This is a genomic window from Nordella sp. HKS 07 (assembly GCF_011046735.1).
In the GTDB taxonomy this organism is placed as follows: Bacteria; Pseudomonadota; Alphaproteobacteria; order Rhizobiales; family Aestuariivirgaceae; genus Taklimakanibacter.
In genome coordinates this window covers 508201-565373 of record NZ_CP049258.1, presented here as the reverse complement: position 1 = coordinate 565373, position 57173 = coordinate 508201, and the positions used below count along the sequence as shown (strand labels likewise).

The window sequence follows — 57173 nt, the reverse complement described above, 5'->3', positions numbered from 1 at the left end:
AATTCTCGGCAATGAGGGGGTCCTCAACTCGGCGTTGATGGCGGCAGGCATTATCTCAACGCCGATCAGCGCCCTTCTCTACAGCCCGGGTGCTGTCGTCGTCACGCTCCTTCATTTCGCCTTGCCGTTCGCGGTTCTTCCCATCTATGCCGCCATGCGTGGCATCAAGAATATCGAGATCGAGGTGGCACGCGATCTTGGTGCCTCGCAGGCGAAAGCCTTTTCGACCATCATCGTGCCGCGTTGCCGCGCCGGCATCGTGACCGCGTTCAGCTTTTCGTTTCTCATTACCGCCGGCGACTATGTCACTCCCTCGCTCGTCGGCGGCAAACAGACGATGATCGGCAATCTGATCGCGCCGCAATTCGGATCGATGTTCAATTGGCCATTGGGATCGGCTATGTCATTCATCATGCTGGCAATCTCGGTTCTGGTCATCTGGCTGTTCAGCCGGGCCATGTGGTGGTGGTGCCGGATATGAGCGAACAGTCTTCCATTCTCTGGCGCCTGCTCGCCTTCCTGCTCATCGCCTTTCTGTTGTCGCCGATCATTCTCCTGATGATCTTTTCCTTCACCTCCCGCGGTCTCACCAATTTCCCCATCGAAAGCCTGTCCTTGCGCTGGTGGGAGGCGATGGTGACCTATGACCAGTTCTGGTCAGCCTTCCGCAACAGCATGATCGTCGGGCTGAGTGTCGGGGTGATCTCGGCGACCATCGGTACCATGGCTGCGATCGGGCTTGTGTCCTTTCCGCCGCGGCGGGCCTCCCTCGCAATGGGGGTCCTGACCTTGCCGGTTATGCTGCCGCCTCTGGTACTGGCCGTGGCGCTGCTGTCATTCTTCGTCAGCCTCGGGCTGAAACTCGGCCTCATCACCGTCATCATCAGCCATGTGCTCTTCACCCAGCCCTTCGTCATCCTGATCGTCCATGCGCGGCTCGCCAATTTCGACTACCGGATCGTGGAGAGCGCCCGCGATCTGGGAGCGAGCCCCCTTGGGGCTTTTCTCACCGTGACATTGCCGATCATCCGGCCCATTGTCATTGGCGCGGCGCTTATCGCCATGGCGCTGTCGATCGACGATTTCGTCATCACTTTCTTCACAATCGGAAGCGGCAACACGTTGCCAACGTTGGTTTGGGGAATGATCCGCACCGGCCTGACACCGACGGTCAATGCCATCGGCACTCTCATTCTTCTCCTCACTCTCGGGTCGAGTCTGATTGCCTTGCGGCTGACCCGCTATCGCGGCTGAAGCAGGGAGAACAAGGATATGGGTCGACTGGCTGGAAAAATAGCGCTCGTTACCGGCGGCGCATCGGGGATCGGCAGAGCGGGCTGTGAGTTGATGGCACGCGAAGGTGCGTGCGTTGTCACGGCTGATCTCGACACGGGCGGTGCATCTGTCGTCGCATCAGGGATCGAGGCAGAGGGATATATCGCCCGCGCCTGCCGCGTCGATGTCCGGAATAGTCAGTCGGTGCGCGAAATGGTTGCTTTCGTGATCGCCGAATTTGGCCAGATCGATATTCTTTTTCACAATGCGGTCTCGGTGCCGCTGGTCAACAACTGCGATCGGCGCATCACTGAATTGCCGGAGGAGACCTGGCACCAGATCGTCGATCTCGTGCTCAACGGAACGTTCCTCACCGCAAAATACGTCGCTCAGCATATGCTGTCGCGCAAGGCGGGATCGATCATTCTCACCGCTACTGTCGATGCGCTGATCGGCACCGCCGGGATCGACGCCTATACCGCCGCCAAGGGCGGGGTCGTTTCGCTCACTCGCTCCATGGCAACGGGACTCTCTCCCGAAGGCGTGCGTGTCAATGCAATCTGTCCAGGCTTTGTCGCGACCCCGCATCAGAGCGTCTTCATGGACAAACCCGCCGAGCGCGAAAAGATCGAGCGCATGCATCTCATGGGCATCATGAGCCCTGAGGACATTGCCACATTCGCGATCTTTCTTGCTTCCGACGAGGCGCGCCGTATCACCGGGGGGATCTATACGGCCGATTCGGGCTACACTGCTTTCAAGAGCCAGATCGACCTCGCCAGCGTCTTTCAGAGGTGATGCCATGCCACGCGATCCCCGCCACGACCCTCTTTTCGTGCCGATCGCCATCGGCCCGAAAATTCTGAAGAACCGTTTCTTCCAGGTGCCGCAGTGCACGGGCGCAGGCGTCGAACGGCCGGGCGCCAATGCCATGCATCGCGAGGTCAAGGCCGAAGGCGGCTGGGCCGGCATCTGCACCGAGGCCTGCATGATCCACCCCGAAACCGACCAGCCCGTCGCCATCGTGAGCAGCCTGTTCGATGAGGGCGATGTCATCAATCACCGCCACATGGTCGACAGCGTACACAAGTGGGACGCACTGGCGGGTGTCGAATTGTGTCATGCCGGTGGCCTCTCCAACAATCTGGGCAGCCGTTATGTGTCGCCCGCCGCGCACCAGTTCGCGACGCCCTGGATCCCGCAGGTCAACACCTATGAAGCCGAGGACAGCGACCTCGCTCGCATCGTGGTGATGTTCGAGGAAGCTGCAAAGCGGGCTATCGATGCGGGCTTCGACATCCTTTACCTGCACGGTACCCACGGCGCGCTCCCGATGCAGATGCTGTCGCGCTATCACAACAGACGCCAGGGCCGCTATGGCGGGGACTTCGCCGGTCGCGCGCGATTGTGGGTCGAAATTCTCGAGGCGTTGCGTCGCGCGGGCGGCGGCCAGTGTGCGGTGGCCACGCGGATTTCGATTGATCAACTCTCGGGCTCCGCGGGCCTCGAGGCGACAGATGACGGCATTCGCTTCGTCGATTATGTGACGGGACTCGGGCTCGTCGATCTGTGGGACGTCAATATCAGCAGCCTTGAGGAATGGGGCGAGGACGCTGGGCCGTCGCGCTTCTACAAATCGAACCATCAGGCGCCCTGGACGCGCGAGGTAAAGCGCGTCGCCAAGGTGCCGGTCGTCGGCGTCGGCCGCTTCACCGATCCCGACGAGATGGTGCGTGTCCTGCGTTCGGGCCAGTATGACATCATCGGCTGTGCGAGGCCCTCGATCGCTGATCCCTGGCTGCCGCGCAAAGTCGACGAGGGCCGCGCCGACGAAATCGCCGAATGCATTGGCTGCAACCAGTGTATTGCGCGCTTCGAATATGGCGTGCCCATCGTCTGCACCCAGAATCCCACAGCGCTCGAGGAATACCGCCGCGGCTGGCATCCCGAACGCTTTGCGCCCAGGAGTGGCGATGAAGAGATCCTGATCGTGGGCGCCGGCCCCGCCGGCCTCGAATGCGCACGCGTGCTCGGCAGACGCGGTTACAGTGCGCATCTGATCGAGGCGGAACCTGAATTGGGCGGACATTTACGCAATATCGCAACACTCCCGGGTCTTGCCGAATGGTTTCGCGTTGTGAGCTATCGCGAGGCTGAACTGCGCCGGCTTGGAAGTATCGAGGTGCTGCGCGGGACCGGGCGGGCGACGACGCAGGAGGTGCTCGACTTTGGCTGTGCCAAGGTCGTGCTGGCGACTGGTGCGAAATGGAACGGCGATGGCCGGGGGCCGGCCTGTCCCGATCCCATACCCGGCATCGATGCGGGCCTGCCGGGCTTCGTGACGCCAGAACAGCTCTTCGCCGGCAAGGAGGTCGCCGACAGCGTGGCCGTCCTCGACAGCGACGGCTATTTCATGGGCGTGAGCCTTGCCGAATTGCTGGCCAATCGCGGTAAGAAGGTGACCCTCGTCACGCTTTTCGATCGCGTGGCGCCCTACACTGATTTCACCCTCGAAGGCCCCAATCTTCGCCGGATGTTGCGCGAGAAGGGCATTGTCTCACGAGTAGGGATTTGGGTGGAGCGGGCAGAGAGCGGATCGCGGACGGTGCTCCAGCTCTACGACGTTTATCGCGACGGCTGGAAACGAACCGACAGCCCGAGCCTTGGTGCACTTCCCCGCCGCGCCGGCAAGGAGACCGATTCGCTCGCCTTTGATACCGTCGTACTGTGCACCGGCCGGCATTCCGACAATTCCCTCTATCGCGATCTGGCGGCACGCAAGGCGGAATGGACGGAAAAGGGGATCATCGGCGTCTATCGGGCCGGAGACTGCCTCGCCCCGCGCTATATCGCCGATGCCGTATTCGACGGACACCGCATGGGGCGCGAGATCGACTCCGCCGATCCACAGCGGCCGCACGCCATCATTCGCGAGCGCCCCCTATGGGGCGGCGAAACATGGCCGAAGCTCAATGACCCAGTTTCCCTGAGATGAACAACGCCAGAGACGCCGAAACCGTAACCGGCAGTCGCGCCGCAGAGACGCTCGCGATATCTACGTGACGACGCCTCTTCGCTTGCTCGATGATGGTGCATCTGAGGGCTGGCGTCTATTGATTGTCTTAATGGTAGGATGATAGGGTGATAGACAATGGCACGGCAAGAGGATGCCATTTCCTCACGACCGGCCATCAAGGGATCTCAAACGCAGTCAGCAGGGGATCATCCATGACCACCAATCCACGCAAGAAATCCGTCACAAGCAAGCTTCTCTTTTTGGGTGTAGCAGTGGCCTCCGCCGCTTTCTTGGCCGTGTTGGGCGCCGGCATGGCTCAGGCAGAGCCGAAGACGCTTGAAGCAGGCAAACTCACCATCGGAATGAATGGTGACATGCCCATGACGCAGCTGAAGGATGGCGTGCTAAGCGGCACGGACGGCGAAATCATGACCTGGGTCGCCGGCAAGATCGGCCTCACCCCCAACGTCGTCCAGATGGACTGGGCGGCGCTCATCGAAGCCACCAAGCAGGGCAAACTCGATGTGATGCACGGCGCCATGGGCTGGATCGAACCTCGCACCAAGATCATGATCCTGAGCGAGCCCATCTATTATTTCGGCACCCTCCTGGCCCAAAAGGACGAAAACAACTTCACCACTTTCGCCGACATGAAGGGCCGTAAGGTCGGCACGGTGACCGGCTTCACCCTCGTTCCCGAACTCAAGGCTGTCGAGGGGATCGGTGAAGTCAAGCTCTACGATACCTCTGACGGCGTAATGCAGGATCTCAACGCCGGCCGCATCGACATGGCGATCCTTGACCCGCCGCTTGTACAATATGCGATCTTTCAGCATCCGGAATGGAAGCTGAAGCAACTGCCGGTGACACCTGAACCGGACAAGTATCCCATAATGTCAGGCAAGTACAATGTGATATTCGGCATCAACAAGAATGAGCCGGAGCTCGCCGAGGCCATCAACGGGGCGATCATGCAGGTGTGGAAGGACTGCCTGAACGTAAAGGCGATGACCAAGTACGGCCTGGGGGACAAGTCGTGGTTCATCCCACCAGAGAAGAATCCGCGCATCGGCGTGGACCGCGAGGAGGGTTACAAGGCGCCAAGCGCCGATCACTGCTTCTGAGCGGTGAAAGATGCAGCGGGCGGGATAGGATCCCGCCCGTTCCTGTCCGAGGGTGAGGGATTTCATGAGCAAAGCGGGCAATGGCGCGGCTGGAGCGCAGCCACTGCTGAAGATCGAGGACCTGCACAAGAAATTCGGCGATCTGACCGTTCTAAGCGGCGTCAACCTCGAGGTAAAGCGGGGCGAGAAGATATCGATTATCGGGCCGAGCGGGTCGGGCAAGACGACGCTCCTTCGGTGCATCAACTATCTGGAAAAACCCACTGCTGGCCACATTTACATCGAAGGCAGTCTGGTAGGTGAGAAGAAGGTGGGCGACCGTTACGTCCACCTCAGCGACCGCGAACTCGCCAAGGAGCGCCAGGAAATCGGCTTCGTCTTCCAGCGCTTCAACCTGTTTCCGCATCTGACGGCGCTCGGAAACGTGACGGTCGCGCCCATGCGGGTGTTTGGCCACTCGCGCGAGGTGGCTGAAGCGCGCGGCCGCGAGGTGCTGCAAAAAGTAGGCCTTGGCCACAAGATCAACGAATATCCCGAGCGCCTGTCGGGTGGCCAGCAACAGCGCGTAGCCATTGCCCGCGTGCTCGCAATGCAGCCCAAACTCATGCTGTTCGACGAGGCGACCTCCGCCCTTGATCCCGAACTCATCGGCGAGGTGCTGCGCGTCATGCGCCAGCTTGCCGAAGAGGGCGCCACCATGGTGATCGTCACTCACGAAATCCAATTCGCCGGCGAAGTGTCGGACCGGGTGATCTTTATGGACCATGGAAAAGTCGTCGAACAAGGCTCGCCTCGGGAGGTGCTGCTCAAACCGCGTGAAGCACGAACCCGCGAGTTTCTCAAGCACATTCAAGACCGCTGACGGGTTGCACGCATGAACTTCTTCCAGATTATCGAGGCCAAGGGTTGGTACTTCTTTACCACGCTGCTGAGCGGCTGGCCAGCAACCCTCATCGTCGCGGCGGGCGCTCTAGTCTTCGCGCTGGTATTCGGTCTTGTCATCGCGCTGCTGCGCATTTCGACGTGGAAGCTTCTGCGCTGGGCCGCCACCGCCTATGTGGAATTTTTCCGCGGTACGCCGGCACTTGTGCAACTCTTCGTCATCTACTTCGGTTTCCCCGACGTGGGATACCAGCCCACGCCTTTCGAGGCAGCGATCCTCGGGCTTGGTATGAATGGGGCCGCCTATCTCTCCGAAATCTACAGGGCCGGAATCGAGTCGATCCATCGCGGCCAAATGGAGGCGGCCTTGTCACTCGGCATGACACCTACACGGGCCATGCGGTACATCGTGTTGCCGCAAGCTATTCGCACCATGTTGCCGCCGATGACCAATTTCGCCATCGTACTCCTGAAGGACACGGCCATCGTTTTTGCTGTTGGCGTGCTTGAAGTCATGGCGCTAGCACGCCAGCTTGTCACTGAGACGCTTCAAAGCGCTCCCATCTATTTGATGGCAGGGGCAATGTATTTGTGCGTAACCATTCCCATGGCGCGGCTCGCGGCCCGGCTCGAGCGCCAGCGCCAGGCCTGGCAATAGGGAAGGAGACACTATGCTTCAGCTTCCCGAAATCTACGCTGAGCACATCCACCGCTGGTTGCCGGAACTCTTGTATTATTCGCTGACCACCATCAAGATCGCCATCTTCTCTTTCATTCTCGCAGTGGTGTTTGGCATTTTCGTCGCTCTCTGCCGCACATCACGCATCAAATTGGTCAGCACCCTGGCGATGGGTTTCATCGAAATTGCTCGTGGGCTGCCGATCGTGGTGATGCTCTATATTGTCTATTTTGTGCCGCCGCAACTCTTCCCCGGCCTCGACTGGACATGGTTCACCGATTTCGCCGGTGCCGTTCTTGGCCTCGGCCTCCATGGCGGCGCCATACTTGCCGAGGTGTTCCGCTCCGGAATCGAGGCCCTGCACAAGGGCCAGCGCGAGGCCGCACTCTCGCTCGGCATGACACCCGCCAAGGCCATGTTCTATATCATCCTGCCACAGGCCGCCCGCATCGTGCTGCCGCCGGTGGCGAACTATGCTATCGGCCTTCTGAAGGATACCTCGCTTTGCACTCTGATAGGTGTCAACGAGATCATGAATGGCGCCAAGAGCATCGCCTTCGCAGACTATCAGCCGATGGCCGTCTTCGTGCTGGTCGCCGCTATTTATTTTGCAATGAGTTACCCACTTTCGCTGCTCGTCCGGGCTATGGAGCGGCGGCTGCGCATTGCCACCTAGCGCGGGATGCGAAAAAGTGGACACCGGCTTTTCGCAAGAATCCCGCGCTAACTAGTAAAATCGATCACGTTTATGAGTTTGGATCGATTCGATCCAAACTCATCGTGATCTAAGGAGAGGTTCCGTCCATGAAAGTCGTCAAGCTCGAGGTCTTTCCGGTCCGCGTACCCTATAAGCGCGTAGAGGCGAGTTCGCTGATCAACCGGGGTGGCATCACCGACGTGATCGTCAAAATCACTTCCGACGATGGGGTGGTGGGCTGGGGCGAATGCACCAGGGCCGCCGATACTGCTGGGATCGAAAGCGCCGTGCGCAACATGGCGCCGCTGGTGATTGGCCGCGACCCCTGGGATAAGGAGCAGATTCACCGGGATCTTGCCATCTACGCCGTTTGGGCCTTTCAGCCGATGACCGGCAACTTCGCCTTTGCCGGAATCGACACGGCCCTCTGGGATTTATGCGGCAAGGCGGCGGGCCAGCCGATTTACAGGATGCTGGGCGGGGCCATGCGCAATGAGGTGGATTATTACTACTACATGGAGTGGGGCAGCCCGGATGACATCGCTCGCCAAGGCAAGGACGGCGTGAAGAAAGGCTACAAGGCTTATTATATCAAAGTTGGCGTGGATGAAAAAAGGGAAGAGGAGATGCTGGAGGCATTGCGCGACTCGATCGGTCCCGAAGGCAGGATTCGCATCGACGTCAACCAAGCCTGGACCATGCCACAGGCAGTGCGGTTGCTCACCCGCTGGCAGGTACGCTTCGATCTGGACTTCGTTGAAGCTCCAGTGAGGATCGATCCGGTCGAGAACATGCTCGACCTCAGGCAACGGGTCTCGACCCCTTTTTGCGTCAACGAAGGCCTGTGGCGCGAGGCGGATGCCTATCGCGTCATCAAAAGCCGCTGTGGCGACTATCTTTGCTACAGTCAGTACTGGGTGGGTTCGCTCGGGCGCTGGCACACGCTCAATCACGTAAGCCACTTGGAAGGCTGGCAGGTTCTGAAGCACACCCATGGCGAACTCGGCCTCACGGCGGCAGCGGGTCACCACGTGATGCTCGCCTGCCCCAATGCCGCTCTGGGCAGCCAGCAGACGGCGCAAATCATGGAGGACGACATCCTCACCGAGCGCATTCCCATTGTCGACAAGCCGTCCTGGGGCCGTATCGACAAGCCGGGCCTGGGCGTTGAGGTCGATGAGGACAAGCTGATGTTCTTCCACGAGGCTTACCGCAAGCACGGAGAATTCCCTACCTATTCCGGTAAGCTGGCACAAATTACGTCTTAGGAGTGCCACAGGAGAAATCGTGACTATCGGCCGCTGCATTGGCCGCGCGGCGGTTCTGGATCGGTTGGAAGGTAGAAGACGAATGCATCCAGCGACCCGTCGGACTTTCGAGTCATTGGCAATCAAGCATTCGGTGATGAAAAGTTCTCACAGTTCCCAAACAAGGCCATTTCTAAAACAGACCGTCTTCGCGAACCAGAGCAAGCGACTCGTGAAAGATGTCGATCATCCGGTCGACGACTTTCTCCGAATGTGCGGCGGAGAGATAGTAGCGGTTGCCGCCCGAAATCAGGACGCCAAGATTGAGGGTGTGCATCAGAAAGGCCTGCCGCGCCAGTTCCATGGGCTTCTCGTCGATGTCGAAGCTGCTGCGAACCGGGCCGCTTTGAAAATAAATATGAAACATCGAGCCGACATTGCTCATCTGGACCGCCATGTTGTGGCGCGTCGCGAATTCATTGAAACGCGTGGTCAGGCGGTCGCCCTGCGCCGCCATATGAGTGTAGATCTCCGGGTGCTCGGCATAATAGCGGACCGCCGCGGTTCCCGCCGCCATCGATAGCGGGTTGCCGGTGAACGTGCCGCCGGTGAACACACCCTGTTCACCGGACTTGGGAAGGAACATACGCATGAAATCCTCCCGCCCGGCGATGACGCCGATCGGCAATCCGCCGCCGCAGGCTTTGCCAAGTGTCGCGAAATCCGGTTTGATATCGAAATATTCCTGACCGCCGCCATAAGCGAGGCGGAAGCCGGTGACCATCTCGTCCAGAGCGAACAGGACGTTGCACTCGCGGCAAACCTCCTGGACGGATCTGAGATAGTCGCGCACCTCGCGCTGAGGGTTCGAATGCTGGACCGGCTCTATGATCACCATCGCCAGCTCATCCTTGTTGGCGCGGATGATGTCGAGCGCACTGGGATTGCGATAGGGGAGGGGAACGGTGAGTTCGTGAATTGCCTTCGGGACACCAGTGCTGATCGCCACGCCGGACGGCCGGTCACGGGAGTCGACAGCAGTCGGGGCAACCATGCAGTAATCATGCATGCCGTGCCAATAGCCATCGAATATTCCGATTTTTTCCTTTCCGGTGAAAGCACGCGCGGCGCGCATCGCATAGCCGGTCGCCTCGGACCCCGTGTTGCAGAACAAGATGCGCTCGGCGCACGGAATGGCGTCCTGCAAAAGCCGTGCGAGGGGAAGCTGCTCTTCCGAGTGAATGCCGAAATGCCATCCCGATTCAGAGATCCTGGAGATCGCCGCCGCGACATCCGGGTGGCGATGACCCAGGACGGAAACACCGAACCCCATGCACGTATCTATGTAGGTGTTGCCGTCGATATCGGTAATGGTCGCACCCTCGCCGGAGTCGATGTAGATGGGATGCGGCAAATAGAGATTGGCACGCATGCCGGAGAACAGGATGCTCTCCCGATCACCGGTCATGGCCTGACACTTCTTTGTCTTGGCCAGCATTTCATGAGTTGCCCGTTCGAAGCGTGATTGTCCCGTCATGACGCGTTCCCTTCCTCCCCACTAGCCTGCCATCATCGCGAATGTTTGCGTGATGGGCAATGCTGGTTGATGGATGATGGTCAACGATGTCACATGGCGGGCGTGGCCTCGCCAATCTTTCCCTCCTCCCATTGCTTCGCAACGGGCAAAGGGGAAAACGTGGTCCTGCCCAGGCGTTTCCGCAATTCGGCTTTGCCGTTTCTCATCTCACGGCGGAACTTGGACGGTGATCTTGATCGATGAATAATAGGCGGCGACATTCGCTATATCCTCATCGCTCAAGCCCTTGATCACGATCGTCATCTGCTCGTTCTTGCGCTCGCCGGCCTTGAAGGCTCTGAGAGCCTTCACGAGATAGGTCTCCTTCTGCCCGGCGATGTTCGGCGCGTCGGGCAGCTTGGCGAGGCCGTCCTTGCCATGGCAAACTTGGCACTTCAGCATGACTTTCTTGCCCAGAACGGCATCGCCGGCCGCCTCGGCAACAACCGGGCCGGCGCAGAGAGCGGCCAGGCCCACGATCAAACCGCGCACATGAAGCTCCTTTATCTCCGGGAGAAAAGCCAGGCGGCAGCAGATGCTCGTCGCCTGGCGAGGCTATCTAATTGTCGTAGGAAATTCGCCAGACCGCTCCAGCCAAATCGTCGGATACCAGCAGCGAGCCATCGTTGAGCATCTGAACATCGACCGGTCGGCCGAGATACTCGCCATTCTCGTTCAGCCAGCCGTCGGCGAACACTTCCGTCTTGTCCGCGGTGCCATCCGCCTTCAGCGCAGTGAACAAGACCCGGGCGCCCACCGGGTCGACGCGGTTCCAGGACCCGTGCTGGGTCGAGAAGATGCCGCCCCGGTATTTTTCGGGGAACTGCCTGCCGGTATAGAAGGACAGGCCGAGGTCGGCCGCGTGCGCGTCCTGCTCGACCTGTGGGAAGACCACGCCTTCGGGCACCTGCGCGTCCTTGTACTCGACGGTGCGGACCTTGCCCCCGCCATACCAGGGGAAGCCGAAATTCTGCCCCGGCCCGGTCACGCGGTTCATTTCGCCCGGCGGGATGGTGTCGCCCATGCCGTCGACCTGATTATCATTCACCCAGAGCGACTTGTCCTTCGGGTTGAAATCGAGGCCGAGCGGGTTGCGCATGCCGCGCGAATGGATTTTGCGGTCGGTGCCGTCCTGCTTCATGCTCATGATGCCGCCGATGCCCAGCCTCTCGAATTCCGGCAATACTTCAGGCGCCGGCACATTGAAGGGCTGGCCGATCGTAATATAGAGGCGGCCATCCGGCCCTACGCGGCAGGTGCGCGCGGTGTGATTGAAGCTCTCATCGGATGCGGGTATCAGTTCGCCCTGCTTGACGATGGCAAAGGCCGCGACATCCGGGCCTTCATAGAAAAACTCGGCGGCGGGGAACCACAAAACGCGATTCTGTTCGGCGAGATAAAGGTGGCCGTCCCTGGAGAAACAGACGCCGTTCGGGACCGCCATTTTGACCGAAGGCGCGAAGACCTTCACATCGTCGGCGACGCGGTCCTTGTTGCGGTCGGTCATCGAATAGACCAGCTCCTTGCGGGTGCCGACGAATGTCACCACGCCCTGCGGCCCGACGGCCATATGCCGCGCGTCCGGAACAATGGCATAGAGATTGATCTTGAAGCCGTCCGGGACCTTGATTTTGGCGACGATGGCCTTGAGGGCCTCGGCGTTGTCCCCCGTCTGCGGGATGGGCTCCATCATCGGTGTGCCGGTCGTCTTGAAGCCGCCAAGCTTCTCGAGATTGGTGTCCTGCGCCAAGGCAGGGGTAATGCAACAGGTGGCGGTGCATGACAGAATGAAAGCAAGTTTCTTGATCACGATGTCCTCCCACGTTGCCCGTTGGCGGGATCTGGGATAGTCGGATACTCCGCTTGCGGGCGGTTGCCTGGTTCGAGATTTCCGGCGCCTCGAGCACGTTCGCTCAGTCTGACGCAACACCGGAACAGTTGCATAAATCACTCCGCCTGACAATCGGCCGGTTCCGACGGAATGGCCTCAGGGCTCCACATCTCTGTTGCATCGGCGTACCCGGAAACCGAGCGCACATATCGCCGGTGAAACAGGAGGGCGAAACCCCCTATAGCGCGTCCACAATTTCCTGTACTATCGGGAGTTGTTGTCGGACCGGATCAAAGCCTAAGGGGGCGTGCGTATCGTCCAGTACCAGCGTCCAACCCTCAAGGAGTGATGACCATGAAGGTCTTTTCGGGGGCTTTGTGCCTGACGTGCCTGTTGACCACCGTGGCGCTGGCCGACCAGAAAAGCGCCGATGCCTGTGCCGCCGGGCTTTCGCCCCAGGCCAAGCAGATCTACGAAACCACCGTCGCCAGCCATCCGACCCCCGGCACGGGCCGCGGCATCGTCGTGGCCACCGTCGAGAAAATGGTCGCCGAAGGCAAGCTCTCCAGGGCCGAAGGCCGGGCCGCCGGCGAAGCGGCCGGCGCCTGCCTGAAAATGCTGGAATAGGTCCTTCGACCAAGGGTTGCAGGCGCCGCCTGCAACGGCCGGCCCAAGTGAGGGGCCTCCCGCGGGAGGCTATGCCCGTCGCTGTCTCGATCCCGCCACGAAGCTCAGGCCGGTCCCGACCTTCTGCGCGCTCTGCAAAACCTGGTTTTAGGCCGCCTCGAGCATATCCCCCAACGGGCTTGTAGAACTCACGCCGCGGTTCTACGCAGACGCTCCGGCCAAGTCAGAGACCAGACCCATGATAAATATAGCGGCCTATGCAGGAGCAGCCATCGCCGAGATCGCGGGTTGCTTCGCGTTCTGGGCATGGCTTCGGATGGGGAAATCGGCCTTGTGGCTTTTACCGGGCCTCGCTTCGCTTGCCCTGTTCGCCTATCTGCTGACGCTGGTCGACAGCGCCGCGGCGGGCCGGGCCTATGCCGCCTATGGCGGGGTCTACATCGTCGCGGCCATAGTATGGCTGTGGATCGCAGAAGGCGTTCAGCCTGATCGCTGGGACATCACCGGATCTCTGGTCTGCCTCGCAGGCGCGGCAATCATCCTGCTTGGGCCTCGAAGCTGACGGCAAGGGGTGCCAGGCGGAGCTGCTTGCGGGGCGAGCGGGCTTAAGGCCCTGGGGCCCGCGTATCGCCAAATTACACTGCCGCCATACTTAAGGTTGCTAAAGCGGGCGCTTGCAACGGTATGTCTGCGGCGTTGGCTGCGTACGATGCCTGGCCGCCGCTCTTGCCCGCTGATTCCCCCCCGGTGTTCTATTGCGTGTGCGCAACATCTGATTGTTTTTGCAATTTCCGGGCGAATCACCCGCGCGATTTCAACGGTATCGGCCCTTCTCCTGTGGATTATGCGATGGGCGAAGCGAGCGGGTATTTTCGAAATTGCAACCCAGAGCATATGCATAACTCGTCCGACAATCTCCATTTCGGGCTGAAAATGGGCATTTTCCCGCTTGTTTCTCGGATTTTGTATTGCGTCGTTGAAACAAAAACGTCGATTCCAACAGTGTTGTATTCATGCCACAGTCCGCGAAATTCCGTTATAGAGTCGTCCGGGTTACTTGACCTTGGGGGCGGGCGATAAGAAAGTCCGCTGGCAAGACTCAGGTCGAGCGGCCTTCCAATACCGGTTGTGTAGGGGAAACGGGGGGCGGGTTTTCAACGAAACTCCATAGTGGGAGAACAATAATGAAAGTAACAAAGTGGGCACTCCTGGCGGGTGCGGCGGTTGCCGCCACCGCTACTGCAGCCCAGGCTGACGATCTCGGCGCCCTGAAGGCGCAGATCGAAGCCCTCCAGACTCGCGTGTCGCAGCTCGAGGCTCAGCCGCAGGCCTCGATGCCGTCGGGCTACAGCCTCCTGTCGATCCGTGACGGTCAGGGCAATTTCGAAGGCGTCCTGCCTGAGCGCTTTGCTGACCGGGTTGATGAGGGTTCGGGCTTCACGCTCTCGGTCGTTCCGACGGCTGACGCGGCTCCGGCCGCCGAAGTGTCCGTGTCCGGCGAAATCCGCACCGCGCTGATCTATACCGATATCAACACCCCGGACTTCGACGACAATCTCGACGTCAAGGTCCGTGGCCGTATCTTCGTCAAGGGCAAGGCGGACACAGCGGTCGGTGAAGTCGGTGGTTATTTCCGTCTCCAGGCCGATGGCGGTGGCAATTTCTCGGATTATTCCGAAGCCACCAAGATGAACAAGGCCTATGGCTGGTGGAAATTCGCTCCGGAATGGGAGCTGATGGCCGGCTATAACGACAACACCGGCGCTCTGCAGGTGGGTTGGGACTGGGTCGCGGCTTCCGGCCCCGTGGCGTCCTTCGGTCCGTCCAACATCAACAACGAGCAGTTGCGCCTGACCTATGCGTCCGGCCCGCTGTCGTTCGCGATCTCGGTTGAGGATGCCGATAACGTCGCCATCGCCAGCATCACGTCGACACTTACGGGCTTCGGGCCTGATGGTCCGGATACTGACCTCTTGCCGGATCCGATCTTCAGTCAATCCATATCTTCGGAAGCTGTGGGCGATAAGTCGGACATTCCGGCCGTCGAAGGCTATGTGATGTATTCGTCGGATGCGTTCACGGGCCAGATTATTGGTCTCTATCAGAACGACGATCATGGCGACAATGACGACTGGGCGATCGGCGGCGGCGCCACCGTTGGCCTCGGCGAGATGTTCCAGCTGACGGCCGGTGCGGTTGTCGGCGAAGGCACCAGCCAGTATGCCAACAATGTCGGCCCGCTCACGGTCGACGAAGACTTCTGGGGTGCGTCGGCCGGCTTGCTGGCCAACCTCTCGGAAGACACCCGCATCGAACTGGGCGTCGGTTACGAAGACTATGACAATGCCGGCAATGCCCTCGGCTTCGGCGGCGGCGTCTACTGGGATCCGGTCAGCCAGGTCACCCTGGGTATCGGCGCCACCTATATCGACTACGGCAATTTGGGTGAACTCGACATCGTCGACGACGAGATTCAGGTCGTCGATAAGGATGACGCGGACAGCCTCGAAGTCTTCTTCGGCACCTGGCTGAGATTCCCGTAACGAAATGGATCGCTACGTAGCGCTGGTTGTTCCCACTTCTGGACGCTAGGTTCCCGATCCCCTACAGGAAGGTCCCTGCTGCCTGACACAGCAGGGGCCTTCTTTTGTACCTATCCCAGCTTGTCCGGCCGGCGGGATCAATCGTTTCGGCCCGCCCCTCACTTCTCGGGCAAAGCGAAGACCACGCAGGGCTCGGAAATGCCGCGCAAAGCGTGGGCGCCGAGAGGCGTCAGCGGCGTTTCTGTCTCGGCCGCGAATACCCCTGAGATCAGCACATCGCGGCCCAAAGGCCGGCACAGGCCTTCGAGCCGGCTGACCAGATTGACGGCGCGCCCGATGGCGGTGAAGTCGAGACGGTCGGCGGTGCCGATATTGCCCCACAGGATCTCGCCCAGATGCAGCGCCATGCCGAAAGGCAAGGGCGGCAGGCCTTGTCTTGCGCGGGCCTCATCGAGATGCGCCATGCCGGCGCGTGCCGCCGCGACCGCCCTCAGCGCCCCGTCGCAGGCGAGCGCGGGTGCGTTCTCGCCCACCGGAAAGATCACCAGGACTCCGTCGCCGATGAATTTCAATACCTCGCCGCCGAAGGCATGCACGGCGCCGGCGATGCGGTCGAACCAGGCGCCCAGCGCCGCCACCACCGCCTCGGGTGCGGCCGCTTCCGACAATTCGGTGAAGCCGCGCAGATCGGCATAAAGAAGGGCGGCGCGGATGGTCTCGCCGGTCTCGCGCCTCAGCCTGCCGGCGAGGACCTGCGCCGCGCTGCGCCGGCCAAGATAGGTTTCGAGCAGGCTCGCCATGGTGGCGCGCGCGGTGAGGGTGGCGAGCGGGCTTGCCGCGAAGCGGGCCACTTGCCGCGTGAGCTCCGATTGTTCAGGTGTGAGGGGGCGCGACATCGCCCATTCGATGAGCGGGGCATCGGGGCCTATGCCGGCGACGGTCGCGGTGAGCGGACCGCCGCCCAGTCCGGCCAGCCAGTCCCGCCCGACGCTTGCCGGGTCCGGCTTGGTCCCCTCGAGTGATGCGAAGCCCAGCGCCTCGATCACGGCGCCCGTATCGGCCCGCCACAGCCAGACGCGGCGCGCGATGATCGGATGCGGGGCGGCCAAGGTGAGGGCGCCGCCCGCGAGCGGCAGGCCTTCGGCGATGAGGCCTGCGCCCAATGCTGACAGGAACTGGTCGGCGTTGGATATATAGCTGGCTTTGTCCACGAGCCAGGCGAGTGGGGGCGGAAGCAACATTCGGCGATCATGCCGCGCGGACTTGCGCCTGTCATCGCCCGTGAAACCGGAGATGCGGACGCCGGTTACGCCAGTCGAATTTGCCCGCCAGGAATGTTGCTTTCCGGCCGTTCCGGCGGGGTGCAGTATCGCGACCTGGAGCATCGGCCCGGGTCGTGATGCGGTTCTCGGACAAGCCGATGCGCAGAATCAAAGAGATAGACCGCCCAGGTGAGTCCATGAGAACGCCCCGGGCGCTCCAAAGTCTGAAGGAGGCCTTCCGATGAATGAAGCCTTGTTGGTCCGCCGTGAAGTCCAGATCAACGCCCCGCCGGCGACCGTCTTCGCCTTCCTGACCGATGCGGAGAAGCTCCTGCGCTGGATGGGGACGGAGGCGACGGTCGAGCCCGAGAACGGCGGGCTATATCTTCTCAATGTCGCCGGCAAACATGTCGCGCGCGGAAAATTCACCGAGGTTATTCCGGTCCACCGGCTCGCCTACAGTTTCGGCTGGGACGGCAGCCCAAAGGTCCCGCCCGGCTCGAGCCTCATCGAGATCGACCTGCTCGAGGAGAAGGGTGGCACGCTGCTGCGCCTGACCCATAGCGGCCTGCCGGATACCGAGCAATGCGCGGAGCATGCCAAGGGCTGGCGACATTATCTCGAACGGCTCGCCGTCGTCGCGGGCGGCGGAGATCCCGGTCCCGATCCCAATTGCGACGCGCGCTGAGGCGAGGCCCCTGTCGTAAGGCCCCGGCGCCAACGCGCATGCGGGCAAGCTGTTGCAAAAGCGCGCCTGCTTCGAGTGGAGTCAACGATGAAAGGTCAGGCGCGCCTTGTTCCGCCTTAGTCAGAGCCCGGCAAGGCGAAAGCGTTCGCCCTGAACACGCGCTTGGCGATCTGCCTCGCGGTATCTTCGGCCTCGGCATGGTTGCCGGCACTGAGCATCGAACAGGTTTTTTCATAAGCGGACTGATCGTCGGCGGTGCTGCGCAGGCGCGGCGAACCGACGATGACCATCCGCCAGGCGCAGCTGAGCGTCATGTCCTGAACGAATATGCCGTTCGCGAACTCGCCGGCATACCGCGCCACGGCGCGCATCGAGGCGCGGCGGCCGCCCAGGGCGCCGGCCGAGATCAAAGGCATCAGGCGCTGATGCGCCTTGCAGTTCTTGGGTTCGGCGGTGGTGCCGCAGTCGATCTTCCTAGGAAAAATCTTCTCATCGGGGTCGGCGGCGGCAAAGCCTGGCGCCACCAGGCAGAGAAGGGCGATCAGCAGCAGCGTCGTTTGCTTCATGCTCAAGGTGCAGCACCTCCACCATACCGGGCCATGCTTCGCGACTGGTTTCCGGTCCGCGGATGCCATGTGTTTCATGATTCCCATATTAAGGTCATCATTCGTGCATGGTCAAAATAGGGCGCTAGGGAAACCTGATTGCGGCGATGGGCCTGTCGCCGGAACTTCCCCCGTAAGGCGCGCATGGGCGGTATTCCCCGGCCCGGATATACCCCATCCCGTTGCTGCATTAAGAAGCATATCCTGCACATCACGGCGGCGAATCTGAGAATTACCGACTAGAAAAGGAAAAAATGCTAACATCTTTTCTCCAGCAAAAGCAATTGCCGTCCCGCAGCGGGCGCCTCCTCGCAACGCCAATTCCTCCGACAGATCATGACCGCCGACAGCCTGTTTACGTCTGACTTCAAGCCGCAACCCTATTGGTGGGATAGCGCGGAGCCGCCAAGCGGTGGCGAGGTCCCGTTGCCGGAGCGCGCCGATGTCGTCATCGTCGGCGGCGGCTATACGGGATTGTCCTGCGCCCTCGAACTCGCGCGCCAGGGCGTGCAAGCCGTGGTGGTCGAGGCCCAGCGCATCGGTTTCAATGCCAGCTCGCGCAATGGCGGCATGGTGTCCGGCAATACCAAGGTGGCGAGCCTGGCGAAGAGCGGCGCCTTCGGCAAGGAACTGGGCGAGCGCCTGGTCAAGGAGGCGATGGGCGTTCTCGACTTCACCGAGACGCTGATCGCCCAGCACAAAATCGAATGCGACTATCGCCGCGGCGGCCGCGTCAATCTCGCTTACTCGACCAAACATTACGACGCCCAGGCCAAGGCGGTCGAGTGGGTCGCGGGCATCACCGGCGGGGAGGCCTATATGCTGCCGCGCGCACGCCAGCGCGAGGAGATCGGCAGCGATCATTATTGCGGCGGCCAGGTCGTCGCCAACGCCGCCGGCCTGCATCCCGCCAAATATGTGCGGGGACTTGCCGAGGCGGCGCGCGGCGCCGGCGCCCTTCTGGTCGACAAGACACCGGTCACCGGCATGACACGCGTGAATGGCGAGTGGCTGGTGAAGACCGAGCGCGGAACGATCCGCGCCGGCAATGTCATGGTCGGCACCAATGGCTATACGGGCAAGGCGACGCCATGGCTCATGCGCCGCATCGTGCCGGTGGCGAGTTTCCTCATCGCCACCGAGGAACTGCCGGCGGACGTCACGCGCGAACTCGTGCCGAACGGGCGCATGCTGGCCGACTCGCGCCGCGTGCTGAACTATTTCCGCCTGTCGCCTGACGGCAAACGCGTCCTGTGGGGCGGTCGCGTCGGCACCGCCGACATGGATGCCCGCGAAAGCGGCCGCCGGCTGCACGCGATCATGACGACGGTCTGGCCGCAGCTCCGCGATGCCCGCATAAGCCACAGCTGGAACGGCAATGTCGCCTTCACCTTCGACTTCATTCCCCATATCGGCCAGCACAGGGGCATGCACTACGCGATGGGCTGCCAGGGCAGCGGCGTGCCGATGCAGACCTGGCTCGGCTATCAGATCGCGCGTGAGATCATCGGCGGCGGCAATGAGCGCAGCGCCTTCGCCGAGCCTTATTTCCCGAGCTTGCCCTTCTATGGCGGCAATCCCTGGTTCCTGCCGATCGTGCTCGCCTGGTACAGGCTGCGCGACCGCATCGACCGGATGTCGAGCTGATCATCCGGCCGGCACGAATACCATCAATCGGAGTTGCAATGACTGAAGACCGCCTGCAATTGCTCGACTGGCTCGAGCGGGAGAGAGACGACATCATCGGCCTGTTCAGGGCGCTCCTGCGCGAGCGCTCGCCCAATCCGCCGGGCGACACGCGCTCGACCGCCGATGTCGTCAAGGAGTATCTGAGCAAGCAAGGGCTCGACTACCGCATCGTCTCGCCGCATCCCGAGATGCCCAACATCATCGCCAATTTCCAGGCCGGACAACCGGGGCGTCATCTGGTCCTCAACGGCCATATGGATGTGTTCCCGCTGCCGCCCGACAATGCCGGCTGGACCAAGGATCCGTGGGGGGCGGAGATCGCCGACGGCAAGATCTATGGCCGCGGCGCCTGCGACATGAAGCCGGGCACGACCGCCTCCATCATCACCTATGCGCTGCTGGCGCGGCTGCGCGACAAACTCCACGGCCAGCTGACGCTGACCTGCGTCTCCGACGAGGAGACCTTCGGGCCCTGGGGTGCTCGCTATCTGATGGAGCACCATCCGGAAGTGCATGGCGACTGCCTGCTCAATGGCGAGCCGAGCGGACCTGAATCGATCCGCTTCGGCGAGCGCGGCCCCTTGTGGATCGAATTCACGGTGCGCACGCGCGGGGCGCACGGCGCCTATGTGCATGCCACCGGCAGCGCCACCAAGATCGCCATGAATCTCGCAACGGCGCTAGAGGCCCTGACTGGGATCGAAGGCAAGGTCAGCGACAACGTGCAGCGCGCCATCGATCTCGGCCGCCCCACCATGGACCGCATGATGGGCAAGGGGGCGGGCGACCTCGTTTCCATCGTGACGCTCAATATCGGCCTGTTGAATGGTGGCGACAAGGTCAACATGATCCCCTCGCACTGCACCTTCACCGCCGATTTCCGGCTGCCCGTCGGCATGGGCAAGGCCGACCTCCTGCCGAAGATCGCCGAAATCGCCGGCCGTTATCCGGAAGCGACCTGGCGCGAGATCGGTGGCGACGAGCCGTCCTGGTGCGACCCCGATCACGAGATGGTCGCCATCATCCAGAACAACGTCACCGCCTTCGGCCGTCCGAAGCCCACCCCGATCGTCAGCATCGGCGGCACCGATGCGCGCCTGTGGCGCCACAACAACGTGCCGGCCTATGTCTATGGACCCTATCCGCACGGCATGGGCTCGCATGACGAGCATGTCGACATCGAGGAGTTCCTGCATGTCGTGCGCACCCATGTGCTGTCGGCCTATGACTATCTGAGCAGTCCGGGGCGGAGCGGGTGATCAGAGTCTCATTCCCTCACCCTGAGGTGCGAGCGAAGCGAGCCTCGAAGGGTCTGCTGCAGCGCTGTCGCTCTATCCTGATGGATGCTTCGAGGCTCCCCCGGCGCAAGGCCGGGGGAGCGCCTCAGCATGAGGAAATTTTAAACGGCTAGGCCTTCGTGATGTATTCCGGCTTGACAGCGGTCAGCACTTCCGGCGCGCCTTCGGTGGTGAGGATCGTATAGCCGATCGACATCGCCAGATTCTTCGGTGCATCGATCAGGATGGCGTGCAGGAACAGGGTCATGCCCGCCTCGACCGGCGTGTCGTTGCCCGAGAAGATCATCGGCGGAACATCCATCCAGGACGGGCGATAGGTGGCGCCCAGCGAATAGCCGCAGGCCGAGAGGCGGGCATGGCCGTAGCCGCCCTTGTCGAACACGGCGCGATGGGCGTCGTCGATGGCGCCGATCGTGTTGCCGATACGTGCCGCGTCCGTCATGGCGGTGATGGCGTCGAGCGTCACGTCGAACATGCGCTGCTGCTCAGGGTTGGCGCGGCCGATCGAAATGGTCCGCATCAGACAGACGCAATAATGACGATAGCTGGCGGCGAACTCCATGGTGAGCTGGTCGACGGAATCGAGATGCCGGTAGCCGGTGGCACTCCTCACCAGAAGCGCGCGATCGCCCGAGCCCAGAACCGGGCCCGAGGGCGGGACATCGCCGCCGCCCTCGAACTGCGGCACAGCACCCGCCGCGACGATCTTGCCCTCGAAGACGCCGGGACCCGCGGCAGCGAGCATGGCCAGCAGCGACTTGTCGGCGAGTTCCGCCGAGCGCCGGACATAAGCGATCTCGGCCGGTGACTTGATGACCCTGAGCGCTCTTACCAGATGGGAGGCGTCGACCAGTGTGCACCAGCCGTCGAGTCGCTGGCGCACCAGTTCGTAGTTGTTGGCGGTCAGGCCGAAGGCGCGCAGCTCGATGCCGACACGCGCACCCTTCAGCCCCTTCTCCTCCAGGATCGCCATAAGCTCGCGCGAGGGATCCATGCCCGGCGCGTCATACCACAGCCTGATGTCGGTGAAGGTCGATGTGCGCCGCGCCTGCTCGAGGTCGGGCCGTCGAGTCAGCAAGGTGAGCGGCTCGTCATCGGCGGTCATCACCGCGCACTGGAAGAACACGAAGCCCATCGTATCGTAGCCGGTCAGATAGTAGGTGCTCTCCTGGGCGAAGAGGAGGAGGGCGTCGAGCCCCTCTTTCTTCATCGCCGCGCGCGCCTTGGCGACACGCGCGTCAAACTCGCTACGCTCGAAATGCAACATGAAACGACCTGTGCTTAGGTGAGAAGTTGAGGGCATATTTTGCGCATCGGATTATCCGAAAACCGCTGCGCACTTTTCGGTCCGATGCTAGCGTTTGCGATCGGCCTGGAGGAACTGCGACAGTGTCAACAGGGCGATCGAGACGAGGATCAGGAGCGTCGAGATGGCGGCAATGGTGGGGTCGATCTCGTCACGCAATGCCAGGAACATGCGCCTTGTGAGCGTCGCCTTGTCGCCGCCGGCGATCAAGAGCGCGATCACGACCTCATCGAGCGAGGTGATGAAGGCGAGGAGGGCGCCTGAGATCACCGAATTGCGGATCTGCGGCAATGTCACGGTGAGAAACGCCCAGGGCCGCGAGGCGCCCATGCTGCGCGCGACCAGCTCCTGATTGAGGTCGAAATTCTTCAAGCCCGCCGTCACCGAGATCAGGACCAGCGGAATGGCGAGGACCGAATGGGCGAGCACAAGGCCGGTCACCGAGTTGTTCAGCCCCAAGGGCGCGAAGAAGATGAAGATGCCGATCGCCATGAGGATCACGGGGATCATCATCGGCAGAGCGAGCGCCACCTGGACGTAGCGCGAGCCCTTGACCCGCGCCGTATGCAGCCCATACGCGGCGAGCGTCCCGGTGAAGGTGGCCAGGATCGTCGTCCAGAAGGCGGCATTGAACGACACGAAGGTCGCCTCGCGCCACTCGATCGAGCTGAAATACGCCTCGTACCAGCGCAGCGACCAGGATTCGGGCGGGAAGGTCAGATAGCGCGAATCCGAGAAGCTCATCGGGATGACGAGCAGCGTCGGCGCCACGAGGAAGATCATGACCAGCGCGCACAGGAGGTAAAGCCACAGGCGGCGGAGATGGGTGATCTGGGTATCGGTTGCGGGCCTGTTGAGCATCACTTTTCCTTCGACTTGAAGGCGCCGGTGAGCGCGGAGAGGATCCACAATATGCCGAGCGTGATCACCAGCAGCACGACGCCGAGCGCGCTCGCCGCACCCCAGTCCGAATAGACCGCGATGGAGCGCTCGATCTGCATCGCCCACATCATCACGCGGCCACCGCCGAGCAGAGCCGGCGTTACATAGAAGCCGAGCGACAGGGCGAAGACAACGATCAGGCCGGCGGCGAGGCCGGGCAGCGAGAGCGGCACATAGATCTGCCAGAAAGCACGCATGGGCGAGGCGCCGAGATTGGCCGCGGCCTTCATGTAGACCTGGTCGATGGTCTTCATCGACGCATAGAGCGGCAGCACCATGAAGGGCAGCATGATATGGACCATGCCGATGGTGGTGCCGGTGAAATTATGCACGAGCCGCAACGGCTCGTCGATCAGCCCGAGCGATTGAAGCCAGGTATTGACCACGCCCTTGCGCTGCAGCAGCACGAGCCAGGCATAGGTGCGCACCAGGAGCGACGTCCAGAAGGGAAACAGGACGCACATCAAAACGAGGCCGGCCCAGCGCGGCGACAATTGTGCGGCGAGATAGGCGAGGGGATAGCCGAGCAGCAGACAGATTGCCGTGACGACGATCGCGAGCTGGAAGGTCGTCGACAGCGTCACGTAATAGGAAGGATGCAGCAGCCGCTCGTAGTTGATCAGCGTGAATCCGTCGGGACCGACGAAGGACAGATAGAAGAGCCAGCCGATCGGAATGAGGACCACGCAGCCGACGAGAGCCAGCGCCGGCGTCGTCAGCGAGATGAGCCGGCCCTTCTCCATCCGGGCCTGGCGCGCCAGGGCCGCGGCATTGCGGCCAGCCGTCGGGGCAAGGCTCATGACGCGGCAGCCGTCAGATGGGCGTCGGCATCCTTGGGCACGATGATCGTGTCTTCTAGGGAGAAGCCGATCTCGACCGCGGAGCCCGCCTCCGGCAGCACGCGGCCACTGCGATGCGGCCGGCGCACGGCGATCTCGTGGCCTTGCGCCAAGGTGACATAGGTCACGACACTGTCGCCCTGGAAGACGCTCTGCCGGACTTCTCCGGCGACGACATTCTCGCTCTGGCCGGCGTTGTTCTCGACGAGGCGAAGCTTCTCCGGGCGCAACACCAGGATCTGGGACTTGGCGGAATTGGCCGGCGCGGCCGCCAGATGCAGCAGGCGGCCGAACAGGGAGGCCTTGCCGGCGGAGATGTCGACCGGCAGGCTGTAGGATTCGCCGATGAAATTGGCGACGAACTGCGTGCGCGGCTTCTCGTAGAGGTCCTGCGGACCGTCGAGCTGCACGACGCGGCCCTTGTTGATGACCGCGATGCGGTCCGACATGGTCAGCGCCTCGCGCTGGTCATGGGTCACATAGACGGTGGTGAGGCCGAGGCGATCATGCAGGCGGCGGATCTCGAGCTGCATCTGCTCGCGCAGGTTCTTGTCGAGCGCCGAGAGCGGCTCATCCATCAGGAGGATGCGCGGCTCGAAGATGACGGCGCGCGCCAGCGCCACGCGCTGGCGCTGGCCGCCGGAAAGCTGGTCGATCTTGCGCTCGCCGTAGCCGCCAAGCTGCACGAGATCGAGGGCGCGCTCGACGCGGCTTGCGATATCCGCCTTGGCGACATTGCGCAGCTTGAGCGGATAAGCGAGATTGCCGGCAACCGTCATATGCGGGAACAGGGCGTAGTTCTGGAACACCATGCCGATGCCGCGCTTGTGCGGCGGCAGCAGCACGACCTCCTTGTCGGCGAAACGCACGCTGCCCGAATCGGGGCGCACGAAACCGGCGAGCACCATCAGCAAGGTCGTCTTGCCGGATCCCGACGGCCCGAGGAGCGTGATGAACTCACCGCTTTCCACGGCCAGGCTGATACTGTCGAGGGCGGCGAAGGAGCCGTATCTCTTGCTCAGATTTTCGACGGTGATCGGCAAGGAAACGGGATTTCCCGCCGCTGCCGGTGTTTCGCTACCGCGCATACGCCTGGTGGAGTCCATATATGTAAGCCCGCTCGTGAAAATGAAGGGCCGGATGGGCGACCATCCGGCCCAGTGTCTTATTCCTGAATGAAAAGGTCGAAGCGCTTGGTCATCTCGTCGAGATTGTCCGCCCAGTAATTGGCGTCGAGAACGAAGCCCTTGGCGGAATTCTCCGGCGCGCTCGGCAGCTTGGCGGCCACTTCCGGCTTGATGACGCCGGTCTTGTAGGCGTCCGTGTTGGCCGGGCCGTAATTGATATAGAGCGCGATGCGGGCCTGCATGTCCGGCCGGCTCATGATCGCCAGCGCCTTCATCGCCAGGTCCTTGTTCTTGGCGCCCTTGGGGACAACCCAGCAATCGGTCAGGATCATCTGCTGGTTCAATGTGAGGCTGATCGGCGCGCCTTCCTGGGTGAGCGCTTCGGCGCGTCCGTTCCAGATGGTCGCCATGTCGACTTCGCCGTCCTTGAGGAGCTGAGCTGACTGGGCGCCCGACGCCCACCAAGCGGTGACGTCGCCCTTGATCTCCTCGAGCTTCTTGAAGGCCCGATCGGCATCGAGCGGATAGAGCTTGTCCATCGGCACGCCGTCGGCGAGCAGTGCGGATTCAAGCGTGTAGACCGGGCTGCGGCGCATGGTGCGGCCGCCGGGGAAGGTCTTGGTGTCCCACATGTCGGCCCAGGTCTGAGGCTTCTTGTCGGGATACTTCTCGTCGTTCCAGGCAATCGCCGCGGCATAGACGATGTTGCCGATCCAGCCTTCGCCCTTCATGTTGGCGGGAATGCCCTCGATGGCGAGAACGGCGGGATCGAGCTTCTCGGTCTTGCCTTCCTTGTCGAGGATCGCGCAGCTGTAGTTGCCCTGCTGGACGATATCCCAGGTCGGGCTGCCGGAAGCGACCTGAGCGCGCACATCGGCGATGCCGGCGGTGGTGTCTTCCTTGATCTTGATGCCGAGTTCCTTCTCGACGATATCGAACCAGGCGTCACGTTGCGCCTTTTGATATGCTCCGCCCCAAGACGCGATTGTGAGTGTTTCCTGTGCCGATGCGGAAGTCGGCGTAACCATCGCGCTCGCGAGGGCAAGCGCGATGATGCCGGCAAGACTGGTTTTCAAGATGAAGCCTCTTCTTTTGGTGTTCGTTGCGGCGCTACTTCAAGAGGCATCAACGCGACGAGTCAAGAGTTGCAGCGCCATGAAACGCGCATAGACCGCAACTTATTCGCGCTCAGACACTTTTGCGTGAGCAGATTGCCGTACGACAATCCGCCGGGACGTAGCAGAACACTCACCTATGCGAGGATGTCGTTCAAGGTTGACGCACGGAGTCCGTGCCCGTACGGCAGCGACGAATCGACTTTCCCATCACGCGCCGGTCTATGTCGTGTGATCGACGATCGCCGTGATCATTCTGTTCCAGTCGGCTTCGTGCAGCTCATGGCCGCCGCCGTCGAGCTCGATCAATGTAGAGCCCGGCACCACTTTCGCCAGCGCGCGGCCGTGCGCGATTGGGAAGATCGGATCGGCCGTGCCGTGGATTACCAGAAGCGGTGCTTCGAGCGCGGGCAGCTTGCCTTTGACGGCATCACCGCCTCGCAGCATGAAATGATTGGTGGCCGAGAGATAGCCTTGCGAACGGTCGTAGTCCCGCGCGATGAAGGCGCGCGCCCTTGCGGCGTCATGGGGGTGCGCGCTGCCGGCGATCATCCGGGCATCGCTGGCGACGAAGTCGATCGCCTGGTCACGATCCGACCAGTTGACCTTCTCTCCCGTTGCGGCATGCTCCATATAAGAGGGTGTCGGCGGCGGCAAATCGAGGTCGAGGCCGATCGGTGTGCTGCTGAGCAAAGTCAGCGACCTGACGCGCCCGGGACGGGTCAAGGCCAGGATCTGGCCGATCATGCCGCCCAGCGACATGGCGACGATATGGGCCGAGGCGACGCCATAGGCGTCGAGCACGGCGGCGGCATCCTTGGCCATGTCGTCCATGGTGTAGGGTGGTTTGCCCGGCGCGTATTTGGTCGAAAGCCCGGTGTCGCGGTTGTCGTAGCGGATGACATAGCGGCCTTGGGCGGCGAGCCTGCTGCAAAACCCGTCCGGCCACCACAGCATCGACGCCATGGCGCCCATGATGAGCAGGATCGGCGGATCGGCGGGGTCGCCGAAGGCTTCGGCGGCGATCTTGACGTCCTTGGCTTCGATCATCCTGGTGGTGGTCGCCATCGTCCCGCTCCTTGTCATTATGCGGCTGTTCATTTCATGTCCTAGATCACGATGAGTTTGGATCGAATCGATCCAAACTCATAAACGTGATCGATTTTTATATTTTAGCGCGGGATTCTCGCGAAAAACCGGTATCCACTTTTTCGCATCCCGCGCTAGCATCGGTAAGATCAAGGGTGAAGCTAGGGCCGCCTTGTCCCCGCCGCGAGAGCCGAACTGGACAGAAACGAGGCATTCGTGCCAGTCCTGCGGCATGGATGAAACAGCCGATCCGCTACGCATCAGCCTGCTCGCTTTGCCGGAGACGACGCCGGCCGCGGTCTATGGGCTCTATGAAGTGCTGTCCTCCGTCGGGTCGATCTGGGACCGGCTGACCGGACAGGAGACGAAGGTGCGGCGGATCGCGCCCGCCATCGTCGCACCGCGCAAGCAGACCTTCAACTGCGCCATCGGTACGCCGATCACGCCGCATGCATCACTCACCGAAGCGCGCGACAGCGACGTGGTGATCGTCACCGACCTGGCGCTGCCGCTCGCTGACGACGCGCCGGCGCGCTGGGCCGATACGATGGCCTGGCTCACCGATATGTCGGCGGCCGGCGCGACCATCTGCTCGGTGTGCACCGGCTCGATCCTGCTGGCCGAGGCGGGGCTTCTCGACGGCAAGGACGCGGCCTCGCACTGGATCGCGGCGGACATCTTCCGCGACCGCTATCCCAAGGTGCGGTTCAGGCCGGAGCGCATCATCTGCGACACCGCCGCCGGCGGACGGCTGATCACCACGGGCGGGGCATCGTCCTGGGGCGAGCTCGCCTTGCATCTGATCGCGCGTTATTGCGGGAGGGAAGAAGCGAGCCGCATCGCGCGGATCTATCTGCTGGGGGACCGCAGCAGTGGCCAGCTTCCCTTCGCGGCGATGGCGAATCCCCGGCGACATGAAGATGCCGTGATCGAGCGATGCCAGCGCTGGATCGCCGACCATTATGCGCAAGCTCACCCGGTGGCGCGTCTGGTGGCGGTGAGCGGGCTGCCGGAGCGCACCTTCAAGCGTCGCTTCAAGGCGGCGACCGGCTATGCGCCGGTGGATTATGTGCAGAGCCTGCGCATCGAGGAAGCCAAGCAGATGCTGGAAGCGAGCGCCGAACCGACCGAGGCGATAGCCCTCGCCGTCGGCTATGAGGACCCGGCTTTCTTTCGCCGCCTGTTCAAGCGCCATGCCGGCATCACACCCGCGCAGTACCGCCAGCGCTACCGAAGCATATCGGATTCACGCATCTGATGACCGGCCTGCTGCTTTACCCTCGCCCTGCAAGTGAAGCGCAGCGGGGAGAGGGAAGGGGCCCGACGCGTAGCGGCGGGAAGGGTGAGGGTCACGGCCACCGATGCAGTGTGGGCATTCTTGTCGCGAGATCGTTAAGTTGTCTGAGGTCGAACTCAATCTCATAAAGGCCCCTCACCCTCCCATTGCTACGCAATGGGCCCCTCCCTCTCCCCGCTAAAGCGGGGCGAGGGTAAGGGCGCAGCCCTCACGAGATGTGTGCTTACGATAGCCGCATTCGTCGGGACAACGGTCGGGAGAGGATGCTTGACATACGGTATACCGTACGCAAAGATGCGCCATGTGAGGGGGCACCTCATTCAACAGCGAAGAAACGGAAGCGCGTCGTGGCAGTGCAGGTCGAGAAGAGTCGAATCTCCAACCCCATCGATTTCGACAAAAGCGGTCGGCAGGCCGGCGTGCTGCGGGCGCCCCTGGCGCGAAATACTTCGGCCTGGGGCGTGGTCGAGATCCCGATCATCTCGGTGAAGAACGGTTCAGGCCCGACCGTGCTTCTGACCGGCGGCATCCATGGCGATGAATATGAAGGCCCGATCGCCATTTCCTATCTCGCCCGCACCCTCGATCCGGCGCGGGTACAGGGCCGGGTGATCATGATCCCCGCCTATAATATTCCGGCCGTGCTCAATGACACGCGCCTCAGCCCAGTCGACAATCGCGACATGAACCGCTGCTTCCCCGGCAACGCGAAGGGCACTTTCTCGGAGATGCTCGCGCATTTCCTCGACGGCTATATCCTTCCTCACGCCGATGTGTCGGTCGACATGCACACAGCCGGCCACAGCGCGGATTCGGCGCTCTCCACCAACATGCATTATCTGCCCGACCCGGCGATGCGGAAGAAGACGATGGACGCGGCGGCAGCTTTTGGCGCCCCCTTCAACACCGTGTTCTGGGGCGTCGATGAAGGCGCCACCTTCACCTCCTGCGTGGAGCGCCGCGGCGTCATCTCGCTCGGCACCGAGCTCGGCGGCTGGGGGCGCGTCAATATCGAGGGCGTGCGCATCGGCCGGCGCGGCGTCGACAACATTCTCAAACATTTCGGCGTCATCGAGGGCAAGCCGGAGACGGCGCAGCGCGACGGCACCGCCGGCACGCGCCACATGATGGTGCGCGATCCCGCCTGCTACTCCTTCGCGCCGTCGGCCGGGCTGTTCGAACCGACCAAAGTCGTCGGCGATGTGGTCAAGGCGGGGGAGCCGGCGGGCTGGGTGCATTTCGTCGACGAAGTCGACCGCGCGCCGATCGAGGTCAAGTATCAGCGCGACGGCCTGCTGTGGATGTCGTCAGGGCCCGGACGCGTGGCGCGTGGCGACACGGTCGGCGTGGTGATGAGCGACTATGACGACGTGCTGGCGGCCGGCTAGAGCATCGGACCGAAAAGCTTGTGGTCGGGCTTGACCCGACCATGCGATGCGGTTCTCGGATAATCCGATGCGCAAGCCAAAGCCAAAGCTCTAGGGTCTGCGAACTGGTTTCACAACGGGAGGAGAAGAAATGGCTATAAGACTGAAAGCACTAGCCTTCGCATTCGGACTGATGACATCGCTCGTCGCCGTAGCACCCGGTGTCGAGGCGGCCGGCGGCGAAATCGTCATCGCGTCGGTGCAGGGTCCGCCCTCGCTCGATGCGCATGTCACCAATGCGCAAGTGGCGCGCAACATCACGCTTCATATCTATGAGACGCTTTATGCGCGCAACGAGAATGCCGAGGCGGTTCCCGATCTCGCTGAGGGCGTGAGCGTGTCCGATGACGGCTTGACCTACACGTTCAAGCTGCGCCAGGGCGTGAAATTCCACAATGGCAAGGAGATGACCTCGGCCGACGTCGTCGCCTCGATCGAGCGCTACCGCAAGATCGGCGTATCGCCGGCGCTCGTTGCCGCGATCGACACGGTCACCGCCCAGGGCCCCTATGAGGTGGCGGTCAAGCTCAAGGCGAAGCAGTCGGTCTTCCTCGACAATATCTCGTCGCCGCGCGCGCCGATCGCCATCTATCCGGCGGAAGAGGCGGCCAAGGGCGCCAACGAAATCCAGTATATCGGCACCGGTCCGTTCAAATTCGTCGAATACAAGCCGGATAGTCATGTGACGCTCGAGAAATTCGCCGACTATGTGCCCAATCCCGCCTATCAGAAGCGTGACGGGCTTGCCGGCAAGAAGGAAGTTCTGATCGACCGCGTCACCTTCCGCTTCATTCCGGAAGCAGGGGCGCGCACCGCGGCGCTCGAATCGGGCGCCGTGCAGATCGTCGAGACGGTCGACGGGCCGACCGCCGAGCGGCTGCGCAAGGACAGCAAATATGTCGTCCATGACGTGCTGCCCTTCGCCTTCCAGGTCATCAAGCTCAACCATGCCCAGGCGCCGACGGACGATGTGAACTTCCGCAAGGCCGTACAGGCGGCGCTCGACATGCAGGAGGTGATGGAGATCTCCTATGCCGGCATCAACCAGGTCGATGGCGGCTGGGTGTTCCCGAAATCGCCCTTCGCGGCCGATGCCGGACTCGATCAGTATAATCTCGCCGATTTCGAAAAGGCCAAGGAGTTCCTCGGCAAATCGAACTACAAGGGCGAGACGGTGACCTTCATCACCGACAATCTGCGGCCCAATGTGGATATCGCGACCGTCGTGCAGTCGCGATTGGCGGAGATCGGCGTCAAGGTCGACATCAAGGTCGCCGACTGGCCGACGACATCCAAGATCGGCTTCACCGATGCGGGGTGGAATTTCTGGACACATGGCTTCGGCATCGAGCCCTTCGAAGGTCCGGGCACCGTCATGGCTGCCTTTGTCGGCGGGAATGCGCAGAGGGTGGCCGATCCCGAGATCGACCGCATCGCCAAGGAATTCTTCGCGACGCTCGATGACGCCCAGAAGAAGGAATTGTTCAAGCAGTTCCAGCAGCGCATGTATGACAACATGGTCGCGATCAAGACGGGCAATTACGGTCTCTTCCAGGTGACCAATGACAAGGTAAAGGACTTCGTGCCCTTCCGCATCCCGCGCATGTGGGGGGTGACGCTCGCGCCGTAAGCTCCAGAATTTCCGTGAACCGGCACCGCCGCTCAAACGGCGGTGCTCTCCATGAGGGGTCCCTTGCCAACGATTGGTCACCATTTCAGAAGAGCCCTCATCCGCCCTATCGGGCACCTTCTCCCATTGCTTCGCAACGGGAGAAGGGGAAGGGATGGAGAGGGGTACCGATATGCGTGACTATCTGCTGCGGCGGCTCGTATCCGTCATACCGGTGCTCTTCCTGGTCTCGCTGATGTCCTTCGCGGTCATCTGGATCATTCCGGGCGATCCGACCGCTGCCTTCCTCGATGCGAGCTCGACGCCGGAAGATATTGCGCGCCTGCGCGAAATGCTCGGCCTCGACAAGCCGCCCTTGGTGCAGATGGCGGAGTGGTATAGCCGGGTGCTGACCGGCGATCTCGGCCAGTCGATCCTTCTGCGCATCCCCGTGCTCTCGGCCATCCTCGAGCGCCTGCCGCTCACTTTGTTCCTGGCGGCGCTGGCGCTCCTCGTCGCGGTGGGCCTCGGCGTGGCCGCCGGCACCTTCGCCGCCACGCGGCGCGGCAGTTTCGCCGATCAATCGGTGATGGCGCTCGCCTTGCTTGGCCTGTCGGTGCCCGATTTCTGGTTCGGCCTGCTGCTGATCGTCGTCTTCTCCGTGCAATTCGGCTGGCTGCCGTCCGGAGGTTATGTGCCGCTCCTCGAGGATCCGGCCGGCTGGGCCAGATCGATGCTGCTGCCGACGCTCACCCTGGCGGTGGTGCAGATCGGCTTCATCGCGCGCATGACGCGCTCGGCGATGCTCGATGTTATCAGCCAGGATTTCATGCGCACGGCGGAGTCGAAAGGGCTGCCGGGCCTCTACATCATCCTGCGCCACGGCCTGCCCAATGCGATGATGCCGATCCTTACCGTCACCGGCATCATTGCCGGCGCGCTGCTCGGCAGCGCCGTCGTGGTCGAGCAGGTTTTCGCGCTGCCGGGCGTCGGCCGGCTGATCATCGGCGGCATACTGAGCCGCGACTATCCGCTTATCCAGGGCGGCCTCCTGTTCCTGACCGTGATCTATCTCCTCATCAATCTTATCGTCGACCTGCTCTACGCCGCCGTCGACCCGCGGGTGCGCCTTGAGTAGCGCCGACATACATGCGCTGCCGGATGCGCTGCCCGAGCGGCAGAACCCGTTCGTCGTGTTCCTGCGCCGGCTCCTCGGCAATCGCGCCTTCGTCATCGGCGGCACGCTGTTCCTCATCGTTCTGGTGGCTGCCATCTTCGCCGATCAGATCGCGCCCTATAAACCGAACGCCAATAATTTCCGCGCCCGACTCGAGGCGCCGAGTGCCGCACATTGGTTCGGGACCGACCATTTCGGCCGCGATATTCTCTCGCGTGTCATCCATGGCGGGCAGCTGTCGCTCTTCATCGGCCTTTCGGTCGTGCTGTTCACCGGCGTGTTCGGGACGCTGATCGGCGCCGTCTCCGGCTATTTCCGCAAGCTCGACAATCTCCTGATGCGCATCATGGATGCGCTGATGGCCTTTCCCGCCATCCTGCTCGCCATCACGGTTGCGGCGACGCTCGGCGCCTCGGTTCCCAATGTCATCCTGGCGCTCGGCATCGCCACGACGCCGCACACCGCGCGCATCGTGCGCGCCTCGGTGCTGGTCGTGCGCGAGATGGAATTCGTCGAGGCGGCGCGTGCCCTGGGCGCCAGCCACTTCCGCATCCTGTTCCGGCATGTGCTGGCCAATGCGCTGGCGCCGCTCATCGTGCGCCTCACTTACGTCTTCGCCTCGGCGATCCTGGCGGAGGCGCTGCTCTCCTATATCGGCGTCGGGCCGCCGCCGCCCGCCGTCACCTTCGGCGGCATCATCGCCAATGGCCGCGACTTCATGGTGGAAGCACCTTGGGTGACCCTGTTCCCCGGCATCGTCATCCTGGTGGTGGTGCTCGGCCTCAATCTGCTCGGCGACGGCCTGCGCGACGTGCTCGATCCCAGGATCAGGGTGTGACCATGCTGAGCGTGGAAAATCTCACCACCGTGGTCGGAACGGGTGCTTCGGCGCCGAGCGTGCTGGAGGATGTGTCCTTCACGCTGTCGGCCGGCGAGGTGCTGTGCGTGGTCGGCGAATCGGGCAGCGGCAAGTCGATGCTGGCGCTCACCCTCATGGGCCTGCTCGGCTTTCCGGCGCGGCGCAAGTCGGGGCGCATCATGCTTGCCGGCGAGGACATCACCGCCGCCGGCAATGCCGCATGGCGGCAGAAACGTGGCCGCGACCTGTCGATGATCTTCCAGGAGCCGATGACCTCGCTGAACCCGATCATGCGGGTCGGCGAGCAGATCGGCGAGGTGCTGCGCATGCGCAAGGGCATGAGCGGTGAGGCGGCGCGCCGCCGCGCGGTCGAACTTCTCGAACGCGTCGAGATCCCGGCGGCGGCGTCGCGCCTCTCGGCCTATCCGCATGAGCTTTCGGGCGGCATGCGTCAGCGCGTGATGATCGCGGTGGCGCTCGCGGCCGAGCCCAAGCTCCTGATCGCGGATGAGCCGACGACGGCCCTCGACGTCACGATCCAGGCGCAGATCCTCGATCTGTTGCGCGACATCCAGGCGGAGAGCGGCATGGCGCTGATGCTGATCACCCATGATCTGGGCGTCGTCGCCGAGATGGCGCACAAGGTGATGGTGCTTTATGCCGGTCGCGTCGCCGAGATGGCGGATGTAGAAACCCTGTTCGATGCGCCGGCCCATCCCTATACGCAGGCGCTGCTCGCCTCGATCCCGTCGCTCGACAAGAGCGGCGACCGGCTGGTGACGATACCGGGTTCGGTTCCGGGCGTCGGCCTGATGCCGAAAGGCTGCCGCTTCGCGCCGCGCTGTTCTCATGTGAAGGACGACTGCCGGTTGGCGCCGCCGCACCTGGCGGGGCTCGGTTCGGCGCAGAGCGTGGCCTGTCTCAGGCCTTTCGGCTATGTCCGGCGCGAGGAGGAAGGCTCATGATCCCTCTCCAATATTTCCCCCTCTCCCGCTTGCGGGATAGGGTGCCCGATAGGGCGGGTGAGGGTGTTGGTTCGACTGGCACGTATTCGGCGAGATTCACCGCCTGCTACACAAGAGACACCCTCATCCGGCGCTTCGCGCCACCTTCTCCCGCAAGCGGGAGAAGGGAAGTTAAACGGGGAGCCATCGCGCCATGAGCGAGGTTCTCATCGAGGCGCGCAACCTCGCCAAATATTTCGAACCACGCGGGCTGTTCGGGAAGCGCAAGAGCGGGGCGGCGGTCAAAGCCGTCGACGGCGTCGGTCTCGCCATCCGCACCCGGGAGACGGTTGGACTGGTCGGTGAATCGGGCTGTGGCAAGTCGACGGTCGGGCGATTGTTCCTCAGATTGCTCGAGCCGACATCCGGTCAGGTCCTGCACAGGGGCAGGGACCTCATGTCGCTCAGCTCCAAGGAGCTGGACGAGCGGCGGCGCAATCTGCAGATCGTCTTCCAGGACCCGTTCGGCTCGCTCAATCCGCGCATGAGCGTGGGCGCGATCATCGCGGAGCCTTACGCCATTCATCGTCTCGCCAAGGGGGCGGAGCGCGAGCGCCGCGTCGCGCGACTCCTTGATCTCGTGGGCTTGCCGCGCGCCGCCGCCGAGCGCTATCCGCATCAATTCTCGGGCGGCCAGCGCCAGCGCATCGGCATAGCGCGCGCTCTGGCGCTCGATCCCGAATTCCTCGTCTGCGACGAGGCGGTGTCGGCGCTCGACGTCTCGGTCCAGGCGCAAGTGATCAATCTGCTGCAGGACCTGCAGCAGGAGCTAGGCCTCACCTATTTCTTCATCTCGCACAACCTCTCGGTCGTGCGTCATATTTCCGACCGGGTGGCGGTGATGTATCTCGGCCGCATCGTCGAGCTGGCCGACGCCGAAACACTCTTCAACGCGCCGGCCCATCCCTATACGCGGGCGCTTCTGTCGGCCATTCCGCCTGGAAATCCGCGCGCCCGACGCAACCGTGAGAAGCTTCAGGGCGATGTGCCAAGCCCGCTGGCGATCCCGCAAGGCTGCCGCTTCGCGCCGCGCTGCCGGTTCGCGACCGAACGCTGCCGCGTCGACGACCCGGCGCTGTCCATGATCGCGGATGGGCGGCAGGTCGCCTGCCATCTCGTGGCTGACGGCAGCCTGCCCGTGCCGCCGCGCCTCTCGTCAATTACCGGAGCGACCTCATGAAGATCCTGATCGCCGAATGCATGCAGGAGATATCCTCCTTCAATCCGCTGCCGTCGCAATATGAAGACTTCAAGATCGACAGGGGCGATAGCCTTCTGACGCGCCGCGGACTCAATACGTCGATCGGTGGCGCGCTTTCGGTGTTCGACCAGCGCAGAGATGTCAGCCTCCTGCCGATCATCTCAGCCAGGGCCGATAGCGCCGGCATCCTCTCGGCGGAAGGGTGGCAGCGTCTGTCGCGGGAGATCCTGGCCGCGGTGCTGCCGCATGCGGGCAAGGTCGATGCGCTCTACATCTCGCTCCACGGCGCAATGGGTGCGGTGGGCGAGGCGGACCCGGAAGGCTTCCTGCTCGAAGAGATCCGCCGATCTTTCGGGCCGCAGGTGCCGATCGTCATCTCGCTCGATCTCCACGGCATCCTGACCGACCGCATGCTGCGCCAGATCGACGGGCTCACCATCTACCAGACCTATCCGCATGTGGATTTCGCCGATACGGGTCTCAGGGCGGCGCGCCTCCTGCTCGACATCGTCGACCGCAAGCTCAAGCCGACGATCGCGCGGGTCGTCGTGCCGATGCTGGCGCGCGGCGATGAATGCATCACCAAGACCGGGCTCTATGGCGACGTGCTGGCCGACGGCCAGCTGCTCGAGCATTCGGGAAGGGCGCTGGCCGCCGGCGTGATGATCGGCAATCCCTTCACTGATGCGCCCGAGCTGTGCACCCAGGCCATCGTGGTGACGGAAAAGGACGACGGGACGGCCGAGAGCTCAGCCATCGCGCTGGCGCAATCCATGTGGGCCGGCAGGCACCGGCTGGTCGGCAAGCTGATCGCGCCGGACAAGGCGGTGGCGCTGGCGCAGCATTTTACCAACCCCATCATCTTCACCGATGCGGCGGACGCCACCTCGTCAGGGGCGAGCGGTGACTCGAATGCCCTCATCAAGGCTCTGAAGGCAGGTGGCTACCGCAAGCGCGTGCTGGCCCAGATCGTCGATGCGCCGGCGGCCAAGGCGGCGCATGAAGCGGGGGTGGGCGCCCTGATCGCCATCACACTTGGCGGTTCCGTAGATCGCGCGCGCTTTGAGCCCCTGGCGGTCAGCGCGACGGTCGAGAGCCTCTCCGCCGGTAAGGCGGTGCTCGAGACGATGGGCCTGCCGATCGATGCGGGCCAAAGCGCCGTCCTGACCTTCGAGAACTTCACCGTGCTGGCGATCAGCAAGCCCGCTTTCCTGTTCGACCGATCGCTTTATTATGCCAATGGGCTCGATCCGCAGCGCTTCGACCTTACCATCGTCAAGTCGCCGCATACGGAATTCCATATGTATGACCAGTGGGTCGCCAAGAATTTCAATGTCGATGCGCCAGGCTCGACCTCGGCCTATGTCGCAGGACTCGGCCACAAGCTCTGCGCGCGCCCGATCTACCCGATCGAGGCCGATACGCCCTTCACGCAGCGCGCCGTAACCTATCGGCGACGCGGCTAACCCTTCAACAGAGGCAAAAGACTGATGAAAATCGAAAGTGTTGATTTCTTCTACCTCGCGATGCCCGAGGTGACGACGGAGGCCGATGGCAGCCAGGACGCGCTGGTGGTACGCGTCAGCGCCGGCGGGCATATCGGCTGGGGCGAATGCGAAGCGGCGCCGTTGCCGTCCATCGCGGCCTTCGTGTGCCCGATGTCGCATGGCGCCTGCCGCCCGGTGGCGGATTCGGTGCTGGGCGAGACGCTCGACGGGCCGGATGATATCCATCGCATGACCGCGACCGTCGCCTATAACAGCATGGACCTGCTGCAGGCGGCGCATACCTGGTCCGGCATCGAGATGGCGATGTGGGATCTGCTCGGCCATGTGCGTAGCGCACCCACCTGGAAGCTTCTCGGCTATGATGCGGCTCATCCCAAGATCCCCTATGCCTCCGTGCTGTTCGGCACGAGCCCGCAAGGCACGCTCGAGCGGGCGCGCGAGATGCGCAAGCGTGGCTTCCGCGCGGCCAAATTCGGCTGGGCGCCCTTCGGCGCTTCGCTCGAAAGCGATATCGCCCATCTCGACGCGGCGCGCGAAGGGCTCGGGCCCGACGGCATCCTGCTCATCGATGCGGGCCAGATCTTCGGCGAAGATGTCGAGGCTGCGGTACTCAGGCTCGACGCGATGGAGCGCAACCGCGTCACCTTCTTCGAGGAACCCTTCCACGGCTCGGCCTATGGCGCCTATGGCGCGCTCGCCGCGCGGGTGAAGACCGTCAAGACGGCAGGTGGCGAGGCGGCGCATAATCGCCATATGGCCGAGCATCTGATCGCTTTCGGCAAGGTCGGCTATGTGCAGATCGACTGCGGCCGCATCGGCGGCTTGTGGCCGGCCAAGCAGGTGGCGGACTATGCGGTGAAGCGTGGCGTCACCTATATCAACCACACTTTCACGTCCAACCTGGCCTTAAGCGCGTCGATGCAGCCCTTCGCCGGTCTCAAGGATCATACCATCTGCGAGTATCCGACGACCTTGAAGCAACTCGCTGTCGACCTGACGCGCAACCATATCGTGCCGGACAAGAATGGTGAGATCCACGTGCCCGACGCGCCCGGCCTCGGCATCGAGGTCAATCCGGACGCGCTGAAGCAATATGCCCAGGATGTCGAGATCAAGGTCAACGGCAAGGTTCTGTTCCGGTCTGCGAAAGGTCCGTGAGGGCACATGACAGCCGCTGACAATGGCGCGTCAGCGGCGACGGCTGCCCGGCCGACCATCGAGTTAAGCCAGACCAGTCACGTCTGGCGGTAGAGATCGGCATAGGCCTGGCGCAGCACGTTCTTCTGCACCTTGCCCATCGCGTTGCGCGGCAGATCGTCAACGAAGATCACCTGCTTGGGCAGTTTGAACTTGGCTAGCCGGTCTTCAAGCCGTCGCAGGATCTCCCTTTCGAGAAGATCGTTGCCCGAACGCACCACGACAGCGGTGACGCCTTCGCCGAAATCGGGATGCGGCAGGCCGATCACCGCCGATTCGACGATGCCGTCGAGGCTGTCGATCTCGCTTTCGACTTCCTTGGGATAGACATTGAAGCCGCCGGTGATGATGAGATCCTTGCCGCGGCCGACGATCGATACATAGCCATTGTCGTCGATGCGGCCCAGATCGCCGGTGATGAAGAAGCCGTCGGGTCTGAATTCGGCCGCCGTCTTCTCCGGCATCCGCCAATAGCCTTTGAACACATTAGGACCGCGCACCTCGATCATGCCGATCTCGCCGGCCGGCAGCGGCGTGCCGCTCCCGGGATCGCTGATGCGCACGTCGACGCCGGGAAGTGGGAGGCCAACCGTTCCGGCGATGCGCTCGCCATCATAGGGGTTCGACGTGTTCATGTTCGTCTCGGTCATGCCGAAGCGTTCGAGGATCGCATGGCCGGTGCGCTCGCGGAACTCCCGGTGCGTTTCAGCGAGGAGGGGCGCCGAGCCGGAAATAAAGAGCCGCATATGGGCGGTCGCCTCGCGGATCAAACCCGGGTGCTGCAGAAGGCGCGTATAGAATGTCGGGACACCCATCATCGTGGTGGCTTCGGGCATCAGCCGCATGACGTCATCGGCGTCGAATTTCTGCCGGAACAGCATGGTGCCGGCGGACAGCAGCAGCGTGTTGGTCGCGGTGAAGAGACCATGCGTGTGGTAGACCGGCAAAGCATGAATAAGGACGTCGCGCTCGCTAAAGCGCCACGTGTCGATGAGGCTCAACGCATTGGAGGCGAGATTGCCATGGGTCAGCATGGCGCCCTTGGAGCGGCCGGTGGTGCCGGACGTATAGAGAATCGCGGCGAGGTCGGACCATTCCACTTTCGCATCGGTGAAACCGCATGTCTGGCGCCGGGTCGCATCCATGAATGTTCCCTCACCTTTTGTGCCGAGGGAGAGCAAGGCGGAGACGTTGCGCCGCCCGGCGAGGTCCGCCAGTGTATCGAGGCGCTCCGGCATGACGATCAAGGCGGAAGGCTCAGCATCGCCCAGGAAGTAGTCGACCTCAGCGATTGTATAGGCGGTGTTGAGCGGCAGATAGACGGCACCGAGCTTGGCGCAGGCGAGGAAAAGCGTGATGGCTTCCGGGCTCTTCTCGGCCTGGATGGCGACGCGGTCCCCCGTCTTCACGCCCTGCGCCGCCAAGGCATTGGCCATCTGGCCGGCAAGCGCCCAGATATCGAAATAGGTAAAGGTGCGACCGTCGCCGTTGCGGATGAAGACCTTCTCCGGCGACTTCATGCGTCGCTGCACCAGCTCAGGCAGATTGCGCACTTGCGGATCAGGCGCATAGGACCAATTCATGGGAGCTTGGCTTCCTTCTTTCTGGACTTTTCCGAACCGAGAAGGCTCTGGACATTGCGGGTCAGCATCGACACATCATCGGCCAGGATCTTTCTTATCACCGATGAATGCGCGACCTCGCCGCTGTCGGCATAGTTCTCGTGGTTCTTCTCGATGGCGTCGAGATCGTAGAGGTAGTTTACCATGACGCCAAAGGACTGGCGCAAGCCCTTGGCGGACATGTCACCCGAAGCATGGATGTGCTCGAGCCGCGCGCCGTTGCCGAGATGGAAGCGGGCCACCGGATCCAGCGGCCTGTTGTTGGCGCCTTTGCCGCGCAGCAGATAGAGGGCCGCGGCCTGTTGCAGGACCGGCTCGAGCCCGGCCCGGATAACGGCATCCTCATGCCAGCCCGGTTCGTCGAGGGCGGCAAGCTTTTCGTGGCCATCGAGGACGGCGAGGATCGCGGAGCTTTCCTTCCGACTGGCGTCGAGCCAGGCGGCGAAACCCGGCACCGGTGAGAGCGTGACGAAAGTCTTGAGCCAGGGCGTGTCGCGCAGCAACTCCTCCACGACCTGCTTGATCAGGAAATTGCCGAAGGAAATACCCTTGAGCCCGACCTGTGTGTTGGAGATGGAATAGAAAACCGCCGTGTCGGCATTGCGAAGCGCGAGAGCCGCCCGCTCCTCGGACAATAACTGGCCAATATTTCCGGGGATGCCGGAGGTGAGTGCCACCTCGACGAAGATCAAGGGTTCGTCCGGCATCTGGGGATGGAAGAACGCGAAGCAGCGTCGGTCCTCGGGCTTGAGGCGCCGCCTGAGATCGTTCCAGTCCTTGATCTCATGCACCGCCTCGTAGTGGATGATCTTTTCGAGAACGGCCGCCGGCGAAGACCAGTCTATCGGGCGCAGCAGCAGAAAGCCGCGGTTGAACCACGAGGTCAGCAGATGGACGAAGTCGGCATCGACGGCTTCCAGTTCCGGGTTGTCGCGCAGGAAACCGAGCAGCTCTTCGCGCATGTTCACGAGCGCCGCGGTACCTCCCGGCGCCAGATTGATGCGGCGCAGCAGCTCCTGGCGCAGCGGCTCGGCAGCGGCGTGCAGCTTCTGCGCCGCTTCGGGCGTCGGCTGCGCCTGCCATTCGGCCACCGCCGCGGTCAGCTTTTCCGCCGCGGGCCCGAAATCCTCCGCCAGCATCGCGAACCAGGCGCGCCGCGCCGGCTTGTCCATGGTCTTCCATTGCGCGACCACGGCGCGCGCCAGGGCGACCCCCGAGGCCTCGCCCTTCGTCGACATGAGGCTCGAGGCCAGTTCGGCGATCTTGCCTTGCGCCGGCGAGCCGGAGGCAAGCGGCCGTCCGAGCCATTGGCGACCGCGCTCGGCAATCCTGGCGAACAGGTCGCTCCAGAAGGCATTTTCGGGGTTGAAGGCGCTCATCACGGTCTCCCGGCGGTTTTACCCGACAAATATGGGGTGTGTAGAAGACGCCTGCACGACAGCCTATGTGGGTGGTCATTCATATGGTGGATAGCGCCCTGATCGCATCTCTGGAGGAGCGCATCGGCGCCGTCAATCCCAGGCCGAGTTCTTCATCGGCCATTTCATTGTGAACTGGCTCGTCGTGTCGTTCCCTTCGCAGATCATGGTCGGCTTAAGCACGGTCTTATTCTGTCAGGGCCTGACGAGCCTGATCGTGACGCAGCAGATCTGACGCTCGCCGCGCACCGGCCAGCCGGCTTCCCTGGGCATGCCCTTTGTGCGGCGAAGAGCGGCGCTGATCTGAATTGTGTATGCTACTGCTGCTCGGCGGGGGCGCCGTCTTCGGGAACCTCCTCATCGCCGAGCGGCGGGCCGGCGGGAATGCATTGCATAATCCAGCCGGCCTGAGGCTTCGTCGCCTCATAGGCCTTGATGGCGGCGAGGCACTGGTCCTGCTGGTCGAAGGGGCTCGGCAGCGCGATCAAGCCGCCTTGCGGCCCGGCGACGACGACATACCAGAGATATACAGCGGCGGCGGACATGGGGATCTCCTTCGTGCTGTTGGCGTCGGGAAAGAATACGCCAGTGGATCCCTCATGGATACACCCGGCCTGGCGGTCGGCGCGTGATCGGATGGAAGACCGGCTTCCGCCTTTTCCGATCACGCGCCCGTCGCCGTCCCAGCGCGGGATGCGAAAAAGTGGGCACCGGTTTTTCGCAAGAATCCCGCGCCAAAATGTAGAATCGATCACGTTTATGAGTTTGGATTGACTCAATCCAAACTCATCGTGATCTGTTATTTCTTTTTCTTGTTCTTCTTGTTCTTCGTCACCGGACACTTCTGCGTCCTGGTGTCCTTGCAGATCTTCTTGTTCTTGGACGACTTGGTCACTTGATTCGTGGCGGTCTTGGTCGTTGTCTTCTTGGACGCTTTAGCCGGCCCATGCGTTGCGGTGGCGGCGGTGGTCGCGGCGGTCGCCGGCGCGACCAGAACGGCCGGCGTCGTGAAAGCCAGCGCGGTCGCGAGGCTCAAGGCGGCCAAAGTGAGTTTCTTCATATCGATTTCCATTCCAATCATTGAGAAGCACGAGGCTCGGCTTCGGTTCATTTCGGGTCGACGGGCTGGACCCCGAACAGCTGGAGTGCCTTGACATAAGCTCTGAGCCCCTGGGCCTGCTTGCCCTCAGCGCAGAGCTTTCTCGCCGCAGCTCCGATGGTCGCGGCCTTGGCAGAGCGGCTCGACCCGGAATGGGTCTTGATCTGCTCGGCGAGCTGGTCCTGCAGGACGCCGCAGCGGTCGGACCTCGTCCTCTCCGCCGCAGCTTCAACGGGACTCGCAAGCACGGCGAAACCGCCTGCCAGCGCCACGAGACAGGCGATGCGCAGGCTCCGGGTCCTGCAGCTCACGGGGGACTTGGAAGAGGAACCAGAGTTGCGCATCGCTGTCGCCACGGGTCATAGGCCCTGGGGTTTTCGGAAATTTTTCCGGTGAGCGCCGTCTCTGTAACATCATGTTTCCGGCCGTAAGCGGCAGACACAAAAGCTGTCGCCCGGGCAACTGGAATGGCGCCAAAGCGCATGTTATGGCCGAATTCCAAATGGGATTTCTCCGCATTACGGACGTGTCATGGAAAGCGCGCATATGAAAACCGGCGCCCATCTGCTGGTCGTCGACGATGATCGCGAGATCTGCGATCTGATCCGGCATTTCTTCGAGCGCCATGGCTATCGCGTCACCGTGGCGCATGACGAAGCCCAGATGCAGGCACGGTTGCGCCGGTGCAACTTCGATCTCGTCGTACTCGACGTCATGCTGCCCGGCCGGAACGGCCTGGAGCTCTGTCGCGATTTCCGCGCCAAGTCGCAGGTGCCGATCATCATGGTGACGGCGGTCGGCGAAACGACGGACCGCATCGTCGGCCTCGAAATGGGCGCCGACGATTATCTCGCCAAGCCCTTCGATCCGCGCGAGCTTCTGGCGCGGGCCCGGGCGGTGATCAGGCGCTTCTCCGCTGCCAGCGAGGCAGGGAAGCAGGCGCGCCCGGCGCAAACCTACAATTTCGCCGGCTGGACGCTCGATGTCGCACAACGACGGCTATGGAGCGACGACAATGTCGTGGTCACGCTGACCACGGCCGAGTTCGACCTTCTCAGCGTCTTCGTCATGCATCCGCGCCGCACCCTCAGCCGCGACCAGCTGCTCGACCTGACGCAGGGCCGCGACGCGCAGGCCTTCGACCGCAGCATCGATATTCTAGTGAGCCGCCTGCGCCGCAAGCTCGCCGCGACAGCCGACAGCGCGAATTTCATCGTCACCATCAGAGGTGGCGGCTATATGTTCGCCCCTTCGGTCGAAGCCTCATGAGACGGCTGGTGCCGCAATCGCTGCCGGCCTGGATCTTGCTGATCGTGGTCGCCGGGCTGATCGCGGCGCAGACCGCCACGCTGATCATCGCCTCGCATGGCGTGGCGAGCAGCGGGCGCTCCTTCGATCTCTTCCGGCTCGGTGAGCGCACCGTCGCTCTGTCGAAAGCCTTGAATTCAGCAACCCCGGACGCGCGCCCGGCACTCCTCAACGATCTCGCCACGCCGCCTTTGACGCTTTCGATGTCGCGCCAGCCGGCGATCACGAGCGCCATTCCCGCCGATGACGAGCTGGCCGAGCTCGAGGATATTCTTGTCGCTAAGCTTGGGCGCATCGGCGTTGCCGATGTCAGGATCCGCGAGGCGGATACGGCGGCGGCCAAGACGGCCGAGCCGCATGCGAGCGTTGCAGAGGACGGGCAGGGCGATGTGGAGGAACAGCTCTCGGAAGCCGCCAGCGATCTGGGCCGCAGCGGGCGGTTCACCGTCTCGGTCCAGTTCAAGGACGGGGAATGGCTCAATTTCGTATCGCCGGTGACACCCGATCCGCCGGTGCTCACGTCCCGGAACATTCCTCTCTATCTCGGGGCCGCGGCGGCGATCATCCTTCTCTCGCTATGGACGATCCGGCAGCTCACCCAGCCCTATGCGGCCTTCGAGAGGGCGGTCAAGGCGATCGGCGATGATCTCAACCGGCCGCCGCTGCCCGAGACCGGGAGCCGGGAGGTGAAAGCGGCGGTGCGCGCCATCAACTGGATGCAAGGGAAGGTGCGCGACTACGTGTCGGAGCGCGAGCATCTGGCGGCGGCGCTGGCGCATGATCTGCGCACGCCCGTGACGCGTCTGCGCCTGCGCTTCGAGCTGCTCAAGCAGAAGACCGAGACCCGGGCGCTCATCGCCGACCTGGCCGAGATCGAGGCCATCATCCAGTCGGTCGTCGACTTCGCCAATCACGAGCTTCACAAGGAGGCGGACGAGCGGTTCGAAATGGTTTCGCTCGTCGAGACACTATGCGACGAGTTTCCGGATGTGCGGATGGAGCACGCGGGGGCGCCGGCGCGCATTGTGTGCACCGGCCGTCCCGTCGCGCTCAAGCGCTGCCTCGCCAATCTCATCGACAATGCCGTCAAATACGGAAAAAGTGCCAAAGTCTCGGTCGTGCAGGGGGCAGGCGGCGTCGATGTGGTGATCGAGGACGAAGGCGAAGGCATCCCCGCGGACGAGATCGAAGGGGTGTTCCAGCCCTTCCACCGACTCGATCGCTCGCGCAACCGCGAGACGGGCGGCATCGGTCTGGGGCTCGCGATCGCGCGGGGCATCGCCCGGGCGCATCACGGCGATATCTCCATGTCGCAACGCCCGGAAGGCGGCATGAAAGTGGTGCTGTCGCTGCCTAGTGCGCATCCCGGCGAAGTGGAATCACTTCGCCGAAAAGGATCTGCGCCAAATCAATATCTTGGAGCAAATCCTGATCGCCAAAGTCTTCAACTTTGGCGGGATTTGCTCTGAGGGAGCTCGAGCTTGAGCCTATTTCCGATCGAGATGCCAGGTTCCGTCCCAGCCGGCAGCGGGTGGCGCCGCGGTGAAGGCGTCGATGCGCCTGAGGAAGGTCGTCGACGGGCCATCGCCCGGAACCGCGGCCAATGCCGCGGTGAAGGCGCGGCGGGCGCCATCCCAGTCGCGGGCGCGGTAGGCCGCAAGCCCATCGGCGAAATGGCGCTTGAGCTCGAGCTGTGCCGCCGTCAGCTCGCCTTGGCGTCCCATGATCTCGAATATCGTCTGCGGCCGGCTCTCGCCGAGGACGATCACGCGATCGATCTCGCGCATCTCGATTACCGGCGCCGCCTTCGCCATCGTGTCCGCCGACACCAGAATGCGGCTGCCATAGATTTTGTTGGCGCCTTCCAGGCGGGAAGCCAGGTTGACCGTCTCGCCAAGGACGGTATAGCTCATCATCAATTCGGAGCCGACGCTGCCGACCAGCGCCTCGCCGGTGGCGATGCCGATGCGAATGTCGAACGCGATCGGCAGGCTGCGCATGCCGAGCAGCCCGGCGAATTCGGCCTTGAGCGGGACGACACGCTCCAGCATGTCGAGCGCGGCGCGGCTCGCAAACCGGGCCTGATCGGCGTCCTCGGTGAAGGGAGGTCCCCAATAGGCCATGATGGCGTCACCGATATATTTGTCGATGATCCCGCCGCGGTCGCGGATCGGCGCGGACATCACCGAGAAGTAACGGTTCATGATCTTGACGAGGCCTTGCGAGGTCGTCTCCTCGCTGATGCCGGTGAATCCCTTCACGTCGCAGAACATCACGGTCATGACCCGATGCTGTCCCTCGGCGGCCAGCACAGGATGATCGATCAGGCCCTCGACCACGCGTGGATCGACATATTTGCCGAAGGTGCGGCGAATATGCTCCTTGAGGCGCAACTGCTCGACCATGCGGTTGAATGCCATGGTGAGGTGGCCGATCTCGTCCTTCGAGGTCACCGTCAGCGTCTGGTCGAGATTGCCCGCCTCGACCGCGCGGGCGCCTGCCAGCAAGCGCTGCACCGGGCGCACGATGCCACCGCTGACCAGTGCCGCGAACAGAAGCCCGAGGAGGGCGGCGAGCGCGGTAACGGCTGCGGCGAGCAGCATGGCCTGGCGCTGCTTGCTGACCGTCGCTTCCGCTTCCGTTTCCAACAAAGCCAGCATATCGGCACGAATGGAGTCGAGCTTCTTAATGAGGTCGTCGCGCAAATCATCGACGCGGCCGAGGCTGTCGGTCACCGCTTTGCTGTCGCCGGCATCGAGCGCCATGAGTAATCGCTCGATCTCGCGATTCAACTGACCGCGAGTATCCGTCATGGCCGCGGCGATGCGGCTGTCGAGCCGGACCAGCGCGATGGTCTCGTCGGTACTGGCCTGCTTGGTCTTGATGAGGCCGTTGATCACATCGCGCGCGGCCTGCGCCTCCTTCTCGACCTCGGCTCCCTTGCTGTCGAACAGGGCACGCATCTGGGCCAGCCCGCCATCGTCTGAAGGAGACTGTATCTTGTCGATGACCATGCGACGCAGCGCCAGCGCCCGTTCGAGCGAGCGGATATTCGTGCGCGCCAGATGTCCGTAGGCCGGGATGTAGCTGTTCGAGAGCTCCTCGATGCGGCGCTCCACCTGCATGACCCAGATGAGCGAGAGGATGGCGGTGACGGCCATCAGGACGATCAGCCCGACGGCGATTCCCATGATCTTCTTTCTGACCGTCAGCCGGATCGTCATTGCGCCAGTATTCGCGCGCCATCGACGCCAGGCAAGGATCAAAACGACCCTTGGTCAGGCCGGTGTCTGCGGTTCAAGAGCGCCCGCAGATTTTCTCAAGGCAGGTCTTAGGAAATATCGCCCGGGCCTGCTTGACAAGCCCTTTGTTCTTTTTATAGAACGGGTGGAATTTTATACAGAACTCTCACCTGCCTTCTCTTATCCCCTTGGAGGATTTATGAAAAAGCTGATCGTGGCGGCTGCGCTGGCCGCCCTGGCGTTCGCGGCGCCGGCAAAGGCCGAAGAACCGAACGCGATCCTCAATGTCTCCTACGACATTGCGCGCGAGCTTTATGCCGAGATCAATAAGGCCTTCATCGCCAAATACAAGGCCGAGACGGGCAAGGATCTCGAGGTCAAGCAGTCGCATGCCGGCTCCTCCAAGCAGGCGCGCGCCATCCTCGAGGGCCTCGAGGCCGATGTGGTAACCTTCAACCAGGTGACCGACGTCCAGATCCTCTCCGACAAGGGCGGTCTCGTCGCCGCCGACTGGCAGACGCGGCTGCCCAACAACGCCTCGCCCTACTATTCATTCCCATCCTTCCTCGTCCGCGAAGGCAATCCGAAGGGCATCAAGGACTGGGGCGATCTCGTCCGCGAGGATGTGAAGGTGATCTTCCCGAACCCCAAGACCTCGGGCAATGCGCGCTACACCTATCTCGCCGCCTGGGCCTATGCGAAGGAGGCCTTCCAGGGCGACGAGACGAAGATCCACGACTTCATCAAGAAGCTCTTCGCCAATGTGCCGGTCTTCGACACCGGCGGACGCGGCGCCACCACCACTTTCGTCGAGCGCGAGACCGGCGATGTGCTCATCACCTTCGAGGCCGAGACGCGCGCCATCGCCAAGGAATTCGGCGAGGACAAGTTCGACCTCGTGACGCCACCGGCGAGCCTGCTCGCCGAGTTCCCGGTCGCTGTGGTCGACAAGGTCGTCGACAAGCGCGGCTCGCGCGCCATCGCCGAGTCCTATCTCAAGTTCCTCTATTCGCCGGAAGGCCAGGAGATCGTGGCGCAGTTCGGCAACCGTGTGCATGAGCCGAACGTGGTCGAGCGCCACAAGGCAGATTTCCCGGAAGTGAAGCTGGTGACCGTCGAGGACGTGTTCGGCGGCTGGCCGAAGGTCACGAAGGAGCATTTCGGCTCGGACGGCATCCTGGATCAGCTGTTCGTCGCACGCTGAGGCTGATAAATGCATAATAACGACGGGGCGGGATCATCCCGCCCCGTTTCCTTGAATTACGGTTCCTATCCCTCATGCCGCAACGGCGCGTACTTCCCGGCCTTCCCCTTTCGCTCGGCGTCACCCTCATCTATGTGGCGCTGATCATCGCGCTGCCGGTGGCGGCGGTGCTGCTCAAGGCGATGAGCCTCTCATTTGCCGAATTCTGGAACATCGTTACCTCACCCCGGGCACTTGCGACCTATCGCGTCACCGGGCTCTCGGCGCTTGCCGCCACGCTCTTCAACGCGATCTTCGGCTTCGCCTTCGCTTGGGTGCTCGTGCGCTATGACTTTCCGGGCAAGCGCCTTCTCGACACGCTGGTCGATGTACCCTTCGCCCTGCCGACGGCGGTCGCGGGTGTGACGCTGACCGCGCTCTTCGCCAAGAACGGCTGGTTCGGAGCGCCTTTGGCCCAGATCGGTATCGAGGTCGCCTATACGCCGCTCGGCATCATCATCGCGATGATCTTCACCAGCCTTCCCTTCATCGTGCGCACGGTGCAGCCGGTGCTGGAAGAGCTCGATCCCGAATTCGAGGATGCCGCATCCTGCCTAGGTGCCGGCGATCTCGACACCATGCGCCGCGTCATACTGCCGTTGCTGATGCCGGCACTTCTCGCCGGCATCTCCTTCGCCTTCGTGCGCTGCCTCGGCGAGTTCGGCGCCATCATCTTCATCGCCGGCAACCAGCCGATGTCGACCGAGATCACCTCGCTGCTCGCCTTCATCCGTATCGAGGAGTTCGATTATCCCGGCGCGGCGGCGATCGCGACGGTGATGCTCTTGGCTTCCCTCACCATCCTCATCCTGACCAGCCTGGCGCAGTCCTGGTATGGCCGGCATCTGACGCGGAGCTGACATGGCCACCAAACGTGTCGGCGATCATCCCTTGATCAGGCGTCTTCTCATCGGCGCCGTAACGATCATCGCCTTGTTCCTCATCGCGGCACCGCTCCTGGCGATCCTGAGCTATGCTTTCGCCGAAGGTGCTGCGCGCTATTTCGACAGCCTGTTCACCCCCGACACGCTCCATGCGATCAAGCTGTCGGTCATCACGGCGCTTATCGCCGTGCCGATCAACACGCTGTTTGGGATCGCCGCCGCCTGGGCCATCGCTAAGTTCGACTTCCCTGGCCGTCGGCTTCTCACCGCGATCATCGAGCTGCCTTATTCGATCTCGCCGATCGTCGCGGGCGTCGCCTATCTGTTCGTCTTTGGCGCGCAAGGGCTGTTCGGCCCGTGGCTCCAGGCCAATGACATCAAGATCATGTTCGCGCTGCCCGGCATCGTACTGGCGAGCCTGTTCGTGACGGCGCCTTTCGTCGCGCGCGAGTTGATCCCGCTGCTCGAGACGCAAGGGCGCGAGCGCGAGGAGGCGGGCATTTCGCTCGGCGCCTCGGGCTTCCAGACCTTCTGGCGCATCAGCCTGCCCGGCATGCGCTGGGCGCTCATCTATGGCATCATCCTGTGCAATGCCCGCGTTTTCGGCGAGTTCGGCGCGGTGTCGATCGTCTCCGGTAATGTGCGCGGCGAGACCAACACGCTGCCGCTCCATGTCGAGCTGCTCTATCAGGACCATAATTCGGTCGGCGCCTTCGCCGCCGCCTCGGTGCTCATGCTGATCGCCGTCCTCACCCTCATCGCCAAATTCCTGCTCGAGCGCCGGGGCGTGCGCCGCCACGCGGAAGGAGCCTGAACGCCATGACTTTGCAAATCGATACCGTCAGCAAGCGTTTCGGCCGCTATCAGGCGCTCGACACAGTGAGCCTCGACATCCCCAAGGGGGAACTGGTGGCGCTGCTCGGCCCTTCGGGTTCGGGCAAGACGACGCTCTTACGCATCATCGCCGGGCTCGAGACGCCGGATCAAGGCCGGGTGCTGTTCGACGGCGAGGACGCGACGGATGTGGCGCCGCGCTACCGGCAGATCGGCTTCGTCTTCCAGCATTATGCGCTGTTCCCGCATCTCTCCGTCTTCGAGAATGTCGCTTTCGGATTGCGCGTGATGGCGCGCGATGCGCGGCCAACGGAAGAGCAGATCCAGATGCGCGTCAGCGAGATCCTGAAACTGGTGCGGCTCACCAATCTGGGTGAACGGTTTCCGGCCCAGCTTTCAGGCGGCCAGCGCCAGCGCGTGGCCCTCGCCCGGGCGCTCGTCATAAGGCCTCGGGTGCTGCTGCTCGATGAGCCCTTCGGGGCGCTCGACGTCACGGTGCGCACGGAGCTCAGACGATGGCTGCGCGAATTGCAGCAGGAGCTGGGCCTCACCACCATCTTCGTCACCCATGACCAGGAAGAGGCGAGCGCCATCTGCGACCGCATCGCGATACTCAATGACGGACGCCTCCTGCAGGCGGGTTCGCCGGTCGATCTTTACCGTGCCCCGGCCTCGAGCTTCGTCGCGGGCTTTCTCGGCTCGGCCAATATCCTCGCGCGCGAAAGCCTCGGCGCCGGCGCGGCGCTCGGGCATCTGAGCGGGCCAAAGGTCGCCTTCCGTCCGGCGGATGGCACACTCGCCGTGGCCTCGGCGACGACGGCGCCGGCCGGCCATCTGCGCCTTCCCGGCACCGTGCAGCATCGCGAGTTCCTGGGCTCTATCGTACGCTATGCGGTGGCGCGCACGGGCGGTGAGATGCAGATCGATGCGCCATTCAAGGTGGGCGAGGCTTTTATTGCGCCAGGCACCGAAGTAGTCGTGGATGTCCCCTATGACGCGCTGATCGGGCTCGAGAGCTGACATATCTGTTCGGGCCGGCGCCGCTCAGCCTGGAGGCACCAGTCGGTGATGACGCCGGCATCGGGCGTCAGGCTGGTGGCCATGCCATCCGCGAATTCAAGGAAAGCCGGCAGATTTAGCCCGTTGACGCCGACGAGCACCGGCAGGCCCAGGTCGAGAGCCTCGCAGATCGCTCCTCTGAGGCCCTTGCCCTCGGCCTCCTGCTTGCCGAATTTGTTCACGACCAGGAGCTCGGCCCTTTGAATGGCTTCGGAAACCCATAGCGCCGATTGCTCCAATACGCCCGCATCCAGCCGGCAGCCGCGAGCTTCAGGGCCGCGATCGACGCTGATACGGACCACCGGCCCGTCAGGCAACAGGCGCAAGTCCATATCGCACAACGCGCGATCATTGCGCTGTTCATTCGTCTGCACGGTTCCCGCGAGGGCGACACCATATGCTTCGAGGTGCTTTACGACGTCGGCGAGCAAAAGGTCGACGCAGCCCCGACCCGGCAATATGACATATCCCAGCTCAATCATGACTTAGCCCTTTGTTGTTTCATCCCAGAACGGCTCGAATTCCAGCATGTCGCCGCGCGATATCCGTTCGGTCTCGGCCGGGATCAACAACAAGCCGTCGGCCTGCGCCAGCAAGGCCACCCGGTGCGAAACCGTTGCTGTGACAATTTCCGCTATTCGTGTTCCGTGGCCGTCATAGCCGCCCAGTCGGGCCGGCAAGAACTCGCAACGTCCCGCACGCCGGAAGCGCTCGAAGCCTGCACGCACGATGATGCGGCGTGGACCTCCTTCACTGATCCCCGCTAAGGCTTCCGCGATGCGGGCCCCGATCACACGCCATGTGACGAAGGCCGAGACCGGATTGCCGGGAAGGCCGAGATAGATCGCGCCGCCGATGCAACCAATAATCAGCGGTTTGCCGGGCTTTATCGCCACCTTCATGGCATATGCCCTGCCGCCCGCGGCGTGCAGCATCGCCGGCATATGATCCTCCTCACCAACCGATACGCCCCCGGTGGTGACGACGATATCGGCATCGCGGGCCGCCTGTTTCAATGCCTGCAGCAAGAGATCCGGCTTGTCCGGGACATTGCCCATATCCCGCCGTTCCACCCAGGGAAGGTCGAGAGAGCCCGCGAGATGATAGCGATTGGCATTCCAGATCTGTCCGCGGGAGAGCGGCGCACCAGGAGAACGCAGTTCGGATCCGGTGCTGAAGAATGCAACTCTGATGCGACGCCTGACGGCGACCTCGCCGCAGCCCGTCGCGGCAAGCAGTGCCGCCGCGCGCGGTCCAATGCGGCGCCCCGCCGGCAGGAGCTCTGCGCCTACAACGAGGTCCTCGCCGGCACGTCTGATATTCTCGCCACGCTCAGGACGCCGGTCGATCTGAATGATACGCCCCTGCGACCGCGCCATTTCCTGCATGATCACGGCATCGCAGCCGGGCGGGATTGGAGCGCCGGTGAAGATCCGAAGGGCCGTGCCGGCCGGTGGCGCCGCATCACCTGCGTCGCCTGCCGCGACACGACCGGCGATGGGCAGCCGCCATGGGCCCTCGCCCAAGAGGTCGGCGGACCGGATCGCATAGCCGTCCATCGCCGAGTTGTCGAAGTGCGGCAGCGCCACGCCAGACCGCAGCGCTTCTGCCAGCACCCGTCCATGCGCCTGGTCGAGCGGCAGGCGCTCCACCTCCTGCACCGGCCGAGCAAGGAACAGACCCGTGCGGAGGGCGGCATCAATGGAAATCAACCCGTCAGAGTCCGGCTCGGTATCGCAGCCGCAATAGAAGAGGTCAGATAAGGCCTGAGATGCGCTCATGCGGTTTTTTTCACCTCGGTCCAGGGAGCCTCTGCCAGGTCTATGCCGGTCACGTGGGCCCGTGCCGCCAGTTGCTCGACATAGGCACGGCTGGCACGCACCCAGTCGGTCTTCTCCTGCGCCTCACGCAGCCGGGGCAGAACGGCCGCGAAAGGGAGCACTTCGCCGAGCGCCCGTGCATCCAGGCGAATCAGGTGGAAGCCGTAGCGGCTCTCGACGGGCTCCTCGGAGATAGCACCTTCCTCCATGCCGATGAGAGCCGTTTCGAACTCCGTCACGGTGTCACCCGAAGCAAGCTGTCCGAGATGACCGCCATTGGTCCTGGACGGGCAGTCGCTGTGGTCGGCGGCCAGCGCGGCGAAGCGGTGTGGAGCGGATCGCAGCTCCATGAGAACCTTCGCGGCGCGTGCCTGGGCAGTAGCCCGGGCGGTGGCGTCCCCGGGAGGTGCCGCGAAGAGAATATGCGCCGCCTCGAACAGGGAAGGTCCGCGAAAACGGTCAGGCGCATTTTCGTAGATCGAGCGCAACCTCATCTCATTGGCCGCAGGCGGGACAATGACGCTTTCGAGAAGCTGGCGGATCAGCGACTCCTCTTCAGTCTCCCATTGCCCCGCGACGAGCTCCATCGGAGCAGGGGCGATCCGGCATGCTTTCGCTTCCTGCAACAATACCTCGCGCAGGGCCAGCGCTCTCGCCGCTGCTCCCCATGCCCAGCCGGGCCTTCCCTTCGGCACTGGATGGTTCTGCGCCTCGGCGGCGATCGCCGCGGCGGGGATGACAACGCCGTTGACGGTGACGGGCACCGGCGGCGGGCTGCGTTTCAGATGAAGTTCCATGATCGTCACTCCGCCGGCTCTTGTCTTGGCCGGCGCAGAGGCGTCATTCCGGCCGTTTTTGCGCCGCGCCGCGACCGCACGATCTGGTAGCCCGGCCGCCACAGATAGCGCACCGGGGCCGAGAACATGTGGACGAGCCGGGTGAAGGGGAACAGCAGGAATATGGTGAGGCCGAGAAGGATATGCGCCTTGAAGAGCCAATGCACGTCCGCGATGTGATCCGCCGCTCCGGCGCGCAAGTAGATGATGCCCTGCGCCCAGCTCATGAACTTGACCATCTCCGCGCCATCGAGATGGCCCAGCGAAACGACGATCGTCATCAATCCGAGCAACAATTGCGCCATCAGGAGCACCATGATGCCGGTATCGGCCAGAGTGGAATTGGCGCGAATGCGCGGATCGAACAGCCGCCTGTGCAACAGCAGCGCGCCGCCCACCAGCGCCATGATCCCCGCTACGCCGCCGGCCACGATGGCGAGGAGCTGTTTCGTCCCATGGCCGATGCCCAGCATGTCGAAGATCTGGATCGGGGTCAGAAGTCCGACCAGATGTCCGGCAAAGATCATCAGCACGCCCACGTGGAAGAGAACCGACCCGGCGATAAACTGCTTCTTGCGTAGAAGCTGGCTCGACTTGGATTTCCATGTGAAGGGGTCGCGTTCATAGCGGGCGATGCTCGCGATCACCATCACTGTGATGGCGATATAGGGATAGATGCCGAAGAGAATATAGTTCATCGCGATCTCCCGTTCATTGTCCGACCGGCGCGGGCGCCGATCCCATGCGGGCGAGAATGTCCCGGCTGACCGGACAACCGGCATTCGGATCGGGACCGAAGGTAACCTGCGCCTCCTCCCAGACTGCATCGAGGGCGGGCAGATCCTCAGGATTGTCGTCTTGTTGTGACAGCAGGGCCTGTGCCTCCTCGGTCGCCGCGTCCGCCACGGCGAAAGACACCAGCGCGTCGAGAAGGGCGGCATAGGTCGATTCACGGCGAGCCAGCCGCTCGGCCAGCGCGACGAGGATATGGCCGGCATCGGCGAGCATCGACTGCGCCTCGTCGCGCGGCCGGGTCGAGAGGAATTCGAGAAGCACCGGCAAATGGTCCGGCAATTCCGAGCCGGCCAGCTCGAAGCCGCCGGCGCGATAGGTTTCGAGCAGATCGACCATGGCGCCGCCGCGGTCGCGGCTCTCGCCATGGACATGTTCGAAGAGGTTCAGCGACAGCGTCCGCGAGCGGTCGAACAGGAGCACGTAGCGCTCCTGCAGATCATAGAGATCGCCCGTCTCGAGGGAAGAGAGCAGCGGCTCGAGAACTCTCACGACGGACGCAGACAGCACGCCTTCGGAGAGAATGATCCTAATCGTTGGAATTGCCTGCTGCAGCTCATCACTCGGATAACTCAGCAGCGCCGAAAGAGCCTTTAACGTTTTCATGCGATGAACTCCTGCGGGCTGCGGAACTTCTTTCCACCGAAAAGCGAGGTGCGCGAATGGCCTGTGGAGCAGCCGTTGCCGTCGGTAAAGCCGCACCCGCCCTTGAGGTCGTAGGCGTCCTCGACCAGCTCGCGATGGGTGGTCGGGATGACGAAGCGATCCTCGTAATTGGCGATGGCGAGCAGCTGGTACATCTGGTCGATCTGCTGCGGCGTCAGTCCGACACGCTTGGCCACACCGAGGTTTATGACTCCGTCGACCGACTTCGAGCGCATATAGGCGCGCATGGCCAGCATGCGCTCCAGTGCCGAGACGACAGGCGCTTCGTCCCCGGCCGTCAGCATGTTGGCGAGATAGCGCACCGGAATGCGCAAGGAGTGGACATCCGGCATGTCGTCCTGCGCGGCGATCCGTCCGGCTTCCACCGCGTTCTGGATCGGCGAGAGCGGCGGGACGTACCAGACCATCGGCAGGGTGCGGTATTCGGGATGCAGCGGGAAGGCGATCTTCCACTCCATTGCCATCTTCCAGATCGGCGAGTTCCGGGCGCCCTTGATCCAATCCTCGGGGATGCCTTCGGCACGCGCGGCGGCGACGACTTCCTGATCGTTCGGATCGAGGAAGACGCCGAGTTGCGCGTCATAGAGATCCTTCTCGTTCTCGACGGCCGCCGCCTCGGCGATGCGGTCCGCATCGTAGAGCATCACGCCGAGATAGCGGATGCGGCCCACGCAGGTCTCCGAACAGACCGTCGGCTGGCCGCTCTCCAGGCGCGGATAGCACAATGTGCATTTTTCGGATTTGCCCGTCGACCAGTTGTAATAGATCTTCTTGTAAGGGCAGCCCGAGACGCACATGCGCCAGCCACGGCACTTCTCCTGATCGATCAGAACCACGCCGTCATCCTCGCGCTTGTAGATCGCGCCAGAGGGACAGGAAGCGACGCAGGCGGGATTGAGACAGTGTTCGCACAGCCGCGGCAGGTACATCATGAAGGTATTCTCGTACTGCCCGTAGATCTCCTTCTGTACGCCCTCGAAATTGTAGTCCTTCGAGCGTTTCGCGAATTCGCCGCCCAGGATTTCCTCCCAGTTCGGACCCCACTCGATCTTCTCCATCCGCTCGCCTGAAATCTTCGAGCGCGGGCGCGCGGACGGGAACGCCTCCATTTCGGGGGCAGATTTCAGATGGTCGTAGTCGAAGTCGAACGGCTCGTAGAAGTCATCGATCTCGGGCAGATCCGGATTGGCGAAGATGTTCGCCAGGATGCGCCATTTGCCACCTTGCCTCGGCTGCAACGCGCCCGATCTCGTCCGCGTCCAGCCGCCCTTCCAGCGCTTCTGGTTCTCCCAGTCCTTCGGATAGCCGATGCCGGGCTTCGTCTCGACATTGTTGAACCAGGCGTATTCGACGCCTTCGCGGCTGGTCCAGACATTCTTGCAGGTAACGGAGCAGGTATGGCACCCGATGCACTTGTCGAGGTTGAGAACCATACCGATCTGAGCACGCACTTTCATTCCGCTGCCTCCGGGACTTGGGTTGCGGGACGGTCGAGCCAGTCGACCTTCGACATCTTGCGCACGATCACGAATTCGTCGCGATTGGCGCCGACCGTGCCGTAGTAGTTGAAGCCATAGGAGAGTTGGGCGTAGCCGCCGATCATGTGCGTCGGCT

54 protein-coding genes (2 of these 54 only partly in view) are annotated in these 57173 nt (G+C 62.8%); 30 read left to right on the top strand and 24 right to left on the bottom strand.

The annotated features are described in order from the left end of the window. The 9 genes from G5V57_RS02680 to G5V57_RS02640 all read left to right on the top strand — a co-directional run. On the top strand, positions 1–481 hold the 3' portion of the coding sequence (locus tag G5V57_RS02680) for an ABC transporter permease (RefSeq protein WP_165166076.1). The gene continues 356 nt to the left of window position 1, outside the view; only the last 481 of its 837 coding nucleotides appear in the window; its start codon lies beyond the left edge, outside the window; it ends in the stop codon at positions 479–481. Next, positions 478–1254, top strand: a complete 777-nt coding sequence (locus G5V57_RS02675; RefSeq protein ID WP_165166075.1) for an ABC transporter permease — start codon at positions 478–480, stop codon at positions 1252–1254. Before G5V57_RS02680 ends, G5V57_RS02675 begins: the two co-directional genes overlap by 4 nt. Positions 1255–1272: 18 nt before the next feature. Then, positions 1273–2073 (top strand): SDR family NAD(P)-dependent oxidoreductase, encoded by an 801-nt coding sequence (locus G5V57_RS02670; protein WP_165166074.1) that lies wholly within the window; start codon positions 1273–1275, stop codon positions 2071–2073. Between the two features lie 4 nt (positions 2074–2077). Then, a complete protein-coding gene (locus G5V57_RS02665) occupies positions 2078–4270 on the top strand; it encodes an FAD-dependent oxidoreductase (RefSeq protein WP_165166073.1) in 2193 nt (730 codons plus the stop codon). A 233-nt stretch (positions 4271–4503) separates the two neighbouring features. Next, positions 4504–5415, top strand: a complete 912-nt coding sequence (locus tag G5V57_RS02660) for an ABC transporter substrate-binding protein (protein WP_165166072.1) — start codon at positions 4504–4506, stop codon at positions 5413–5415. Positions 5416–5479: 64 nt separating this feature from the next. Beyond that, the gene (locus G5V57_RS02655; protein ID WP_246737498.1) at positions 5480–6277 is read left to right on the top strand and encodes an amino acid ABC transporter ATP-binding protein; all 798 of its coding nucleotides are present in this window, start codon (positions 5480–5482) and stop codon (positions 6275–6277) included. Positions 6278–6289: 12 nt separating this feature from the next. Continuing rightward, complete coding sequence (locus tag G5V57_RS02650) at positions 6290–6955, top strand: amino acid ABC transporter permease (protein ID WP_165166071.1); 666 nt, start codon at positions 6290–6292, stop codon at positions 6953–6955. 13 nt (positions 6956–6968) lie between these two features. Further along, positions 6969–7652, top strand: a complete 684-nt coding sequence (locus G5V57_RS02645) for an amino acid ABC transporter permease (RefSeq protein ID WP_165166070.1) — start codon at positions 6969–6971, stop codon at positions 7650–7652. A 128-nt stretch (positions 7653–7780) separates the two neighbouring features. Further along, positions 7781–8941 (top strand): mandelate racemase/muconate lactonizing enzyme family protein, encoded by a 1161-nt coding sequence (locus G5V57_RS02640; protein WP_165166069.1) that lies wholly within the window; start codon positions 7781–7783, stop codon positions 8939–8941. A 172-nt stretch (positions 8942–9113) separates the two neighbouring features. On the opposite strand, the gene G5V57_RS02635 is transcribed toward G5V57_RS02640, so the two are convergent. The 3 genes from G5V57_RS02635 to G5V57_RS02625 form a co-directional block, all read right to left on the bottom strand. Further along, positions 9114–10457, bottom strand: a complete 1344-nt coding sequence (locus G5V57_RS02635; protein WP_165166068.1) for an aspartate aminotransferase family protein — start codon at positions 10455–10457, stop codon at positions 9114–9116. A 207-nt stretch (positions 10458–10664) separates the two neighbouring features. Further along, positions 10665–10988 carry a cytochrome c gene (locus G5V57_RS02630; protein WP_246737497.1) on the bottom strand — a complete coding sequence of 108 codons (324 nt, stop codon included), beginning with the start codon at positions 10986–10988 and terminating at the stop codon, positions 10665–10667. 67 nt (positions 10989–11055) lie between these two features. Further along, on the bottom strand, positions 11056–12306 hold the full coding sequence (locus G5V57_RS02625; protein ID WP_371744712.1) for a sorbosone dehydrogenase family protein: 1251 nt from the start codon (positions 12304–12306) through the stop codon (positions 11056–11058). 369 nt (positions 12307–12675) lie between these two features. Here G5V57_RS02625 and G5V57_RS02620 point away from each other — a divergent pair, with 369 nt between their 5' ends. The 3 genes from G5V57_RS02620 to G5V57_RS02610 all read left to right on the top strand — a co-directional run bounded on the left by G5V57_RS02620 (position 12676) and on the right by G5V57_RS02610 (position 15497). Further along, entirely contained in the window at positions 12676–12954 is a 279-nt protein-coding gene (locus G5V57_RS02620; RefSeq protein ID WP_165166067.1) for a hypothetical protein, read from the top strand. Positions 12955–13192: 238 nt separating this feature from the next. Next, a complete protein-coding gene (locus tag G5V57_RS02615; RefSeq protein ID WP_165166066.1) occupies positions 13193–13516 on the top strand; it encodes a YnfA family protein in 324 nt (107 codons plus the stop codon). A 622-nt stretch (positions 13517–14138) separates the two neighbouring features. Then, positions 14139–15497: a porin gene (locus G5V57_RS02610; RefSeq protein ID WP_165166065.1), complete on the top strand. Its 1359-nt coding sequence runs from the start codon at positions 14139–14141 to the stop codon at positions 15495–15497. A 158-nt stretch (positions 15498–15655) separates the two neighbouring features. On the opposite strand, the gene G5V57_RS02605 is transcribed toward G5V57_RS02610, so the two are convergent. Further along, positions 15656–16738 carry an adenylate/guanylate cyclase domain-containing protein gene (locus tag G5V57_RS02605; protein WP_165166064.1) on the bottom strand — a complete coding sequence of 361 codons (1083 nt, stop codon included), beginning with the start codon at positions 16736–16738 and terminating at the stop codon, positions 15656–15658. Between the two features lie 262 nt (positions 16739–17000). Here G5V57_RS02605 and G5V57_RS02600 point away from each other — a divergent pair, with 262 nt between their 5' ends. Next, entirely contained in the window at positions 17001–17447 is a 447-nt protein-coding gene (locus tag G5V57_RS02600; RefSeq protein ID WP_165166063.1) for an SRPBCC domain-containing protein, read from the top strand. A gap of 116 nt (positions 17448–17563) precedes the next feature. Here the strand turns inward: G5V57_RS02600 and G5V57_RS02595 are convergent, their stop codons facing one another. Continuing rightward, positions 17564–18019 (bottom strand): hypothetical protein, encoded by a 456-nt coding sequence (locus tag G5V57_RS02595; RefSeq protein ID WP_165166062.1) that lies wholly within the window; start codon positions 18017–18019, stop codon positions 17564–17566. Positions 18020–18388: 369 nt separating this feature from the next. Here G5V57_RS02595 and G5V57_RS02590 point away from each other — a divergent pair, with 369 nt between their 5' ends. Further along, positions 18389–19699: an FAD-binding oxidoreductase gene (locus G5V57_RS02590; RefSeq protein WP_165166061.1), complete on the top strand. Its 1311-nt coding sequence runs from the start codon at positions 18389–18391 to the stop codon at positions 19697–19699. 38 nt (positions 19700–19737) lie between these two features. Beyond that, on the top strand, positions 19738–21000 hold the full coding sequence (locus tag G5V57_RS02585; protein ID WP_165166060.1) for a M20/M25/M40 family metallo-hydrolase: 1263 nt from the start codon (positions 19738–19740) through the stop codon (positions 20998–21000). Positions 21001–21148: 148 nt separating this feature from the next. Here G5V57_RS02585 and G5V57_RS02580 read toward each other — a convergent pair whose 3' ends face one another. The 6 genes from G5V57_RS02580 to G5V57_RS02555 form a co-directional block, all read right to left on the bottom strand. Further along, positions 21149–22306, bottom strand: a complete 1158-nt coding sequence (locus tag G5V57_RS02580) for a Xaa-Pro peptidase family protein (RefSeq protein WP_165166059.1) — start codon at positions 22304–22306, stop codon at positions 21149–21151. Positions 22307–22393: 87 nt separating this feature from the next. Beyond that, positions 22394–23206, bottom strand: a complete 813-nt coding sequence (locus G5V57_RS02575) for an ABC transporter permease (RefSeq protein WP_246737496.1) — start codon at positions 23204–23206, stop codon at positions 22394–22396. Continuing rightward, complete coding sequence (locus tag G5V57_RS02570; RefSeq protein WP_165166058.1) at positions 23206–24087, bottom strand: ABC transporter permease; 882 nt, start codon at positions 24085–24087, stop codon at positions 23206–23208. The genes G5V57_RS02575 and G5V57_RS02570 overlap by 1 nt, the downstream gene beginning before the upstream one ends. Then, positions 24084–25214: an ABC transporter ATP-binding protein gene (locus tag G5V57_RS02565; RefSeq protein WP_165166057.1), complete on the bottom strand. Its 1131-nt coding sequence runs from the start codon at positions 25212–25214 to the stop codon at positions 24084–24086. Before G5V57_RS02565 ends, G5V57_RS02570 begins: the two co-directional genes overlap by 4 nt. Positions 25215–25291: 77 nt before the next feature. Continuing rightward, positions 25292–26329, bottom strand: coding sequence for an ABC transporter substrate-binding protein (locus G5V57_RS02560; protein ID WP_165166056.1), 1038 nt, complete (start codon positions 26327–26329; stop codon positions 25292–25294). A 261-nt stretch (positions 26330–26590) separates the two neighbouring features. Next, positions 26591–27436: an alpha/beta fold hydrolase gene (locus G5V57_RS02555; RefSeq protein WP_246737495.1), complete on the bottom strand. Its 846-nt coding sequence runs from the start codon at positions 27434–27436 to the stop codon at positions 26591–26593. 253 nt (positions 27437–27689) lie between these two features. Between G5V57_RS02555 and G5V57_RS02550 the strand changes: the two genes are divergently transcribed. From G5V57_RS02550 to G5V57_RS02510, 9 genes are all read left to right on the top strand, one after another. Next, complete coding sequence (locus G5V57_RS02550; RefSeq protein ID WP_165166055.1) at positions 27690–28715, top strand: GlxA family transcriptional regulator; 1026 nt, start codon at positions 27690–27692, stop codon at positions 28713–28715. Positions 28716–29101: 386 nt separating this feature from the next. Further along, positions 29102–30142, top strand: coding sequence for a succinylglutamate desuccinylase/aspartoacylase family protein (locus G5V57_RS02545; protein WP_246737494.1), 1041 nt, complete (start codon positions 29102–29104; stop codon positions 30140–30142). A 130-nt stretch (positions 30143–30272) separates the two neighbouring features. Beyond that, positions 30273–31811: an ABC transporter substrate-binding protein gene (locus tag G5V57_RS02540; RefSeq protein ID WP_206530185.1), complete on the top strand. Its 1539-nt coding sequence runs from the start codon at positions 30273–30275 to the stop codon at positions 31809–31811. Between the two features lie 172 nt (positions 31812–31983). Continuing rightward, positions 31984–32928 carry an ABC transporter permease gene (locus tag G5V57_RS02535; RefSeq protein ID WP_165166053.1) on the top strand — a complete coding sequence of 315 codons (945 nt, stop codon included), beginning with the start codon at positions 31984–31986 and terminating at the stop codon, positions 32926–32928. Continuing rightward, positions 32921–33805, top strand: a complete 885-nt coding sequence (locus tag G5V57_RS02530) for an ABC transporter permease (RefSeq protein WP_165166052.1) — start codon at positions 32921–32923, stop codon at positions 33803–33805. The genes G5V57_RS02535 and G5V57_RS02530 overlap by 8 nt, the downstream gene beginning before the upstream one ends. A 2-nt stretch (positions 33806–33807) precedes the next feature. Continuing rightward, positions 33808–34791 carry an ABC transporter ATP-binding protein gene (locus G5V57_RS02525; protein WP_165166051.1) on the top strand — a complete coding sequence of 328 codons (984 nt, stop codon included), beginning with the start codon at positions 33808–33810 and terminating at the stop codon, positions 34789–34791. A 193-nt stretch (positions 34792–34984) separates the two neighbouring features. Next, positions 34985–36010: an ABC transporter ATP-binding protein gene (locus G5V57_RS02520; RefSeq protein ID WP_165166050.1), complete on the top strand. Its 1026-nt coding sequence runs from the start codon at positions 34985–34987 to the stop codon at positions 36008–36010. Then, the gene (locus G5V57_RS02515; protein WP_165166049.1) at positions 36007–37497 is read left to right on the top strand and encodes a M81 family metallopeptidase; all 1491 of its coding nucleotides are present in this window, start codon (positions 36007–36009) and stop codon (positions 37495–37497) included. Before G5V57_RS02520 ends, G5V57_RS02515 begins: the two co-directional genes overlap by 4 nt. A 24-nt stretch (positions 37498–37521) precedes the next feature. Beyond that, positions 37522–38697 (top strand): mandelate racemase/muconate lactonizing enzyme family protein, encoded by a 1176-nt coding sequence (locus G5V57_RS02510; protein WP_165166048.1) that lies wholly within the window; start codon positions 37522–37524, stop codon positions 38695–38697. Positions 38698–38774: 77 nt separating this feature from the next. Here the strand turns inward: G5V57_RS02510 and G5V57_RS02505 are convergent, their stop codons facing one another. From G5V57_RS02505 to G5V57_RS02485, 5 genes are all read right to left on the bottom strand, one after another. After that, positions 38775–40319: a malonyl-CoA synthase gene (locus tag G5V57_RS02505; RefSeq protein WP_165166047.1), complete on the bottom strand. Its 1545-nt coding sequence runs from the start codon at positions 40317–40319 to the stop codon at positions 38775–38777. Then, positions 40316–41737: a malonyl-CoA decarboxylase gene (locus G5V57_RS02500; protein ID WP_165166046.1), complete on the bottom strand. Its 1422-nt coding sequence runs from the start codon at positions 41735–41737 to the stop codon at positions 40316–40318. The genes G5V57_RS02505 and G5V57_RS02500 overlap by 4 nt, the downstream gene beginning before the upstream one ends. A 356-nt stretch (positions 41738–42093) precedes the next feature. Further along, positions 42094–42321, bottom strand: coding sequence for a hypothetical protein (locus tag G5V57_RS02495; protein WP_165166045.1), 228 nt, complete (start codon positions 42319–42321; stop codon positions 42094–42096). A 254-nt stretch (positions 42322–42575) separates the two neighbouring features. Beyond that, the gene (locus G5V57_RS02490) at positions 42576–42836 is read right to left on the bottom strand and encodes a hypothetical protein (RefSeq protein WP_165166044.1); all 261 of its coding nucleotides are present in this window, start codon (positions 42834–42836) and stop codon (positions 42576–42578) included. Between the two features lie 47 nt (positions 42837–42883). Further along, positions 42884–43186 carry a hypothetical protein gene (locus tag G5V57_RS02485; protein WP_165166043.1) on the bottom strand — a complete coding sequence of 101 codons (303 nt, stop codon included), beginning with the start codon at positions 43184–43186 and terminating at the stop codon, positions 42884–42886. Between the two features lie 235 nt (positions 43187–43421). Here G5V57_RS02485 and G5V57_RS02480 point away from each other — a divergent pair, with 235 nt between their 5' ends. Both G5V57_RS02480 and G5V57_RS02475 read left to right on the top strand, forming a co-directional pair. Next, on the top strand, positions 43422–44144 hold the full coding sequence (locus tag G5V57_RS02480) for a response regulator (protein WP_165166042.1): 723 nt from the start codon (positions 43422–43424) through the stop codon (positions 44142–44144). Next, a complete protein-coding gene (locus tag G5V57_RS02475; protein WP_165166041.1) occupies positions 44141–45652 on the top strand; it encodes an ATP-binding protein in 1512 nt (503 codons plus the stop codon). The genes G5V57_RS02480 and G5V57_RS02475 overlap by 4 nt, the downstream gene beginning before the upstream one ends. Positions 45653–45670: 18 nt before the next feature. On the opposite strand, the gene G5V57_RS02470 is transcribed toward G5V57_RS02475, so the two are convergent. Then, on the bottom strand, positions 45671–47407 hold the full coding sequence (locus G5V57_RS02470; protein WP_165166040.1) for an adenylate/guanylate cyclase domain-containing protein: 1737 nt from the start codon (positions 47405–47407) through the stop codon (positions 45671–45673). Positions 47408–47624: 217 nt separating this feature from the next. On the opposite strand from G5V57_RS02470, the gene cysP reads away from it, so the two are divergent. The 4 genes from cysP (at position 47625) to G5V57_RS02450 (ending at position 51406) form a co-directional block, all read left to right on the top strand. Continuing rightward, a complete protein-coding gene (cysP, locus tag G5V57_RS02465) occupies positions 47625–48629 on the top strand; it encodes a thiosulfate ABC transporter substrate-binding protein CysP (RefSeq protein WP_165166039.1) in 1005 nt (334 codons plus the stop codon). Positions 48630–48703: 74 nt separating this feature from the next. After that, the gene (gene cysT / locus G5V57_RS02460) at positions 48704–49528 is read left to right on the top strand and encodes a sulfate ABC transporter permease subunit CysT (RefSeq protein WP_165166038.1); all 825 of its coding nucleotides are present in this window, start codon (positions 48704–48706) and stop codon (positions 49526–49528) included. 1 nt (position 49529) lies between these two features. Continuing rightward, complete coding sequence (gene cysW, locus G5V57_RS02455) at positions 49530–50366, top strand: sulfate ABC transporter permease subunit CysW (protein ID WP_165166037.1); 837 nt, start codon at positions 49530–49532, stop codon at positions 50364–50366. Between the two features lie 5 nt (positions 50367–50371). Continuing rightward, a complete protein-coding gene (locus G5V57_RS02450) occupies positions 50372–51406 on the top strand; it encodes a sulfate/molybdate ABC transporter ATP-binding protein (RefSeq protein WP_165166036.1) in 1035 nt (344 codons plus the stop codon). Here G5V57_RS02450 and G5V57_RS02445 read toward each other — a convergent pair. The 7 genes in view from G5V57_RS02445 to G5V57_RS02415 are tightly spaced (at most 13 nt apart) and all read right to left on the bottom strand, a layout consistent with a single transcriptional unit that may run on beyond the window. Then, on the bottom strand, positions 51376–51927 hold the full coding sequence (locus tag G5V57_RS02445) for a DUF2478 domain-containing protein (protein ID WP_206530184.1): 552 nt from the start codon (positions 51925–51927) through the stop codon (positions 51376–51378). The two genes, G5V57_RS02450 and G5V57_RS02445, sit on opposite strands and share 31 nt — an antisense overlap. A 3-nt stretch (positions 51928–51930) precedes the next feature. After that, positions 51931–53226, bottom strand: a complete 1296-nt coding sequence (gene glp / locus G5V57_RS02440) for a gephyrin-like molybdotransferase Glp (RefSeq protein WP_165166035.1) — start codon at positions 53224–53226, stop codon at positions 51931–51933. Then, positions 53223–54062 carry a peptidylprolyl isomerase gene (locus tag G5V57_RS02435; RefSeq protein WP_165173769.1) on the bottom strand — a complete coding sequence of 280 codons (840 nt, stop codon included), beginning with the start codon at positions 54060–54062 and terminating at the stop codon, positions 53223–53225. The genes glp and G5V57_RS02435 overlap by 4 nt, the downstream gene beginning before the upstream one ends. A gap of 5 nt (positions 54063–54067) precedes the next feature. Further along, complete coding sequence (narI, locus tag G5V57_RS02430; protein ID WP_165166034.1) at positions 54068–54799, bottom strand: respiratory nitrate reductase subunit gamma; 732 nt, start codon at positions 54797–54799, stop codon at positions 54068–54070. A gap of 13 nt (positions 54800–54812) precedes the next feature. Then, a complete protein-coding gene (gene narJ, locus G5V57_RS02425; protein ID WP_165166033.1) occupies positions 54813–55499 on the bottom strand; it encodes a nitrate reductase molybdenum cofactor assembly chaperone in 687 nt (228 codons plus the stop codon). Further along, complete coding sequence (gene narH / locus G5V57_RS02420) at positions 55496–57016, bottom strand: nitrate reductase subunit beta (protein WP_165166032.1); 1521 nt, start codon at positions 57014–57016, stop codon at positions 55496–55498. Before narH ends, narJ begins: the two co-directional genes overlap by 4 nt. Further along, on the bottom strand, positions 57013–57173 hold the 3' portion of the coding sequence (locus tag G5V57_RS02415; RefSeq protein ID WP_165166031.1) for a nitrate reductase subunit alpha. 3589 nt of this gene lie beyond the right edge of the window; only the last 161 of its 3750 coding nucleotides appear in the window; the start codon falls outside the window, past its right edge — the gene reads right to left on this strand; it ends in the stop codon at positions 57013–57015. The genes narH and G5V57_RS02415 overlap by 4 nt, the downstream gene beginning before the upstream one ends.

Coding starts and splice junctions, on each gene's coding strand:
- G5V57_RS02675 (WP_165166075.1), top strand. CDS start 478: ATGAGCGAACAGTCTTCCATTCTCTGGCGCCTGCTCGCCTTCCTGCTC.
- G5V57_RS02670 (WP_165166074.1), top strand. CDS start 1,273: ATGGGTCGACTGGCTGGAAAAATAGCGCTCGTTACCGGCGGCGCATCG.
- G5V57_RS02665 (WP_165166073.1), top strand. CDS start 2,078: ATGCCACGCGATCCCCGCCACGACCCTCTTTTCGTGCCGATCGCCATC.
- G5V57_RS02660 (WP_165166072.1), top strand. CDS start 4,504: ATGACCACCAATCCACGCAAGAAATCCGTCACAAGCAAGCTTCTCTTT.
- G5V57_RS02655 (WP_246737498.1), top strand. CDS start 5,480: ATGAGCAAAGCGGGCAATGGCGCGGCTGGAGCGCAGCCACTGCTGAAG.
- G5V57_RS02650 (WP_165166071.1), top strand. CDS start 6,290: ATGAACTTCTTCCAGATTATCGAGGCCAAGGGTTGGTACTTCTTTACC.
- G5V57_RS02645 (WP_165166070.1), top strand. CDS start 6,969: ATGCTTCAGCTTCCCGAAATCTACGCTGAGCACATCCACCGCTGGTTG.
- G5V57_RS02640 (WP_165166069.1), top strand. CDS start 7,781: ATGAAAGTCGTCAAGCTCGAGGTCTTTCCGGTCCGCGTACCCTATAAG.
- G5V57_RS02635 (WP_165166068.1), bottom strand. CDS start 10,457: ATGACGGGACAATCACGCTTCGAACGGGCAACTCATGAAATGCTGGCC.
- G5V57_RS02620 (WP_165166067.1), top strand. CDS start 12,676: ATGACCATGAAGGTCTTTTCGGGGGCTTTGTGCCTGACGTGCCTGTTG.
- G5V57_RS02615 (WP_165166066.1), top strand. CDS start 13,193: ATGATAAATATAGCGGCCTATGCAGGAGCAGCCATCGCCGAGATCGCG.
- G5V57_RS02610 (WP_165166065.1), top strand. CDS start 14,139: ATGAAAGTAACAAAGTGGGCACTCCTGGCGGGTGCGGCGGTTGCCGCC.
- G5V57_RS02605 (WP_165166064.1), bottom strand. CDS start 16,738: ATGTTGCTTCCGCCCCCACTCGCCTGGCTCGTGGACAAAGCCAGCTAT.
- G5V57_RS02600 (WP_165166063.1), top strand. CDS start 17,001: ATGAATGAAGCCTTGTTGGTCCGCCGTGAAGTCCAGATCAACGCCCCG.
- G5V57_RS02590 (WP_165166061.1), top strand. CDS start 18,389: ATGACCGCCGACAGCCTGTTTACGTCTGACTTCAAGCCGCAACCCTAT.
- G5V57_RS02585 (WP_165166060.1), top strand. CDS start 19,738: ATGACTGAAGACCGCCTGCAATTGCTCGACTGGCTCGAGCGGGAGAGA.
- G5V57_RS02580 (WP_165166059.1), bottom strand. CDS start 22,306: ATGTTGCATTTCGAGCGTAGCGAGTTTGACGCGCGTGTCGCCAAGGCG.
- G5V57_RS02575 (WP_246737496.1), bottom strand. CDS start 23,206: ATGCTCAACAGGCCCGCAACCGATACCCAGATCACCCATCTCCGCCGC.
- G5V57_RS02570 (WP_165166058.1), bottom strand. CDS start 24,087: ATGAGCCTTGCCCCGACGGCTGGCCGCAATGCCGCGGCCCTGGCGCGC.
- G5V57_RS02565 (WP_165166057.1), bottom strand. CDS start 25,214: ATGCGCGGTAGCGAAACACCGGCAGCGGCGGGAAATCCCGTTTCCTTG.
- G5V57_RS02555 (WP_246737495.1), bottom strand. CDS start 27,436: ATGGCGACCACCACCAGGATGATCGAAGCCAAGGACGTCAAGATCGCC.
- G5V57_RS02550 (WP_165166055.1), top strand. CDS start 27,690: ATGGATGAAACAGCCGATCCGCTACGCATCAGCCTGCTCGCTTTGCCG.
- G5V57_RS02540 (WP_206530185.1), top strand. CDS start 30,273: ATGGCTATAAGACTGAAAGCACTAGCCTTCGCATTCGGACTGATGACA.
- G5V57_RS02535 (WP_165166053.1), top strand. CDS start 31,984: ATGCGTGACTATCTGCTGCGGCGGCTCGTATCCGTCATACCGGTGCTC.
- G5V57_RS02525 (WP_165166051.1), top strand. CDS start 33,808: ATGCTGAGCGTGGAAAATCTCACCACCGTGGTCGGAACGGGTGCTTCG.
- G5V57_RS02520 (WP_165166050.1), top strand. CDS start 34,985: ATGAGCGAGGTTCTCATCGAGGCGCGCAACCTCGCCAAATATTTCGAA.
- G5V57_RS02515 (WP_165166049.1), top strand. CDS start 36,007: ATGAAGATCCTGATCGCCGAATGCATGCAGGAGATATCCTCCTTCAAT.
- G5V57_RS02510 (WP_165166048.1), top strand. CDS start 37,522: ATGAAAATCGAAAGTGTTGATTTCTTCTACCTCGCGATGCCCGAGGTG.
- G5V57_RS02505 (WP_165166047.1), bottom strand. CDS start 40,319: ATGAATTGGTCCTATGCGCCTGATCCGCAAGTGCGCAATCTGCCTGAG.
- G5V57_RS02500 (WP_165166046.1), bottom strand. CDS start 41,737: ATGAGCGCCTTCAACCCCGAAAATGCCTTCTGGAGCGACCTGTTCGCC.
- G5V57_RS02495 (WP_165166045.1), bottom strand. CDS start 42,321: ATGTCCGCCGCCGCTGTATATCTCTGGTATGTCGTCGTCGCCGGGCCG.
- G5V57_RS02490 (WP_165166044.1), bottom strand. CDS start 42,836: ATGAAGAAACTCACTTTGGCCGCCTTGAGCCTCGCGACCGCGCTGGCT.
- G5V57_RS02480 (WP_165166042.1), top strand. CDS start 43,422: ATGAAAACCGGCGCCCATCTGCTGGTCGTCGACGATGATCGCGAGATC.
- G5V57_RS02475 (WP_165166041.1), top strand. CDS start 44,141: ATGAGACGGCTGGTGCCGCAATCGCTGCCGGCCTGGATCTTGCTGATC.
- G5V57_RS02470 (WP_165166040.1), bottom strand. CDS start 47,407: ATGACGATCCGGCTGACGGTCAGAAAGAAGATCATGGGAATCGCCGTC.
- cysP (WP_165166039.1), top strand. CDS start 47,625: ATGAAAAAGCTGATCGTGGCGGCTGCGCTGGCCGCCCTGGCGTTCGCG.
- cysT (WP_165166038.1), top strand. CDS start 48,704: ATGCCGCAACGGCGCGTACTTCCCGGCCTTCCCCTTTCGCTCGGCGTC.
- cysW (WP_165166037.1), top strand. CDS start 49,530: ATGGCCACCAAACGTGTCGGCGATCATCCCTTGATCAGGCGTCTTCTC.
- G5V57_RS02450 (WP_165166036.1), top strand. CDS start 50,372: ATGACTTTGCAAATCGATACCGTCAGCAAGCGTTTCGGCCGCTATCAG.
- G5V57_RS02445 (WP_206530184.1), bottom strand. CDS start 51,927: ATGATTGAGCTGGGATATGTCATATTGCCGGGTCGGGGCTGCGTCGAC.
- glp (WP_165166035.1), bottom strand. CDS start 53,226: ATGAGCGCATCTCAGGCCTTATCTGACCTCTTCTATTGCGGCTGCGAT.
- G5V57_RS02435 (WP_165173769.1), bottom strand. CDS start 54,062: ATGGAACTTCATCTGAAACGCAGCCCGCCGCCGGTGCCCGTCACCGTC.
- narI (WP_165166034.1), bottom strand. CDS start 54,799: ATGAACTATATTCTCTTCGGCATCTATCCCTATATCGCCATCACAGTG.
- narJ (WP_165166033.1), bottom strand. CDS start 55,499: ATGAAAACGTTAAAGGCTCTTTCGGCGCTGCTGAGTTATCCGAGTGAT.
- narH (WP_165166032.1), bottom strand. CDS start 57,016: ATGAAAGTGCGTGCTCAGATCGGTATGGTTCTCAACCTCGACAAGTGC.